Origin of the sequence: Citrobacter sp. wls829 (assembly GCF_005280825.1) — a bacterium.
Lineage (GTDB): Bacteria > Pseudomonadota > Gammaproteobacteria > Enterobacterales > Enterobacteriaceae > Citrobacter > Citrobacter gillenii.
Window position 1 is genome coordinate 1 of record NZ_SZWP01000072.1, and the last position, 57289, is coordinate 57289.

At 52.8% G+C, this 57289-nt stretch carries 57 protein-coding genes and 1 riboswitch (1 of these 58 cut by a window edge); of the genes, 31 read left to right on the top strand and 26 right to left on the bottom strand.

Features of this window, described 5'->3' with window-relative positions; translation table 11 throughout:
* The first annotated feature begins 152 nt into the window (after window positions 1-152).
* The 9 genes from FDW88_RS15745 (at window position 153) to FDW88_RS15785 (ending at window position 11671) form a co-directional block, all read left to right on the top strand.
* Window positions 153-683: a spore coat protein U domain-containing protein gene (locus tag FDW88_RS15745; protein ID WP_135911892.1), complete on the top strand. Its 531-nt coding sequence runs from the start codon at window positions 153-155 to the stop codon at window positions 681-683.
* Between the two features lie 14 nt (window positions 684-697).
* The gene (locus FDW88_RS15750; RefSeq protein WP_135911891.1) at window positions 698-1420 is read left to right on the top strand and encodes a molecular chaperone; all 723 of its coding nucleotides are present in this window, start codon (window positions 698-700) and stop codon (window positions 1418-1420) included.
* On the top strand, window positions 1392-3755 hold the full coding sequence (locus FDW88_RS15755; protein ID WP_135911890.1) for a fimbria/pilus outer membrane usher protein: 2364 nt from the start codon (window positions 1392-1394) through the stop codon (window positions 3753-3755). The genes FDW88_RS15750 and FDW88_RS15755 overlap by 29 nt, the downstream gene beginning before the upstream one ends.
* 13 nt (window positions 3756-3768) lie before the next feature.
* Window positions 3769-4737 (top strand): spore coat protein U domain-containing protein, encoded by a 969-nt coding sequence (locus FDW88_RS15760; protein ID WP_137362913.1) that lies wholly within the window; start codon window positions 3769-3771, stop codon window positions 4735-4737.
* 318 nt (window positions 4738-5055) lie between these two features.
* Window positions 5056-6330 carry a Glu/Leu/Phe/Val dehydrogenase gene (locus FDW88_RS15765; RefSeq protein WP_135911888.1) on the top strand — a complete coding sequence of 425 codons (1275 nt, stop codon included), beginning with the start codon at window positions 5056-5058 and terminating at the stop codon, window positions 6328-6330.
* Window positions 6331-6655: 325 nt separating this feature from the next.
* Window positions 6656-7726 (top strand): dihydroxyacetone kinase subunit DhaK, encoded by a 1071-nt coding sequence (gene dhaK, locus FDW88_RS15770; protein WP_117342921.1) that lies wholly within the window; start codon window positions 6656-6658, stop codon window positions 7724-7726.
* An 11-nt stretch (window positions 7727-7737) separates the two neighbouring features.
* A complete protein-coding gene (gene dhaL / locus FDW88_RS15775; RefSeq protein ID WP_096756742.1) occupies window positions 7738-8370 on the top strand; it encodes a dihydroxyacetone kinase subunit DhaL in 633 nt (210 codons plus the stop codon).
* 10 nt (window positions 8371-8380) lie between these two features.
* Window positions 8381-9811: a dihydroxyacetone kinase phosphoryl donor subunit DhaM gene (gene dhaM, locus FDW88_RS15780; protein WP_137362914.1), complete on the top strand. Its 1431-nt coding sequence runs from the start codon at window positions 8381-8383 to the stop codon at window positions 9809-9811.
* A gap of 171 nt (window positions 9812-9982) precedes the next feature.
* Complete coding sequence (locus FDW88_RS15785) at window positions 9983-11671, top strand: alpha,alpha-trehalase (RefSeq protein WP_137362915.1); 1689 nt, start codon at window positions 9983-9985, stop codon at window positions 11669-11671.
* An 11-nt stretch (window positions 11672-11682) separates the two neighbouring features.
* Here FDW88_RS15785 and FDW88_RS15790 read toward each other — a convergent pair whose 3' ends face one another.
* On the bottom strand, window positions 11683-11949 hold the full coding sequence (locus tag FDW88_RS15790) for a GlsB/YeaQ/YmgE family stress response membrane protein (protein ID WP_137362916.1): 267 nt from the start codon (window positions 11947-11949) through the stop codon (window positions 11683-11685).
* A gap of 198 nt (window positions 11950-12147) precedes the next feature.
* On the opposite strand from FDW88_RS15790, the gene FDW88_RS15795 reads away from it, so the two are divergent.
* On the top strand, window positions 12148-12882 hold the full coding sequence (locus tag FDW88_RS15795; protein ID WP_115258258.1) for a flagellar brake protein: 735 nt from the start codon (window positions 12148-12150) through the stop codon (window positions 12880-12882).
* 11 nt (window positions 12883-12893) lie between these two features.
* On the opposite strand, the gene emtA is transcribed toward FDW88_RS15795, so the two are convergent.
* On the bottom strand, window positions 12894-13505 hold the full coding sequence (emtA, locus tag FDW88_RS15800) for a membrane-bound lytic murein transglycosylase EmtA (protein WP_096756738.1): 612 nt from the start codon (window positions 13503-13505) through the stop codon (window positions 12894-12896).
* A 98-nt stretch (window positions 13506-13603) separates the two neighbouring features.
* Between emtA and ldcA the strand changes: the two genes are divergently transcribed.
* Both ldcA and FDW88_RS15810 read left to right on the top strand, forming a co-directional pair.
* Window positions 13604-14518 carry a muramoyltetrapeptide carboxypeptidase gene (gene ldcA, locus FDW88_RS15805; RefSeq protein ID WP_137362917.1) on the top strand — a complete coding sequence of 305 codons (915 nt, stop codon included), beginning with the start codon at window positions 13604-13606 and terminating at the stop codon, window positions 14516-14518.
* A gap of 97 nt (window positions 14519-14615) precedes the next feature.
* Window positions 14616-16349: a potassium/proton antiporter gene (locus FDW88_RS15810; protein WP_096756736.1), complete on the top strand. Its 1734-nt coding sequence runs from the start codon at window positions 14616-14618 to the stop codon at window positions 16347-16349.
* Between the two features lie 103 nt (window positions 16350-16452).
* Here FDW88_RS15810 and dadX read toward each other — a convergent pair whose 3' ends face one another.
* Both dadX and FDW88_RS15820 read right to left on the bottom strand, forming a co-directional pair.
* Window positions 16453-17523, bottom strand: coding sequence for a catabolic alanine racemase DadX (gene dadX, locus FDW88_RS15815; protein WP_137362918.1), 1071 nt, complete (start codon window positions 17521-17523; stop codon window positions 16453-16455).
* Window positions 17524-17535: 12 nt separating this feature from the next.
* Window positions 17536-18834, bottom strand: coding sequence for a D-amino acid dehydrogenase (locus tag FDW88_RS15820; protein ID WP_115258254.1), 1299 nt, complete (start codon window positions 18832-18834; stop codon window positions 17536-17538).
* 322 nt (window positions 18835-19156) lie between these two features.
* On the opposite strand from FDW88_RS15820, the gene FDW88_RS15825 reads away from it, so the two are divergent.
* Window positions 19157-20689 carry a SpoVR family protein gene (locus FDW88_RS15825; protein WP_137362919.1) on the top strand — a complete coding sequence of 511 codons (1533 nt, stop codon included), beginning with the start codon at window positions 19157-19159 and terminating at the stop codon, window positions 20687-20689.
* A gap of 102 nt (window positions 20690-20791) precedes the next feature.
* Here FDW88_RS15825 and fadR read toward each other — a convergent pair whose 3' ends face one another.
* Window positions 20792-21511 (bottom strand): fatty acid metabolism transcriptional regulator FadR, encoded by a 720-nt coding sequence (gene fadR, locus FDW88_RS15830; RefSeq protein WP_137362920.1) that lies wholly within the window; start codon window positions 21509-21511, stop codon window positions 20792-20794.
* 237 nt (window positions 21512-21748) lie between these two features.
* Between fadR and nhaB the strand changes: the two genes are divergently transcribed.
* The 3 genes from nhaB (at window position 21749) to FDW88_RS15845 (ending at window position 24415) form a co-directional block, all read left to right on the top strand.
* Window positions 21749-23290: a Na(+)/H(+) antiporter NhaB gene (gene nhaB / locus FDW88_RS15835; RefSeq protein WP_137362921.1), complete on the top strand. Its 1542-nt coding sequence runs from the start codon at window positions 21749-21751 to the stop codon at window positions 23288-23290.
* A 141-nt stretch (window positions 23291-23431) separates the two neighbouring features.
* The gene (dsbB, locus tag FDW88_RS15840; RefSeq protein WP_137362922.1) at window positions 23432-23962 is read left to right on the top strand and encodes a disulfide bond formation protein DsbB; all 531 of its coding nucleotides are present in this window, start codon (window positions 23432-23434) and stop codon (window positions 23960-23962) included.
* Window positions 23963-24073: 111 nt separating this feature from the next.
* Window positions 24074-24415: a DUF1971 domain-containing protein gene (locus tag FDW88_RS15845; protein ID WP_096756729.1), complete on the top strand. Its 342-nt coding sequence runs from the start codon at window positions 24074-24076 to the stop codon at window positions 24413-24415.
* A 29-nt stretch (window positions 24416-24444) separates the two neighbouring features.
* Here the strand turns inward: FDW88_RS15845 and FDW88_RS15850 are convergent, their stop codons facing one another.
* The 3 genes from FDW88_RS15850 to FDW88_RS15860 form a co-directional block, all read right to left on the bottom strand.
* A complete protein-coding gene (locus FDW88_RS15850) occupies window positions 24445-24891 on the bottom strand; it encodes a YcgN family cysteine cluster protein (protein ID WP_196209307.1) in 447 nt (148 codons plus the stop codon).
* A gap of 32 nt (window positions 24892-24923) precedes the next feature.
* The gene (locus tag FDW88_RS15855) at window positions 24924-25625 is read right to left on the bottom strand and encodes a fumarylacetoacetate hydrolase family protein (protein WP_137362923.1); all 702 of its coding nucleotides are present in this window, start codon (window positions 25623-25625) and stop codon (window positions 24924-24926) included.
* Between the two features lie 69 nt (window positions 25626-25694).
* Window positions 25695-25988: a YcgL domain-containing protein gene (locus FDW88_RS15860; RefSeq protein WP_096756727.1), complete on the bottom strand. Its 294-nt coding sequence runs from the start codon at window positions 25986-25988 to the stop codon at window positions 25695-25697.
* A 126-nt stretch (window positions 25989-26114) separates the two neighbouring features.
* Between FDW88_RS15860 and minC the strand changes: the two genes are divergently transcribed.
* Genes minC through minE form a run of 3 tightly spaced genes read left to right on the top strand, consistent with a single transcriptional unit; the run spans window position 26115 to window position 27928 of the window.
* Window positions 26115-26822, top strand: coding sequence for a septum site-determining protein MinC (minC, locus tag FDW88_RS15865; protein WP_096756726.1), 708 nt, complete (start codon window positions 26115-26117; stop codon window positions 26820-26822).
* A 23-nt stretch (window positions 26823-26845) separates the two neighbouring features.
* Window positions 26846-27658: a septum site-determining protein MinD gene (gene minD, locus FDW88_RS15870; protein WP_137362924.1), complete on the top strand. Its 813-nt coding sequence runs from the start codon at window positions 26846-26848 to the stop codon at window positions 27656-27658.
* Between the two features lie 3 nt (window positions 27659-27661).
* Window positions 27662-27928, top strand: coding sequence for a cell division topological specificity factor MinE (minE, locus tag FDW88_RS15875; RefSeq protein ID WP_003833739.1), 267 nt, complete (start codon window positions 27662-27664; stop codon window positions 27926-27928).
* A 134-nt stretch (window positions 27929-28062) separates the two neighbouring features.
* Here the strand turns inward: minE and rnd are convergent, their stop codons facing one another.
* The 5 genes from rnd to FDW88_RS15900 all read right to left on the bottom strand — a co-directional run bounded on the left by rnd (window position 28063) and on the right by FDW88_RS15900 (window position 34507).
* Window positions 28063-29178: a ribonuclease D gene (gene rnd, locus FDW88_RS15880; RefSeq protein WP_137362925.1), complete on the bottom strand. Its 1116-nt coding sequence runs from the start codon at window positions 29176-29178 to the stop codon at window positions 28063-28065.
* A gap of 84 nt (window positions 29179-29262) precedes the next feature.
* Window positions 29263-30948: a long-chain-fatty-acid--CoA ligase FadD gene (gene fadD, locus FDW88_RS15885; RefSeq protein ID WP_135953057.1), complete on the bottom strand. Its 1686-nt coding sequence runs from the start codon at window positions 30946-30948 to the stop codon at window positions 29263-29265.
* A 204-nt stretch (window positions 30949-31152) separates the two neighbouring features.
* The gene (locus FDW88_RS15890) at window positions 31153-31737 is read right to left on the bottom strand and encodes a Slp family lipoprotein (RefSeq protein WP_096756721.1); all 585 of its coding nucleotides are present in this window, start codon (window positions 31735-31737) and stop codon (window positions 31153-31155) included.
* Window positions 31738-31842: 105 nt separating this feature from the next.
* Window positions 31843-32538: a tRNA (adenosine(37)-N6)-threonylcarbamoyltransferase complex dimerization subunit type 1 TsaB gene (tsaB, locus tag FDW88_RS15895; RefSeq protein ID WP_137362926.1), complete on the bottom strand. Its 696-nt coding sequence runs from the start codon at window positions 32536-32538 to the stop codon at window positions 31843-31845.
* 58 nt (window positions 32539-32596) lie between these two features.
* Window positions 32597-34507 carry an ATP-dependent DNA helicase gene (locus FDW88_RS15900; protein WP_096756719.1) on the bottom strand — a complete coding sequence of 637 codons (1911 nt, stop codon included), beginning with the start codon at window positions 34505-34507 and terminating at the stop codon, window positions 32597-32599.
* Window positions 34508-34649: 142 nt separating this feature from the next.
* Here FDW88_RS15900 and FDW88_RS15905 point away from each other — a divergent pair, with 142 nt between their 5' ends.
* Window positions 34650-34994, top strand: coding sequence for a RidA family protein (locus FDW88_RS15905; RefSeq protein ID WP_096756718.1), 345 nt, complete (start codon window positions 34650-34652; stop codon window positions 34992-34994).
* Window positions 34995-35000: 6 nt separating this feature from the next.
* On the opposite strand, the gene FDW88_RS15910 is transcribed toward FDW88_RS15905, so the two are convergent.
* A complete protein-coding gene (locus FDW88_RS15910) occupies window positions 35001-35186 on the bottom strand; it encodes a YoaH family protein (RefSeq protein WP_096756717.1) in 186 nt (61 codons plus the stop codon).
* Between the two features lie 83 nt (window positions 35187-35269).
* Here FDW88_RS15910 and pabB point away from each other — a divergent pair, with 83 nt between their 5' ends.
* The 4 genes from pabB (at window position 35270) to FDW88_RS15930 (ending at window position 40493) form a co-directional block, all read left to right on the top strand.
* Window positions 35270-36631 carry an aminodeoxychorismate synthase component 1 gene (gene pabB / locus FDW88_RS15915; protein ID WP_170974176.1) on the top strand — a complete coding sequence of 454 codons (1362 nt, stop codon included), beginning with the start codon at window positions 35270-35272 and terminating at the stop codon, window positions 36629-36631.
* Between the two features lie 3 nt (window positions 36632-36634).
* Window positions 36635-37213 carry a CoA pyrophosphatase gene (locus FDW88_RS15920; protein ID WP_115258246.1) on the top strand — a complete coding sequence of 193 codons (579 nt, stop codon included), beginning with the start codon at window positions 36635-36637 and terminating at the stop codon, window positions 37211-37213.
* Between the two features lie 183 nt (window positions 37214-37396).
* Window positions 37397-38761, top strand: a complete 1365-nt coding sequence (gene sdaA, locus FDW88_RS15925) for an L-serine ammonia-lyase (protein ID WP_115258245.1) — start codon at window positions 37397-37399, stop codon at window positions 38759-38761.
* 130 nt (window positions 38762-38891) lie between these two features.
* Complete coding sequence (locus FDW88_RS15930) at window positions 38892-40493, top strand: EAL domain-containing protein (RefSeq protein WP_115258244.1); 1602 nt, start codon at window positions 38892-38894, stop codon at window positions 40491-40493.
* 6 nt (window positions 40494-40499) lie between these two features.
* Here FDW88_RS15930 and yoaE read toward each other — a convergent pair whose 3' ends face one another.
* Window positions 40500-42059: a CNNM family cation transport protein YoaE gene (gene yoaE, locus FDW88_RS15935; protein WP_096756712.1), complete on the bottom strand. Its 1560-nt coding sequence runs from the start codon at window positions 42057-42059 to the stop codon at window positions 40500-40502.
* Complete coding sequence (locus FDW88_RS22840; RefSeq protein WP_115258243.1) at window positions 42047-42256, bottom strand: hypothetical protein; 210 nt, start codon at window positions 42254-42256, stop codon at window positions 42047-42049. Before FDW88_RS22840 ends, yoaE begins: the two co-directional genes overlap by 13 nt.
* 263 nt (window positions 42257-42519) lie before the next feature.
* Here FDW88_RS22840 and manX point away from each other — a divergent pair, with 263 nt between their 5' ends.
* The 5 genes from manX (at window position 42520) to mntP (ending at window position 46706) form a co-directional block, all read left to right on the top strand.
* Window positions 42520-43482, top strand: coding sequence for a PTS mannose transporter subunit IIAB (gene manX / locus FDW88_RS15940; RefSeq protein WP_096756710.1), 963 nt, complete (start codon window positions 42520-42522; stop codon window positions 43480-43482).
* 58 nt (window positions 43483-43540) lie between these two features.
* Window positions 43541-44341 carry a PTS mannose/fructose/sorbose transporter subunit IIC gene (locus tag FDW88_RS15945; RefSeq protein ID WP_096756709.1) on the top strand — a complete coding sequence of 267 codons (801 nt, stop codon included), beginning with the start codon at window positions 43541-43543 and terminating at the stop codon, window positions 44339-44341.
* Window positions 44342-44353: 12 nt separating this feature from the next.
* Window positions 44354-45205 carry a PTS mannose transporter subunit IID gene (locus FDW88_RS15950; protein WP_096756708.1) on the top strand — a complete coding sequence of 284 codons (852 nt, stop codon included), beginning with the start codon at window positions 44354-44356 and terminating at the stop codon, window positions 45203-45205.
* A 61-nt stretch (window positions 45206-45266) separates the two neighbouring features.
* Window positions 45267-45725, top strand: a complete 459-nt coding sequence (locus tag FDW88_RS15955; RefSeq protein WP_115258242.1) for a DUF986 family protein — start codon at window positions 45267-45269, stop codon at window positions 45723-45725.
* A gap of 197 nt (window positions 45726-45922) precedes the next feature.
* Window positions 45923-46023: riboswitch (yybP-ykoY riboswitch) on the top strand.
* Between the two features lie 116 nt (window positions 46024-46139).
* Complete coding sequence (gene mntP / locus FDW88_RS15960) at window positions 46140-46706, top strand: manganese efflux pump MntP (RefSeq protein WP_020996621.1); 567 nt, start codon at window positions 46140-46142, stop codon at window positions 46704-46706.
* Here mntP and rlmA read toward each other — a convergent pair.
* The 6 genes from rlmA to mgrB form a co-directional block, all read right to left on the bottom strand.
* Window positions 46703-47512, bottom strand: coding sequence for a 23S rRNA (guanine(745)-N(1))-methyltransferase (gene rlmA, locus FDW88_RS15965; protein WP_115258241.1), 810 nt, complete (start codon window positions 47510-47512; stop codon window positions 46703-46705). The two genes, mntP and rlmA, sit on opposite strands and share 4 nt — an antisense overlap.
* A gap of 63 nt (window positions 47513-47575) precedes the next feature.
* The gene (gene ftsI, locus FDW88_RS15970) at window positions 47576-49321 is read right to left on the bottom strand and encodes a peptidoglycan glycosyltransferase FtsI (protein WP_096756705.1); all 1746 of its coding nucleotides are present in this window, start codon (window positions 49319-49321) and stop codon (window positions 47576-47578) included.
* A gap of 219 nt (window positions 49322-49540) precedes the next feature.
* Window positions 49541-49750, bottom strand: a complete 210-nt coding sequence (cspE, locus tag FDW88_RS15975; protein ID WP_001062678.1) for a transcription antiterminator/RNA stability regulator CspE — start codon at window positions 49748-49750, stop codon at window positions 49541-49543.
* Between the two features lie 12 nt (window positions 49751-49762).
* Complete coding sequence (locus FDW88_RS15980) at window positions 49763-49906, bottom strand: DUF2627 domain-containing protein (RefSeq protein ID WP_003034983.1); 144 nt, start codon at window positions 49904-49906, stop codon at window positions 49763-49765.
* 639 nt (window positions 49907-50545) lie between these two features.
* A complete protein-coding gene (locus FDW88_RS15985; protein WP_117342933.1) occupies window positions 50546-50827 on the bottom strand; it encodes a YebO family protein in 282 nt (93 codons plus the stop codon).
* Between the two features lie 74 nt (window positions 50828-50901).
* Entirely contained in the window at window positions 50902-51045 is a 144-nt protein-coding gene (mgrB, locus tag FDW88_RS15990; protein ID WP_115258239.1) for a PhoP/PhoQ regulator MgrB, read from the bottom strand.
* Window positions 51046-51208: 163 nt separating this feature from the next.
* On the opposite strand from mgrB, the gene FDW88_RS15995 reads away from it, so the two are divergent.
* Window positions 51209-51448, top strand: coding sequence for a YobH family protein (locus FDW88_RS15995; protein WP_096756702.1), 240 nt, complete (start codon window positions 51209-51211; stop codon window positions 51446-51448).
* Window positions 51449-51561: 113 nt separating this feature from the next.
* Here the strand turns inward: FDW88_RS15995 and kdgR are convergent, their stop codons facing one another.
* Window positions 51562-52353 carry a DNA-binding transcriptional regulator KdgR gene (gene kdgR, locus FDW88_RS16000; RefSeq protein WP_096756701.1) on the bottom strand — a complete coding sequence of 264 codons (792 nt, stop codon included), beginning with the start codon at window positions 52351-52353 and terminating at the stop codon, window positions 51562-51564.
* A 175-nt stretch (window positions 52354-52528) separates the two neighbouring features.
* On the opposite strand from kdgR, the gene FDW88_RS16005 reads away from it, so the two are divergent.
* Entirely contained in the window at window positions 52529-53902 is a 1374-nt protein-coding gene (locus FDW88_RS16005; RefSeq protein ID WP_137362928.1) for an MFS transporter, read from the top strand.
* Between the two features lie 49 nt (window positions 53903-53951).
* Here the strand turns inward: FDW88_RS16005 and htpX are convergent, their stop codons facing one another.
* From htpX to proQ, 3 genes are all read right to left on the bottom strand, one after another.
* Window positions 53952-54833, bottom strand: coding sequence for a protease HtpX (gene htpX / locus FDW88_RS16010; protein ID WP_096756699.1), 882 nt, complete (start codon window positions 54831-54833; stop codon window positions 53952-53954).
* Window positions 54834-55025: 192 nt separating this feature from the next.
* On the bottom strand, window positions 55026-57074 hold the full coding sequence (prc, locus tag FDW88_RS16015; RefSeq protein WP_096756698.1) for a carboxy terminal-processing peptidase: 2049 nt from the start codon (window positions 57072-57074) through the stop codon (window positions 55026-55028).
* A 19-nt stretch (window positions 57075-57093) separates the two neighbouring features.
* Window positions 57094-57289, bottom strand: the 3' end of a protein-coding gene (gene proQ, locus FDW88_RS16020) for an RNA chaperone ProQ (RefSeq protein ID WP_096756697.1). Its footprint extends 491 nt past the window's final position; the window shows 196 of its 687 coding nt (coding positions 492-687); the start codon falls outside the window, past its right edge; it ends in the stop codon at window positions 57094-57096.

Genomic DNA, 57289 nt, shown 5'->3' on the forward strand with positions numbered 1-57289 from the left:
ATGACCTGCTTATTCGCACCTTCCCTAAGTAAAATTCATTAGACCAACTGGCGCACGACTCATACTTATCCTAGGGTTAGAATATGTCTCCATATGCCGCATTATTGTATTTTTAAAGTAAAAAATGTGGTTATTTGAAAAAGGTAAAGAATATGGCTCCAGTTATTGTCACTCGCTTAATTCTTTGTTGCAGCGCCTTTTCCATCATTTCAGCGGCTGATGCTGTCACCGCAAACGGCACGTTTCAGGTGCTGATGACGATTCAAAAAGCCTGTACCGTTACCGCAGGTTCAGGGTCAAATATTGCCCTGGGATCGGTCAATGCCACTGCGACAAATACATCGGCCAGTAATACCATTTCCATTAATTGCTCCAAGACGACACCTTATTTTATAGGTCTGGCACCTTCAGTCGCTAACGGGGGGAATACCACGGGCAGAGGGGCAATGTCCTCGGTGACCAACGCAGCAACCAACACGGATAAAGTGCCGTACCAGTTGAACCAAACGTCTGCAACGGGTCCGGTTTGGGGTAATACAGCCACTGCGGAAAGCGTGGGAAATGGGGTGGCCTCGACCGGAACCGGGCTGGGACAAAGCTTCACTGTGTATGCCACCGCTCCGAGCGCCAACTTCACGCCTGATGACTATGCCGATCTCGTAACGGTTAACGTTAACTACTAACCTCAGGACGACCCATGACATTGAAACTGCCTGTGCAGCGGTGCGCCTTCGCGTGTCTGTCAGGAATAGCCATGAGCATTAATATCGCGGCGGCAAGCGGGCTGCAAATAGCGCCGGTTACGCTGACACTGCAGGCGACGCAAAATGCCGACGGTATCTGGTTAAGCAACGCAGGTGAAAACGTGCTGAATGCGCAGGTGCGCGTTTTCCACTGGCGTCAGGGAGCAGACGGCGATACGTTGTCACCCTCTCAGGGACTGGTCATCAGTCCACCCATGCTGGCATTAGCCCCGGGTGAACGCCAGCTCATCCGCGTGATTCGAACCGCGCCGCCATCGGCGTCTGTTGAAGAGGCCTATCGCTTATCCATTGATGAATTACCCCCTGCAAAATTACAAAAAAATAAACTGCAATTTGTGATGCATTATTCCGTGCCCGTGTTTATTCAACCCACAACGCAGGCTGACACAGCGGCAAAATTACAGTGGAAACTGCAACAGCGTGACGGCAAACACTTTCTTGAAGTCAGTAATCAGGGAAACGCTCATGCCCAATTATCCGCCGCCACATTTATACAACGTAATGGCGCGAAAAAAGTGATCAGTCCAGGACTGCTAGGCTACGTTCTTCCAGGTTCAACGATGCGGTGGATAGTCTCCCCGTCAGCCAGTGATACTCATTACGGCGGAAAAGTTGAAGTCACGGTCAATGGCCAAAAAACAGTACAAGAACTCTGACTGGCTCTGGCTTGTGGTGAAATATGGCGTACTTAATGGGGCCTTACTCTCGGGAATGGCCTGCGTGCACGCACAGACAAACACCCCAACGGACACGGGCATTATTCGTGATGAGTCCCCCTTGCCCGGAGTCGATTTGTATCTCGACGTGACGGTCAACGGCAATGCCGCTGGATTGGTTCATTTTGGCTATGAAAACGAAAAGCTGTACGCCAGTGCCAATACCCTACGCACGCTGGGTTTTCGTCTACCAGAGGAAACTACTCAGCCTGTCGGGCTGTATGATATTGCGCAGCTGAACGTTGACTACAATAAACAACTGCAAACGCTGGCGCTAACCGTACCACTAAGTGAACTCGACCTTGCCACCACCCAGCTTAACCCACCCGCAGAAACTGCCCCGATGGCCTCCTCCGCGGGCGGCGCGTTGCTCAATTATGATATTTACACAGAGCAGGGTGACGCCAGCAGCATTAATACGTTTAGCGAACTGCGCGCTTTTAATGGTTCAGGGGTGTTAAGTACCACTCAACTTACCCAGTACTCCACTGAAACCGATGCCGATAACGCCTTTTACCGACTGGATACCAGCTGGCGCTCATCATTCCCGGAAACGATGCTGGCACTGACCGTGGGGGATACGCTGACCAGTTCACTCACCGGCTCCCGCCCAACCCGCATCGGCGGGATTCAAATTGGGACCGACTTTGGTTTGCAGCCGTATATGCCAACCACCCCGCTTCCCGCGTATCTCGGCTCCGCAACGTTGCCGTCCAACGTAGAGTTGTATGTCGACGGGGTCAGGTACTACAACGGTGAAGTCCCGGCGGGCAGTTTTCAGATCAACACCTTGCCAAATATCAGCGGTGCGGGGACGGGTCAAGTGATGATGACAGATGCGCTGGGCAGAACGACGGTGCAAAATTTCTCTTTTTACAACGATCAACAGCTGCTGCGCGAAGGTCTGACCTCGTGGTCAGCCGAGATTGGGGTGGTGCGCGAAAACTACGGGTACGCCTCATTTGAGTATGCCAGCGCCCCGGCGATCAGCGGGACATGGCGTCGGGGATTCAGCAGTAACTTCACCGCAGGTGCGCACGCCGAAACCAGCGACGGGCTGATTAATGCCGGTTTCAGCAACGACTGGATCCCAGATATCCACAGCGGCACATTCACTACGGCATTGGCGGCAAGTGCGGACGCCGGGAAAAACGGTTTTTTATACAGCGTAGGATACCGCTGGTCCGGAGAGAAATTCAATTTCAGCACCAGTACTACCGCCACCTCCGGCGATTATCGTGATGTGGCGACCCATTATGGCGAACCACCACCGACGCTGAGCAGCAACACGGTGGTGGGCTATTCGCTGGCGTCCGCCGGAAATATCAGCCTGAGCTACCTGCAATTTCGCTACCCGCATGAAAGCGCCGTGCGCTATGCCAACGCCAGTTGGTACAAGTCCCTTACTGATACCGTGTCCCTTAACGCAGGGTTCAACCAGAACGTTGATGACAACCGCGACCGCAGCGTCTACCTGATGGTGACCGTCACCACTCCTCGTAATCTGAGCGTCAGCAGCACCATCCAGCGTACGAATGACGAAACCGGCTACCAGTTGAATGCCAGCCAGACGCCGCCATCTGACGGGGGCTGGGGCTGGAACATCGCCGCCAGCCAGCAAGCATCTCAACAAAGCGGCCAGGGGGAAGTAGGTTATTTAGGCCGTTACGGGAAAGCGTACACCGGCTTCAGCCAATTGCCGGATAACCACTATGGCTATGCCGGTGCGACCGGGTCCGTGGTGATGATGGGCGGCGGCCTGTTTGCCGCGCGTGAAATTAGCAATGGCTTTGCCGTGGTGTCGACCGACGGCATTCCCGACGTTCCCATCAAGCTACAAAACAACGTGATCGGCAGCAGTGATGACAATGGCCTGCTGCTGGTTACCTCCCTGAACAGCTATCAAAAAAACCAGATCAGCATTGACCCGATGGACCTGCCCGCCAATATGCGCATCACCCACGTCGAGGCGAATGCCACCCCTGCAGACCGTTCCGGCACGCTGGTCAGTTTTGGCATTACGCCAGTACGCGCCGCGCAGGTGATCCTCGTCGATGAACAGGGGCAGGCTATCCCCGAAGGCAGCATGGCCATTGCCACCACTGGCGCGGGCCAGTCATCACTTGTTGGGTTTGACGGGATGACCTGGTTCGACACGTTGGAACAGCACAACGCTCTGCGTATTAAGACAGAAACCGGTACCTGCAGCGTCAAATTTGACTACCCGGCCTCAGCGCGAGGCATCGTGCAAATTGGCCCACTGGTATGCCGATAAAAGGAGTAATTTTATGTGGCTAAGAAATCTGACCCTGATTAGCGGATTACTCGTAAACCCAGGATTCGTTTACGCGGTCACCTGTTCGGTAAGCAACGTGCAGCCGGTTAATTTTGGCGCCGTCAATCCACTGCCAACGTCAGCTGTAACATCCGCGATGACCTTTAACTACAGCTGTGCTAAAGAGCTGGGTGACGTGCTGGCGGGGATTAATCTGTGCTTTAATATTGGCATCTCCGGCGTCAGCGGCCAGGTCACCACCAGGAATATGTCATTGAGTGGTACGCCAGCCAGAACGCTGACCTATCAGCTGTACCAGGACGCGGGACATAGCAAAATATGGGGAAGTCAGTATCAGTCGGGCGCCACCTTCCCGATGGTAAAGCTCAACTTACTTAACCTGACACCGGTGACCGGTACGCTGACGGTGTACGCAAAGCTCAACACCCCGCAAACGACCGCCGTGCCGGGAAACTATCAGGATAGCTATACGACGGCAACAGCTCTGGTGACGCTCAATCCCGGTCTGGTTTTGCCACCCACGACCTGTGGTGATACCGTCGCCGCCAGGCTACCCTTCACCATCTCGGCCAACGTCACAAAACAGTGTGCGATCGGCTACGCCAATAACATTACCTTTAACCCGTCTAAAGCCACTGACCGCAACGTCACGGCAAGCAGTGCACTCGGGGTCGCCTGCACCAATAACACTCCCTATACCATTGGATTGCAGCCTTCCAATGGGAATACATCAGGTTATGGTGTATTGAAAGGAACCGGGGACAATCAGGATAAAGTGCCGTATCAGCTAAGTTCAACACCTGGCCCGACGGGGACTATCTGGGGAAATACGTCGCTTAATGCAGTAGCAGGCACAGGTACGGGGTTAACCACCGATTATCCGGTGTATGCCACCGTTCCGAGCAGCAATTTTACCCCTGATAACTATGCCGATACGGTGACCATCTCGGTGACCTACTGAGAGCAGAAATGCAATAAGGAAAATACAATTTATTATCATATTCTTTACTTTTAGAGGTGCGTCATAAATCTGACAAATAGCAAGCCGCACATCTTATGCACTGCAATTGGTTTATTATCAGAAAAACCGCCAAAAACCCTGTAAATCCCGGATAATTATTCACATTCCAACTAAAAACCTAACCCACAGATATGACAATCCGAGCCCTGAAGGCAGGCCGTTGTTTGAAAAAAATGTTAAATTTACGTTTATATGGTGAGATCCACTGTATACCACGGCGAAATTAAGCACATATTACTTTTATAACTAAGGTTTATCATGGATAAGTTATCTTACGCTTCAGATAGCAGCACATCTGCCTGGAATACCTACCTGCAACAAATCGAGCGTGTGGCCCCGTACTTGGGTGAACTTTCCCACTGGGTGGATACCCTGCGTCACCCAAAACGCGCATTGATTGTCGATATCCCGGTGCAAATGGATGACGGTACCATCCGCCATTTCGAGGGATACCGCGTGCAGCACAACCTCTCCCGAGGCCCAGGTAAAGGCGGCGTGCGTTATCATCCTGATGTTGATCTTAACGAAGTGATGGCTCTTTCTGCGTGGATGACCATCAAATGCGCCGCGCTTAACCTGCCATATGGCGGTGCGAAAGGTGGCGTTCGCGTCGATCCTTTCTCGTTGTCTGAAGGCGAACTGGAGCGTTTGACCCGCCGCTATACCAGTGAAATCGGCATTATCATCGGACCGCAGAAAGATATTCCTGCCCCGGATGTCGGTACCAACGGGAAAGTCATGGCGTGGATGATGGATACTTACTCCATGAACCACGGCACTACCGTGACCAGCGTGGTCACCGGTAAACCAATCCATCTTGGCGGCTCTCTGGGTCGTGATAAAGCCACCGGTCGCGGCGTATTCGTCAGCGGTCTGGAAGTAGCGCGCCGTGCCAACATCGCCGTTGAAGGCGCTCGCGTGGCGGTGCAAGGTTTTGGTAACGTGGGGAGTGAAGCAGCTCGCCTGTTCGCCGGTGCGGGTGCACGCGTGGTCGCTATTCAGGATCATACCGCCACCCTGTTTAATACCACCGGGATCGACATGATTGCGCTGACTGCATGGCAGTTAGAGCACAAACAAATTGCCGGTTTCCCGGGTGCTGAAACCATTGCCAGCGAAGCGTTCTGGAGCGTGGAGATGGATATTCTGATCCCGGCTGCGCTTGAAGGCCAGATCACCCGTCATCGCGCGGAGACGCTGACCTGTAAGCTGGTGCTCGAAGGCGCAAACGGCCCAACCTACCCGGATGCCGATGACGTACTGGCCAGCCGCGGTATCGTTGTGGTACCTGACGTGGTCTGTAACGCCGGCGGCGTTACCGTCAGCTACTTTGAATGGGTGCAGGACATGGCAAGCTTCTTCTGGAGCGAAGAAGAGATCAACGCGCGCATGGATAAGATCATGACCGACGCAATGGTCCACGTGTGGGAAAAAGCCGCGGAGAAATCCTGCTCTCTGCGTACTGCCGCCTACATTGTCGCCTGTGAGCGTATTCTGCTGGCGCGTAAAGATCGTGGTATCTATCCGGGCTAAGACCGGACTCCGCTCTTGCGAACAAAACCACCTGCAGTGCAGGTGGTTTTTACTTCTCCTCCCCACGCTCAGGCGTTTTGCGCTAAACCTGCCGCATCTCTCATTTCCGCTGTTTTATGCACCACTACGTTTCAATACGGAACATTTATCAGCGAAGATGTTCCGTATTGAAACGCTCATTACGGCAATTTTCTTTTGACAACCCATATGCAAAATTACCTTATCGGCAGCGAGAGGTCGCCGTGGCGCTGTACATCACCGATACCCTACACCAGATGTCTGCCGTTTTTTGCAGCCATCTCAGGACTGTCTACGGAGCATAAAAATGAAAAAATTGATCAACCGTGTTGAAGACGTACTGAATGAACAACTCGCCGGGCTGGCAAAAGCCTACCCTTCTCTGGCGCTGCATCAGGACCCGGTATACGTCACTCGTGCTGACGCGCCGGTGATGGGTAAAGTGGCGCTACTTTCAGGTGGCGGCAGCGGGCATGAACCAATGCACTGCGGCTATATTGGTCAGGGCATGCTTTCCGGTGCCTGTCCGGGGGAGATTTTCACCTCGCCAACCCCGGACAAAATGTTCGAATGCGCCATGCAAATTGACGGTGGCGAAGGCGTGCTGCTAATCATCAAAAATTACACCGGTGACATTCTGAATTTTGAAACCGCTACCGAGCTGTTGCACGAAAGCGGCGTCAAGGTCACGACCATGGTTGTTGACGACGACGTAGCGGTAAAAGATAGCCTGTATACCGCCGGACGTCGCGGTGTTGCGAATACCGTGCTGATTGAAAAACTGGTCGGCGCGGCTGCCGAGCGCGGAGACTCGCTGGAAGCGTGTGCCGCATTGGGTCGCAAACTGAATAACCTCGGTCACTCTATCGGCATTGCTATCGGCGCCTGTACTGTCCCAGCCGCAGGGCAACCTTCGTTTACGCTGCAGGATAACGAAATGGAGTTTGGCGTCGGCATTCATGGGGAGCCGGGGATCGACCGACGCGCCTTCTCTTCCCTCGACCAGACCGTGGATGAAATGTTCGACACCCTGCTGGAAAACGGTCACTACAGCCGTACGCTGCGCCACTGGGACAACATCCAGGGTGCCTGGCAGGAAGGTAAAGAAACCAAACAAGCGCTGCAACAGGGCGACCGCGTCATTGCGCTGGTCAATAACCTTGGCGCAACGCCGCTATCCGAGCTGTTCGGCGTCTATAACCGTCTTGAAAGACGCTGTCAGGATGCGGGTATCATCATCGAACGCAATCTGATTGGCTCTTACTGTACCTCTCTGGATATGACCGGTTTCTCCATCACCCTGTTAAAGGTCGATGACGAAACGCTGAACCTGTGGGATGCACCGGTACACACCCCTGCTCTCAACTGGGGTAAATAAGGAGATTCATAATGTCCCTCAACAGAACACAAATCGTTAACTGGCTTTATCGCTGCGGTGAAATATTTACCACCGAAAGTGATTTTCTGACCGGTCTGGACCGGGAAATTGGCGACGCCGACCACGGCCTGAATATGCACCGTGGCTTCAGTAAAGTGGTCGAAAAACTGCCGTCCATTGCGGATAAAGACATCGGTTTCATTTTGAAAAACACCGGCATGGTGCTGCTTTCCAGCGTCGGCGGGGCCAGCGGTCCGCTGTTCGGTACCTTCTTCATCCGCGCCGCACAGGTGACTCAGGCCCATCAGAGCCTGACGCTGGACGAGCTGTATCAAATGATGCGCGATGGCGCAGAAGGCGTGATTAGCCGAGGTAAAGCCGAGCCTGGTGACAAAACCATGTGTGATGTCTGGGTGCCGGTGGTCGAGTCGCTACGTCAGTCCTGCGAACAAAAACTGAGTGTACAGGCGGCGCTGGACGCGGCGAGTCAACAAGCAGAAGCGGCTGCACAAAGCACCATCACCATGCAGGCACGTAAAGGTCGTGCCAGCTATCTGGGTGAGCGCAGTATCGGGCATCAGGATCCCGGCGCAACGTCGGTGATGTTTATGATGCAAATGCTGGCTCAGGCCGCCAGAGAGTAAGGATAAAGCGATGGTAAACCTGGTTATTGTGTCTCATAGCGCGCAGTTGGGCGCAGGCGTCGGCGAGTTAGCCCGACAGATGTTAATGGGCGAAGGGTGCAAACTCGCGATCGCCGCGGGCATTGACGATCCCGATAATCCTATCGGCACCGATCCAATTAAAGTGATGGAAGCCATTGAGTCCGTCGCGGACACGGATCACGTGCTGGTGATGATGGATATCGGCAGCGCGTTATTAAGTGCGGAAACCGCCCTGGAACTGCTCGATCCGACGATCGCCGCGAAGGTACGCTTGTGCGCAGCTCCGCTGGTAGAAGGCACCCTGGCCGCAACGGTCAGCGCCGCAGCAGGTGCCGATATCGACCGCGTCATTCGCGATGCCATGAGCGCCCTCGATGCCAAATATTCGCAACTGGGTTTACCACCGTCGTCCCCGGTCGTGACCTCGCCGGAAGGCCTCTCTGCTGATGACGAGGCCCGCTCTGTTGCCGTGGTGGTCAAAAACCCCAACGGCATCCACGTTCGCCCGGCGTCACGGCTGGTCTCCACGTTGTCTGGCTTTCGCGCCGACATGCTGCTTGAGAAAAACGGTAAGTGCGTGGTCCCGGACAGCCTGAACCAAATCGCGCTGCTGCAGGTGCGTTGTAATGACACGCTGCGCTTAATTGCCAAAGGTGAACAGGCCGACGACGCGCTGGCGGCATTCAAACAGCTGGCTGCGCAGAACTTTGGTGAGTCCGTTGAACAACCACATACCGGCGGCATCACCAACTCAGCGCCGATACAAGCAACGGGGATGGCCTTTTGCTATACGCCGGTCGCCGCAGAGGTAGCCCCGCAGCCTGCCACCGATTTACCGTACGAACAGCAGCGGTTACAGGCGGCAATCCGCAATACGCTGGAGGATCTGAACTGTTTAACAGCGCTTGCCGAAGAGAAATACTCCGCCGATATCGCCGCGATTTTCTCCGGCCACCACACGCTGCTGGACGATACCGAGTTATATGACATGGCCTGCGCTATCATGCGCGAAAAACAGTGTCGCGCCGAACATGCCTGGCATACGGTATTGAGCGACCTGAGTCAGCAGTATCTCCAGCTCGACGACCCCTATTTGCAGGCGCGGTATATCGATATTGACGATTTACTGTACCGCTCGCTTCGGCATTTGACCGGAATACCCGCTCAAATCCCGACCTTTATTCGCCCGACAATCCTGGTGGCAGACGTCATTTACCCGTCCACCGTACTGCAGTTGGATCCGCTGACCATCAAAGGCATCTGTTTGCGCGCGGGCAGCGAGGCGTCCCATTCGGCAATCATTGCCCGCGAGATGGGGATCGGCTGGGTATGCCAGCAGGGTGAGGCGCTCGACGCCATCAAAATGGGGGACACCCTGACCCTTGACTGCGCGGCACATCAGGTCATCCGCGTGGGCTAAACGCCGCTGCACGTCCTGTTATCACAAAGGGCGTGCAGCTTTCACATCACGTGCAGAAACGTCTGTTTGTTCGCAAAATAGGGTCCCTATAACGCGTAACGGTCGATCCTGGACTAAGGTTTTCTCATGGTAAATGCCGCAACTTCGGCACGCCGCTAAGGAGATTACCCGATGATAACGCCAGCAATTCGCCATCCTGGCCAGCTCTCTGTTACAGTAAAACTCACGCTCGCAAGTACCCTTTTGGCCCTTGCTTCATTCGGCGCCCACGCCGAGGAACAGCCCGCCGCAACGCCGCAGCCCCCTGATATCCTGCTCGGCCCTCTGTTTAATGATGTGCAAACCGCCAAGCTGTTCCCGGATCAGAAAACCTTTGCCGATGCAGTGCCCAATAGCGATCCGCTGATGATCCTTGCTGATTATCGGATGCAAAAAAACCAGTCCGGCTTCGATCTTCGTCATTTCGTCGGTGTGAATTTTACGCTGCCCAAAGAGGGTGAGAAATACGTACCGCCCGCCGGGCAGTCGCTGCGTGAGCATATCGACGGGCGGTGGCCGGTGCTAACGCGCTCGACGACTGACGTGGAAAAATGGGACTCATTGCTGCCACTGCCGGAGCCGTATGTGGTGCCCGGCGGGCGTTTTCGCGAAATTTATTACTGGGACAGCTATTTCACTATGCTGGGGCTTGCCGAGAGCAACCACTGGGACAAGGTCTCCGACATGGTGGCGAACTTCGCTTACGAGATTGATGCCTGGGGGCACATTCCTAACGGTAACCGCAGCTATTATCTGAGCCGCTCCCAGCCGCCGTTCTTCGCCTTTATGGTTGAACTGCTGGCGCAGCACGACGGTAATGATGCGCTGAAAAAATACCTGCCGCAGATGCAGAAAGAGTACAGCTACTGGATGGAGGGCGTCGAAACGCTTAAGCCAGGTCAGCAGAACAAACGGGTAGTCAAACTGGCTGACGGCACGGTGTTAAACCGCTACTGGGATGACCGTGATACGCCAAGACCCGAGTCCTGGGTTGAAGATATCGCCACCGCCAAAAGCAATCCGAACCGTCCGGCCACCGACATTTACCGCGACCTGCGTTCGGCCGCCGCCTCGGGCTGGGATTTTAGCTCACGTTGGATGGACAACCCGAACCAGTTAAGCACCCTGCGCACCACCAGCATCGTCCCTGTCGATCTCAATGCGCTGCTGTACAAGATGGAAAAAATGATTGCGCTTGCCAGCAAAGCCGCAGGGGATGAAGCCAAAGCTACACAGTACGAAGGCTTCGCTAATGCGCGACAAAAAGGGATTGAAAGCTACCTGTGGAACGATAAAGAGGGCTGGTATGCCGACTACGATTTAAAAAGTCAGAAAGTACGCAATCAACTGACCGCCGCCGCCCTGTTCCCGCTGTATGTCAATGCAGCGGCCAACGATCGCGCCAGCAAGGTGGCTGCGGCGACCCAGGCGCATCTGCTGCAACCCGGCGGTCTGGCCACAACGTCGGTGAAAAGCGGTCAACAGTGGGATGCCCCGAACGGCTGGGCACCACTCCAGTGGGTTGCAGCGTCCGGGTTACAAAACTACGGCCAGGATAAGGTCGCCATGGAGGTCACCTGGCGCTTCCTGACCAACGTGCAGCATACCTATGACCGGGAGAAAAAGCTGGTTGAAAAATACGACGTCAGCAGCACAGGAACCGGCGGTGGCGGTGGCGAGTACCCGTTACAGGACGGCTTTGGCTGGACCAATGGCGTCACCTTAAAAATGCTCGACCTGATTTGCGCCAAAGAAAAACCCTGTGATAGCGTCCCGTCGACACGGCCAGTAACTGAAAAAACAACGCAGACCGTGCAATAAATTACACCAGATTAGCCACGAGAGGCGGCCCCCGCAGCCAACCGGAAAATCCCCAGCACGAGAATGGCACCGACGACGGCCACCAGGAAACTGTGCAGATTAAACCCGCTGATATCTCCCCCGATACCAAACATGGTTGCCAGCCATCCGCCAACCACAGCCCCGACAATGCCGAGAATACAGGTCAGAATAAATCCTCCGCCATCGCGCCCCGGCATGAGCAGTTTAGCGATAACACCCGCAATCAGACCAAAAATAATCCAGGCAATAATTCCCATTTTCAGGCCCTCTTTCCAATGAACGCACGCGCAAGCCATTCCTGCGCCAGTACGTTAAGTATAGGCAAGCCGTCGCCCGGCGTTTTTCTACAGCTTGCGTTCAGCTGACTTAATAAAAAATTTCATCCATTTGTATTAAGTTCTGTCGCGCGATGCCGATAATCCAACGACAAACCAGGCATCCAGGAGTCATTAGGTGTGAGCAACTACCATGAGCAGTTCCTGAAGCAAAATCCATTGGCGGTGTTAGGCGTTCTCCGCGACTTAAATTCACAGCAGATCCCCCTGCGAATCTCCTGGTCAGGAGGGCAATTCATCAGCAAAATTCTCGCGGTGAGCCCGGATGAATTAGTTATGGATTTTGGCAGCCAGGAATATGAAAACCAGGCCGTTCAGCGGGCAAACCACGTCTCTGTCATCGCTGAAACGCAGGGCGCCAAGGTCGAGTTCACCCTGCCTCAGCTCAAAAAAGGGGAATTTCAACGGTTGCCGGCATTTATCTCGTCGCTGCCGCCCGCACTGTGGTTTGTCCAGCGCCGGGAATATTTCCGTATTGGTGCCCCATTGCATCCGCCCTATCACTGCACGGCAAAAATGCCGGACAACAGCATTTTACGTTTTCGGTTGTTCGATTTATCGCTCGGCGGGATGGGCGCGCTGTTAGAAGAGGCAAAACCAGAAGGACTGGTGGAGGGCATGCGCTTTTCGCAGGTTGAAATCAACATGGAACAATGGGGAGTGTACCACGTTGACGCCCAGCTTATTTCCATCAGCGAGCGCAAAGTTATCGACGGGAAAAATGAAACCATCACCACTCCCCGCCTGAGCTTCCGTTTTCTCAACGTCAGCCCGGCGGTGGAGCGGAACTTACAGCGGATTATTTTTTCACTCGAACGTGAGGCCCGGGAAAAATCCAACAAGGTACGCGAGTAACCTCACGCGAACTACATCACATCCAGCGCTTGCTGAAGCTTCCAGATATAACGCGGAGCCTGCGGCGCCGGATGATTATCAGCCACATGCTCAATAAACTCATCCGGACTGAGATCGTTGATTTTGTTGATGGCTTTTTTCCTGTCGGAGGAGAATGTCCGCAGCAACGCCCCCGCACCGTTGGCATATGACACCACCAGCGCATATTGCATCACCTGTGGGTCTTCGATGCCGGCCAATGGTCCGGTTTCGAGAATATTCAGGTACGCGGCACCCATTGAGATGTTGCGCTCAGGGTTTTTCAGCTCACTGGTTGACGGCTCGCCACTCCAGCCCATCCGACGATAGACATCCCGTCCGGAGGTAGAGGCTTTGAGCTGCATCAGCCCAACGGCGTTAGATTTACTGACCGCATTCGGATTTCCGCCTGATTCAATGGCGATGATGGCCGTAATCAATTGTGGGCTTACCCCCCAGGCCGCGCCGGCTTTTTCACTGATCGGCATCCATTGCATTGCGCGTTTAACCGGAACTTCAGCATTCCATGGCGGATTTTTGTAATCCTGTTTTGAACTACAGCCCGCAAGTAATACAACCAAAAAAGCAAACCATCTCAATTTCACGTCATCTATCCTTATAGCCGGAACCTGTCGCTGAGGTGACAACGACATACCTACGCGGCATGATATACATTTGGTTTTAGTTGTAGCAAGGAAATGCCATGTCCCGGTTTCACTTAATTGCCCCCTCGGGCTACTGTATCAACCAGCAAGCGGCATTGCGCGGGCTTTCGCGCCTTACTGAGGCCGGTCATCAGGTCACAAACTCGGCGGTTATTGCACGTCGCTACCAGCGTTTTGCCGGGACGGAAACCGAACGGTTAGCGGATGTGAATGCATTGGTTGAGCTGAAAACGCCCGATACCATTGTACTGGCGGTGCGCGGCGGCTATGGCGCCAGCCGTTTACTGGATGCTATTGACTGGCAGGCACTGACCGCCCGCCAGCAACACGACCCACTGCTCATTTGCGGACACAGCGACTTTACGGCAATCCAGTGCGGCCTACTGGCACAAGGCAACGTCATTACCTTCAGCGGCCCGATGTTAGCGGCCAATTTTGGTGCCGAAGAAATGAACGCGTTTACCGAACACCATTTCTGGCAGGCATTACGCAATGCGCAATTTACTATCGACTGGCAAGGTGATGGTCCGGACTGCGCCACCGAAGGCACGCTGTGGGGCGGTAATCTGGCGATGCTCATTTCGCTGATTGGCACCCCGTATATGCCCGCCATTGATAACGGTATTCTGGTGCTGGAAGACATTAATGAGCATCCGTTCCGCGTCGAGCGCATGCTGTTGCAGCTGTACCACGCGGGCATTTTAGCCCGTCAGAACGCCATTATTCTCGGCAGTTTTAGCGGCAGCGCACCAAACGATTACGACGCTGGCTACAATCTGGAGGAAGTCTGCACATTTCTGCGTGCCAGACTGTCGGTACCGTTGATTAGCGGTCTCGATTTTGGTCACGAACAGCGCACCGTCACGCTCCCGCTCGGGGCAAAAGCGGTGCTGCGAAACGTGAAAAATAGCAGCCAGCTCACCTTAACCGGGCATCCGGTGCTGAAATCGTAAAAAAAGCTGCTAACAGGGCTAAGTAAAACGCTGTTTCTGCCGCTAATATGTTAGGGTTTGTTAATACGAAACAGCGTAATTCAGGAGTAACCGAACGTTGGATGCCGCAGCAATTATTAGCCTTTTTATTTTGGGTTCCGTTCTCGTCACCTGCAGTATCTTACTCAGTTCATTCTCATCACGTCTTGGTATCCCGATCCTGGTGATATTCCTCGCGATCGGTATGTTAGCGGGCGTAGATGGCATTGGCGGTATTCCTTTTGATAACTACCCTTTCGCCTACATGGTGAGTAACCTGGCGCTGGCGGTTATCCTGCTTGATGGCGGGATGCGTACCCAGGCCAGTTCCTTTCGCGTAGCGCTCGGTCCGGCATTATCACTGGCGACCGTGGGCGTGCTGATCACCTCCGGCTTAACCGGCATGATGGCCGCGTGGCTGTTTCATCTGGATCTCATCGAGGGTTTATTGATTGGCGCGATTGTTGGCTCAACCGACGCCGCGGCGGTGTTTTCCCTGCTCGGTGGGAAGGGTCTGAACGAACGTGTCGGCTCGACGCTGGAAATAGAATCGGGCAGCAATGACCCGATGGCGGTGTTTCTGACCATCACGCTAATTGAAATGATCCAAAACCACGAGACCGGCTTAAGCTGGATGTTCGCGGTGCATATTATTCAACAGTTCGGTCTGGGTATTGCGCTGGGTCTGGGTGGCGGTTATCTGCTCCAGCAAATGATTAACCGGATTTCGCTGCCTGCCGGATTGTATCCACTGCTGGCGTTAAGCGGCGGGATCCTGATTTTTGCCCTCACCACCGCGCTGGAAGGCAGCGGTATTCTGGCGGTCTACCTGTGTGGCTTCCTGTTGGGTAATCGCCCCATTCGCAACCGGTTCGGTATTCTACAAAACTTTGACGGCCTGGCCTGGCTGGCGCAAATCGCCATGTTCCTGGTACTGGGTCTGCTGGTGACGCCGTCCGACCTGCTGCCCATTGCCATTCCGGCGCTGATTTTGTCTGCCTGGATGATTTTCGTTGCCCGCCCGCTGTCGGTGTTCGCCGGGCTGCTGCCGTTCCGGGGTTTTAATCTGCGTGAGCGCATTTTCATCAGTTGGGTCGGCCTGCGCGGTGCAGTGCCGATCATCCTCGCCGTCTTCCCGATGATGGCCGGGCTGGATAATGCCCGTCTGTTCTTTAACGTGGCGTTCTTCGTCGTCCTGATTTCGCTGTTGTTTCAGGGGACATCTCTCTCGTGGGCTGCCAAAAAAGCCAAAGTGGTGGTTCCACCGGTCGGCTGGCCCGTTTCGCGCATTGGTCTGGATATTCATCCTGACAATCCCTGGGAGCAGTTTGTTTATCAACTGAGTGCCGATAAATGGTGTGTGGGGGCCGCACTACGCGACCTGCATATGCCAGACGAGACGCGAATTGCCGCGCTGTTTCGTGACAACGTGCTGTTTCATCCGTCGGGCAGCACCCGCCTGCGCGAAGGTGACGTGCTGTGCGTTATTGGTCGCGAGCGCGATCTTCCCGCATTAGGCAAGCTGTTCAGCCAGTCGCCGCCGGTCGCGTTAGACCAGCGTTTCTTTGGTGACTTTATTCTCGAAGCCAGCGCCAAATACGCCGACGTGGCGCTGATATACGGGCTGGAAGATGGCACTGAATATCGCGATAAGCAGCAGACGCTGGGTGAGATCGTCCAGCAATTGTTAGGCGCCGCACCGGTGGTCGGCGACCAGGTCGAATTTGCCGGGATGATCTGGACTGTGGCCGAGAAAGAAGATAATTCGGTGCTGAAAGTCGGCGTTCGCGTGGCAGAAGACGAGGATGAATAATAGTGATGTTTTTGCCGGGTAGCGGCTGCGCCTTACCCGGCTTACAAATGTACTGCTATTGTAGGCCTGATAAGCGCAGCGCCATCAGGCAACTTTACAAAAGTTACACCGTCACAACCGGTACGCGCAGCGCCAGCGAGCACATCAATTCGTACCCCACCGTACCGGCCGCGGTAGCCACATCGTCGATTTTGATCTCTTTGCCCCACAGCTCTACCGGCGTACCAATGCCTGCCTGAGGACATGGCGTCAGATCCACTGTCAGCATATCCATCGACACCGTGCCGACCGTCCCGGTACGGACACCGTCTACCAGCACCGGCGTGCCGCTCGGTGCATGGCGCGGATATCCATCGGCATAGCCGGTCGCCACAATCCCGATACGTTGTTCACCGCGTGCGGTGTAACGCCCACCGTAACCGACCCTGTCACCGGCCTTCAGCGTTTGCACCCCGATGACCTCGCTGTTCAGGCTCATTACCGGTTTGAGACCGGTGTTGGCGATGTCCCGCCATTGCCCTGACGGAGAGGCGCCGTACAAAATAATACCCGGGCGTACCCAGTCGAAATGGGCTTCCGGGTGCCACAGCGTGGCGGCGGAGTTTGACAGCGAACGTCGGCATTCAAGCCCTTCCGTCGCCTGTGCAATACGCGCCATCGCGTCCTGAATACCGTCCGGATGTTCGGCATCAGCAAAGTGCGACATCAGCGTCATTTCACCCACATTCGGCATCGCCCGCAGCTGTTGCCAGACGGTTGCCACCCGCTCAGGCAAAAAGCCCAGACGGTTCATACCGCTGTTAACCTTCAGGTATACATCCAGCGGAGCGTTCAGTCGGGCATTTTGTAACGCTTTGAGCTGCCAGTTGCTGTGTACACAGGTGGTTAAACGATATTGGTCATACACCGTCAGATCGACGGCGTGGAAAAAACCTTCCAGCATTAAGATCGGGCCTTTCCAGCCACGCTCGCGCAGCGTTATCGCTTCTTCCAGATTCAGCATGGCGAAACCGTCGGTGGTCCCCAGCGCATTCCAGACGCGCTCAATGCCATGTCCATAAGCATTGGCTTTTACCACCGACCAGACGCGGGCGTCCGGTGCGGCCTGCCGTGCAATGCCTAAATTTTGTTTCAACGCCTGCAGGTCAATGCTGGCCAGTATTGGGCGGGTCATCTCGCGTCCTTCTCAGCTATGTGCGCCGTGTAAATGTCGTGGACGTGACGGCGAAAATCCGGGGCTGTAACGCGCCACGCTCAGGTCATCGTAAGGGATGGCGGGCGTGCGACCAGAAAGAATATCACTCAGCAACTGTCCCGATCCGCAGGCCATGGTCCAGCCCAGCGTACCGTGACCGGTGTTGAGCAGCAGGTTCTTAAAACGGGTACGCCCAACTACCGGCGTGCCGTCCGGCGTCATCGGCCGCAGCCCGGTCCAGAAGGTGGCCTGCTCCACATGCCCTCCGCGCGGGAAGAGATCGCGCACCACCATTTCCAGCGTTTCACGTCGCGGCTGTAATAATTCAGTATTGAAGCCCACGATCTCCGCCATGCCGCCCACGCGGATACGGTTATCAAAACGGGTAATGGCAATTTTGTAGGTTTCATCAAGGATAGTCGACACCGGCGCGCCGTCGTCCTCCGCGATTGGAATGGTCAGCGAATAACCTTTGAGTGGGTAAACCGGAATATCGACCATCCCTTTCAGCATAGCCGTGGAGTAAGAGCCAAACGCCATCACATAAGCATCGGCTTTGATAATTTCCTCACCGCACTGCACGCCATAAATCTGCTCGCCATCGCTCAGCAGCTTATCAACCGGTGTGTTGAAGCGGAATTTAACCCCTGCCAGCTCCGCCATTTGCGCCAGGCGTTGGGTAAACAGCTGACAGTCGCCGGTTTCGTCATTCGGTAGACGCAGCCCGCCGGTCAGCTTATGCGCCACTTCGGCCAGCGCCGGTTCCACTTCCGCGAGGCGATGGGCTTCCAGCAGTTGATATGGCACACCCGCATCTTCCAGAACGGCGATGTCGCGCGTGGCGTTCTCATATTGCTGCGCGGTACGGAATAGCTGCAGCGTCCCGCCCTGACGACCTTCATATTCAATGCCGGTAGTGGCTCGCAGCGCCTTCAGGCAATCACGGCTATATTCCGCCAGACGCACCATACGACCTTTGTTTTCCATGTAATGACTGGTGTCACAGTTGCGTAGCATCTGCCACATCCATTTCAGTTGGAACTGCGTGCCGTCAAGGCGAACGGCCAACGGCGCATGGCGTTGAAACATCCATTTAATCGCTTTTAGCGGTACGCCGGGTGCCGCCCACGGTGCTGCATAGCCTGGAGAGATTTGCCCCGCATTCGCCGCACTGGTTTCCAGCGCCGGACCGGGCTCACGATCAATGACGGTGACATCGTGTCCAGCCTGACTTAAATACCAGGCGCTGGTCACGCCAACGACACCACTTCCCAGTATGACAACTCGCATAGCCACTCCGTTAACAGTAAAAGAATAATCATCTAATTACATCTTGATAACTCAGTTGAAAATATTATTCAACATATGGCTTTTTTATGGTGATGTACCTCACACATAGCGGTAACGACAGGGATGTCTCTGCTTTAGGATCTCCTGCTGTGCGTCATTTTTATCCAGCATAAAATTTCGTGAACATCCTGTTTTTCGATGTTGGATTAACGTGATATCGCAAAGAAAAATTTTCTGCCGCAGCACGTTTTTTAACACTGTGTTCTATGCTTGAAATGAGGTACTCCAGACAGAGAGTGCCGCCAACAATGAGGGTGCGCGAATGGCTACGATTGATTCCATGAACAAGGACACCACACGGTTGAGCGATGGACCCGACTGGACGTTTGATCTGCTGGATATCTATCTGGCGGAAATAGACCGCGTGGCAAAACTCTACCGACTGGAGACCTATCCGCACCAAATCGAGGTCATTACCTCCGAGCAGATGATGGACGCCTACTCCAGCGTCGGGATGCCGATTAACTATACCCACTGGTCGTTTGGTAAAAAATTTATTGAAACCGAACGTCTGTATAAGCACGGTCAGCAAGGGCTGGCTTATGAGATTGTCATCAACTCCAACCCATGTATCGCGTATCTGATGGAGGAGAACACCATCACCATGCAGGCGCTGGTGATGGCACACGCCTGCTATGGGCATAACTCCTTCTTCAAGAACAACTACCTTTTCCGTAGCTGGACGGATGCCAGCTCCATTGTTGATTATCTGATTTTTGCCCGAAACTACATTACCCAGTGTGAAGAGCGCTACGGCGTCGACGAAGTCGAAAAACTGCTCGATTCCTGCCATGCACTGATGAACTACGGTGTCGATCGCTATAAACGCCCGCAAAAAATTTCATTGCAGGAAGAGAAAGCGCGGCAAAAAAGCCGCGAAGAATATCTGCAAAGTCAGGTAAATATGCTGTGGCGTACCTTGCCGAAAAAAGAGGAAGAGAAAACCGTGTTTGAAGCGCGGCGTTATCCTTCTGAACCCCAGGAAAACCTGCTGTACTTTATGGAAAAAAATGCCCCGCTGCTGGAGTCCTGGCAGCGTGAAGTGCTGCGTATCGTGCGCAAAGTGAGCCAGTATTTTTATCCGCAGAAACAGACCCAGGTGATGAACGAAGGCTGGGCGACGTTCTGGCATTACACCATCCTTAACCACCTGTACGATGAAGGCAAAGTGACCGAGCGGTTTATGCTGGAGTTTCTACACAGCCATACCAATGTGGTGTTCCAGCCGCCGTACAACAGCCCGTGGTATAGTGGGATAAACCCTTATGCGCTCGGATTCGCCATGTTCCAGGACATCAAACGTATTTGTCAGTCTCCGACCGAGGAAGATAAATACTGGTTCCCGGATATCGCCGGTTCTGACTGGCTGGAAACCCTGCACTTCGCGATGCGTGATTTTAAAGATGAGAGCTTTATCAGCCAGTTCCTGTCACCGAAGGTGATGCGTGATTTCCGCCTGTTCACCGTGTTGGACGATGACAGACATAATTATCTGGAAATCTCAGCAATTCATAACGAAGAGGGATACCGTGAAATTCGTAACCGGCTGTCGTCGCAGTATAACCTGAGCAACCTGGAGCCAAACATTCAGGTATGGAATGTCGATTTGCGCGGCGATCGCTCTCTCACACTGCGCTATATCCCGCATAATCGCGCCCCGCTGGATAAGGGCCGCAAAGAGGTGCTGAAGCACGTCCATCGGTTATGGGGTTTTGACGTGACGCTGGAGCAACAAAATGAGGATGGCAGCGTGGAATTGCTGGAACGTTGCCCGCCGAGAATGAACGGTCTGTGAATCTTATTGCCGGGTGGCGACGCGAAAGCGTCTTATCCGGCCTACACTAGACATCCACGTAGGCCGGATAAGGTGTTCACACCGCCATCCGGCATTGAGCGATTAACGGCCCTGAATGGCTAAATCGCCGGGCAGGTTTTTCTGCATGCGATGCCAAATCTCGCCGCTGTCGTGACCGTAACTGCGCACCGTCTCATACACCTGGTCATGGGAGCCCTGCTCGCAGAGCAATGACAGCTTACGGTAGAAGCTCAGTGCCAGACCGCGGGCTTCCGGATTGGCGAAATAATGACGACCAATACGGGTATACAATCCCTTCATGCCGTTGAGGATCAGGCCGTAAATCGGATTGCCGGACGCGAATGCCAGGCCGCGGAAAATGTTGTAGTCAAGGTCAGCAAAAGCGTCAGCGTGGTCGGCTACCTGATTTGCCGTCGCCAGCACTTCCTGCGCTTTGTCCGGATGCTGGCGGAATGCGGTGCGAATGAAGATTGTTGAGATGTTGGTATGCACCGACAGCAGATTATCAATGAGCTGCGGAACGCTCTCGTGATCGAGGCGCGCCAGCGTTTCAAGAATATTCAGTCCTGACGTTTCCCAGAAATTATTCACTTTCGTCGGTTTGCCGTGCTGAATGGTCAACCAGCCGTCCCGCGCCAGGCGCTGTAACACTTCGCGTAGCGTGGTGCGTGTTACTCCGATAAGTTCAGAGAGTTCACGTTCAGCGGGCAAAATAGTGCCTGGGGGGAAGCGGTTATTCCAGATACTTTCAATGATGTACTCTTCCGCGAACCCCGCTGGGCTTTGCGCCTTAATGACCATAGTAATAATTCCATTACACAGCAAAACATAGTTACACACATCATACCAGACGGGTCTGATAGCTGATAGCTGACGCAATGAAGAAAAAGTGGATCAAGGCTTCATTTTCCAGATAACGCTGGGGCGCAATTGGCGCAACGAAGCACGTGAAGAGCTTGCCTGCGTTCCCTCCTCCCGCTAAGCTTTGCCGTCAAACATAAAAACATGATTTCATTTTTACAGGTAAGGGAAACTGCCATGGAGCTATCCTGGGGTCGCGCGCTGTGGCGCAACTTTTTAGGCCAGTCGCCGGACTGGTACAAACTCGCATTATTATCCTTCTTAATCGTTAACCCGATTATTTTCTTCATCAACCCGTTCGTTGCCGGGTGGCTGCTGGTGGCTGAGTTCATTTTTACGCTGGCAATGGCGCTCAAGTGTTATCCGCTGCTGCCGGGTGGCCTGCTGGCGATTGAAGCCGTCGTCATTGGCATGACCAGCGCCACGCACGTGCGTGAAGAGATTGCCGCCAATCTTGAGGTGTTATTGCTGCTGATGTTTATGGTGGCGGGCATCTACTTTATGAAGCAGTTACTGCTGTTTATTTTTACCCGATTGCTGCTGAGCATTCGCTCTAAAATGCTGCTGTCGCTGTCCTTCTGCGTAGCCGCCGCCTTCCTGTCCGCGTTCCTCGATGCATTGACCGTGGTCGCCGTCGTGATAAGCGTGGCGGTCGGTTTTTATGGCATTTACCACCGCATCGCCTCTTCCCGAGGGGAAGATAATATGCTCGATGACAGCCATATCGATCAGCACAATAAAGCCGTGCTTGAGCAGTTCCGCGGTTTTCTGCGCAGCCTGATGATGCATGCCGGCGTCGGCACGGCGTTAGGCGGCGTGATGACCATGGTTGGTGAACCGCAAAACCTGATTATCGCCAAAGCGGCGGGCTGGCATTTCGGGGATTTCTTCCTGCGGATGTCCCCGGTCACCGTCCCGGTGCTGATCTGCGGACTGCTAACCTGCATGCTGGTCGAGAAATTACGTTGGTTTGGCTATGGTGAAACATTGCCTGAAAAGGTGCGTGACGTTCTGCAGCAATTTGACGATCAAAACCGCCAGCAGCGTACCCGCCAGGACAAGATCAAACTGATTGTCCAGGCGATTATCGGCGTCTGGCTGGTTATCGCCCTGGCCCTGCATCTGGCCGAAGTTGGACTGATAGGCCTGTCGGTTATCATCCTGGCGACGTCCTTAACGGGGGTCACTGATGAACATGCTATCGGCAAGGCGTTCACCGAGTCACTGCCGTTCACCGCGCTGCTGACCGTATTCTTCTCAATTGTGGCCGTAATTATCGATCAGCAACTATTCGCTCCGATTATTCATTTTGTTTTACAGGCTTCAGAGCATGCCCAGCTCACTCTGTTCTACCTCTTTAACGGTCTGCTTTCTTCTATCTCCGATAACGTCTTTGTAGGCACGATTTACATTAACGAAGCCAAAGCGGCGATGGAGCACGGGACCATCAGCCTGAATCAGTTCGAACTGTTAGCCGTGGCGATTAATACCGGGACTAACCTGCCTTCCGTCGCAACCCCGAATGGCCAGGCCGCATTCCTGTTCCTGCTGACTTCCGCACTGGCACCGTTGATTCGCCTCTCCTATGGCCGCATGGTATGGATGGCGCTGCCGTATACCCTCGTACTAACGCTGGTCGGTCTTTTGTGCGTGGAATTCACCCTCGTCCCGGTGACCGAGTGGATGACACAAATAGGCTGGTTAGCTACACTTTCATAACAACTTACCGGGCAAATCACTGCCCGGTTTGACTTTTTGCATGATAATTATCCGATTACACAATATTTCAATAGCTGCTAGTGGCGCATAAATTGAATTGGTTTAAACTGCGCTCTCTACGCATGTTGCAGGGAATTTATTATGTTGCGATTTTTAAACCAGTGCTCCCGCGGTCGCGGAGCATGGTTATTGTTGGCGCTAACCGCCCTGGCGCTGGAACTCGTTGCGCTGTGGTTCCAGCACGTGATGCTGCTTAAACCTTGCGTGTTGTGTATTTACGAACGTAGTGCGTTATTCGGCGTAATGGGTGCCGGGCTGGTGGGTGCTATCGCGCCAAAAACGCCGCTGCGTTATGTAGCGATGGTTATCTGGATTTACAGCGCCTGGCGCGGTCTGCAGTTAGCGTATGAGCACACCATGATCCAGCTTTACCCGTCTCCGTTCATGACCTGTGATTTTGCGGCGCGCTTTCCAAGCTGGTTACCGCTGGACAAATGGCTGCCTCAGGTTTTCCTGGCATCCGGCGACTGCGCCGAGCGTCAGTGGTCTTTTTTAACCCTTGAAATGCCACAGTGGTTATTAGGGATCTTTGCTGCGTACCTGGTGGTCGCCGTGCTGGTGGTCATTGCCCAACCGTTTAAACCGAAAAAACGCGACCTCTTCGGTCGCTAACAGAGACGCTCCTTCGGGAGCGTTTTTTTTTGCCATAATGTCATTGCTTGGTGGCATCTATAAAATGTATATTAAATACATCTTATAGATGCCACACCAAGGAGATGTCCCATGTCCCATTTACGCATCCCGGCAAACTGGAAAGTTAAACGCTCTACTCCCTTTTTCACAAAAGACACTGTCCCAGCCGCACTGCTTTCCCACCATAACACCGCAGCAGGCGTCTTTGGACAGCTTTGCGTGATGGAAGGTACGGTAACGTATTACGGCTTTGCGAATGAAGAAGCGAAAGAACCTGAAGTTAAAGTGGTGATAAATGCCGGTCAGTTTGCGACCAGCCCACCGCAGTACTGGCATCGTGTTGAATTAAGCGACGACGCGCAGTTCAACATTAATTTCTGGGTTGAAGATGACAACCACTCAGATGAGATGTATCAGGCGAAAAAATCTTAATCTTTAGCGCCTGTTAACCGATGGGCGGCTCAGTCCGCCCATGAAGGTTTGTTCAAAATGTGATCCTGCCAGTCGTGTACTTCTGATTCTTTCACCGCAATATGACGGACTGAAATACGCTCACCGTGCATCGCGGCTTTCGAGCCAGTCAGTAGCGGGTGCCAGTCCGGCAGCCCTTTCCCTTCCGCAAGCAGACGATACGCGCAGGTCATCGGTAGCCATTCAAAAGTTGGCAAATTGTCACGCGTCAGCTTGATGCAATCAGGCTCGTATTCGAAACGACGTTCGTAGTTACGGCACTGGCAGGTTTTGATATTGAGCTGCTTACAGGCGACGTTGGTAAAATAGATTTCGTCGGTATCTTCATCCATCAGCTTATGCAGGCAGCATTGACCACATCCGTCGCATAATGACTCCCACTCGGCATCGGTCATTTCATCCAGGGTTTTGCTTTGCCAGAAAGGTATGTCGCTCATCAGGGTATCCGCTATTGCAATAAAGCTGCACCTTATAACCAGTCTGGCACGTTGATGCAAGTTTTGCCGCCCGAAAAGGCGGCTCTCGTCGTCAGCGTTTGACCGTGAAAACCGATCGCCAGCTCATCACCACTGTGTAACGACCCTACACCTTCTGGCGTTCCTGTCAGTACCACATCCCCCGCTTTGAGGGTGAAGAAACGACTCATGTAGGCAATCAACGGAATAATGTGATGGATCATGTCCGCCGTAGAACCGTGCTGACGTGTTTCACCGTTTACCGTCAGACTGAGCAGCGTATTTTGCGGATCGCCGTTAAACTCCGACACCGGAATAAAGCCCGACAGCGGACAGGAATTATCAAATCCCTTCGCTTTTTCCCACGGCTGCCCCGCTTTCTTCATTTTGCCCTGAATATCGCGCAGGGTCAGATCCAGCGCCACGCCATAACCGGCAATGGCTTTACGCACATGATCTTCCGTTGCCTGGCGCAGGGTCGCGCCAATCAGCACCGCCAGCTCAACTTCGTGGTGCACCGCCCCCATATCCGCCGGGATAACCAGCGGTTGGCGCAGGTCGCACAATGCCGTTTCCGGTTTGATAAACAGCACGGGTTCATCTGGCGTTGCGCTGCCCATCTCCTTAATGTGCTTTGCGTAATTACTGCCCACACAAACCACTTTACTCACTGGGTAATCCAGCAGAGCACCATGCCAGTTGTGATGTTGATACATGACTTTCCCCTAACGTCGTCTTCGATTTCAGGAACTGCATCGACGGGACATGCGGCTGCCGGATACAGTTTAACCTTTAGCGTCTGGTATATTTTGTTTTGCCACAGACAGATGCTGTTTGAGTAAATCTTCTGGCGGTGGCGGGATTTGTAAATAATAGCCCTGCTCGGTTAACGCCTGTTTTACTTTTTCAAGGTCAGCGTTCACCAGTTTCTTGCGACCATCAAGTGGTAAAATCATTGCCAGTTTCGGCTGACCAAAACCTTTCATCAGTTCTTCAGGAACGCGAGAGAAATCGTCTTTTTTTTCGACATATAAATAGGTCTGGTCACGTTTGCTGCTTCGGTAGATCACACAAAACATATCTTTTACTCTGAATTCACGGAATGGTGGCTTGCCTCAATATAATACTGACTATAACATGCCTTATAGTCTTCGGAATATCACCCCGCGCTGGGGATGATAAATAGCAAATTGAGTAAGGCCAGGATGTCAAACACGCCAATCGAGCTTAAAGGCAGTAGCTTCACCTTATCTGTGGTTCACTTGCACGAGTCAGAACCCGAGGTTATTCGTCAGGCGTTGGAAGACAAAATCGCGCAGGCTCCTGCTTTTTTAAAACATGCTCCCGTGGTGATCAACGTCAGTGGCCTTGAAAGCCCGGTAAACTGGCCAACGCTGCAGAAAGTTGTCGCATCTACCGGTCTGCGCATTATCGGCGTTAGCGGCTGCAAAGATGCCAGACTCAAAGCAGAGATCGACGAAATGGGCCTGCCTTTACTGACTGAAGGTAAAGAAAAAGCGCTGCGCCCTGCCCCCATTGCTGAACCCGCACCTGCCGCGCCGGTACAAAACGTTACTCCCATCACAAAAACACGATTAATAAATGTCCCGGTTCGTTCCGGTCAGCGCATTTATGCACCACAATGTGATCTGATTGTTACAAACCACGTCAGCGCGGGCGCAGAACTCATCGCTGACGGCAATATTCACGTTTATGGCATGATGAGAGGCCGTGCACTGGCGGGTGCAAGCGGCGATCGAGAAGCACAGATTTTTTGTACCCACCTGACGGCAGAACTGGTGTCTATCGCAGGTGTTTATTGGCTGAGTGATAAAATCCCAGCAGAATTTTATGGCAAAGCGGCGCGTCTGCAATTAGCAGAGAACGCTTTGACAGTTCAACCGTTGAATTGATCCCTTTTTAACAAGGAATTTCTATGGCACGCATTATTGTTGTTACTTCGGGTAAAGGGGGCGTTGGCAAAACCACCTCCAGCGCGGCCATCGCTACAGGTTTGGCCCAGAAGGGAAAGAAAACTGTCGTTATTGATTTTGATATCGGCCTGCGTAACCTCGATTTGATCATGGGTTGCGAACGCCGCGTCGTTTACGACTTCGTCAACGTTATTCAGGGCGATGCGTCGTTAAATCAGGCGTTAATCAAAGATAAGCGTACTGATAATCTCTTTATTCTTCCGGCCTCACAGACTCGCGATAAAGACGCGCTGACGCGTGAAGGCGTCGCAAAAGTTCTGGATGATCTGAAATCGATGGACTTCGACTTCATCGTCTGCGACTCCCCGGCCGGTATTGAAACCGGTGCGCTGATGGCACTGTATTTTGCCGATGAAGCGATTATTACCACCAACCCGGAAGTGTCTTCAGTACGTGACTCTGACCGTATTCTGGGCATTCTGGCGTCGAAATCTCGTCGCGCGGAAAATGGTGAAGATCCGATTAAAGAGCATCTGCTGCTTACGCGCTACAACCCTGGCCGCGTAAACAGAGGCGACATGCTCAGCATGGAAGACGTACTGGAAATTCTGCGCATCAAACTGGTTGGTGTGATTCCGGAAGATCAGTCAGTCCTGCGCGCATCTAACCAGGGTGAGCCGGTGATCCTCGACATCAATGCGGATGCTGGCAAAGCTTATGCAGATACCGTAGACCGTCTGTTGGGAGAAGAACGTCCTTTCCGCTTCGTTGAAGAAGAGAAGAAAGGTTTCCTCAAACGCCTGTTCGGAGGATAAGTTATGGCATTACTGGATTTTTTTCTCTCGCGGAAAAAGAGCACAGCAAACATCGCTAAAGAGCGACTGCAGATCATTGTTGCGGAACGTCGTCGTAGTGACGCCGAGCCGCATTATTTACCGCAGTTGAGGAAAGATATTCTCGACGTTATCTGTAAGTATGTACAAATCGATCCAGAGATGGTCACTGTACAACTTGAACAAAAAGACGGCGATATTTCTATCCTCGAACTTAACGTGACATTACCAGAAGCAGAAGAGTCGAAATAAGCGCTTTGGTAAAAAAGTTGTGGTCGAAAAAAGGCAGAATATTCTGCCTTTTTTATTTTCAGTGACCCGTCCTGAATAGCGTTATTACCGAGTAAACAGTAGATAGGGTTCCAGAATAACCACCAGACACTCGCTTATTGTGGATATTCCAGCAACAGGGCGTTAAGTCGCTCGGCCATCAGCTCGCCACGCCAGCCGGAAATAAGCTCCGGCAAGGAAGACTTCGGCTTTAATTTCCAGTGCCAGTTAAGCAACTGATTTATCTGACGGCGGGAGGCCAGCAGCTCCACGCTGAGATTGTGTTCCGCGCTCACGTCAGCCACCAGCGCCTTAATGGCTTTGAAGGCTTTACGGTAGCCCGGCATATCCATCAGGTTCAGCAGTGGTTCAGGCAACGATGCTTCCGGCAGGGCCTGCGCTTTTTCTACCAATGAAATCAGTGTCTTGCCATGGAAGCGAATTTCGCTCCCGGAAAGACCGAGGCTGTCCAGCTCACCCAGACTACCCGGCATATAGCGCGCCACCGACCACAGGTGCTCTTCGCGTACCACGAAATTCACCGCCAGATCGCGTTCGCGCGCTTTACGCAGTCGCCAGTCAGCCAGCAGTTGCAGGCAGGCAAGCTGACGGGTACGCAGCTGCCAGGCGTTGGTAATGTCACGCCACGCGTCCTCAGGCGCCAGTACTTCCTGGCGACGCTGCTGCATTAAACGACACTCATCCAGCGCGGCCGGTAGCCAGCCAGAGGCATCGGTTTCAGCCATCAGTTTTGCGGTGATCGGTAATAAATACCAGACGTCCGCGGCAGCATACTCACACTGACGCTCAGTCAGCGGTCGGGCCAGCCAGTCCGTACGGGATTCGCTTTTGTCCAGCGCCACCCCCGTAAACTCTTCCACCATCGCGGCAAATCCCCACGACAGCGGGCGACCGCAAAACGCGGCCAGAATTTGCGTATCAATCAGCGGCTGCGGAAGTTCGCCAAAGGTGTTGAGAAACACTTCCAGGTCTTCACTTCCCGCGTGCAGGAATTTGGTTATCGTGGTGTCGCGTAAAATGTCGCGCAGCGGCGACCAGTCGGTGATCCCCAGCGGATCAATCAGAGCAACGTGTTTGCCGTCAAACAGCTGAATGAGTCCCAGCTGCGGATAATAGGTACGCGTGCGAACAAATTCAGTATCCAGGGCAATCGCCGGAAACTCACGAACGGCTTCGCACAGCGTGGCCAACGCGTCGTCCGTGGTAATCATTTGGTAATTCAAATCGTGCTCTCTCAGGTTTGCGCCAAAAAAAACGCCGGATTAACCGGCGCTTTCTGATGACTGACTTAACGCTCAGTCTTTATTGTCCACTTTGCTACGGGCTTCGTCACGCAATTCTCGTCGCAAAATTTTGCCGACGTTAGATTTTGGTAACTCATCACGGAATTCCACCAGCTTCGGGACCTTGTAGCCGGTCAACTGACGGCGGCAGAACGTAATCAGCGCTTCATCGGTGAGTGACGCGTCTTTCTTCACGACAAAAATCTTCACCGCTTCACCGCTGCTGCCCGAGGGCACGCCCACCGCGGCTACTTCCTGAACGCCAGGATGTTGCATCACCACGTCTTCAATTTCGTTCGGATAAACGTTAAAACCGGAGACCAGGATCATATCTTTTTTGCGATCGACGATACGCAGGAAGCCTTCGTCGTCCATCACCGCAATATCCCCGGTGTGCAGCCAACCATCTTTAACAATTTCATCGGTCGCATCCGGGCGCTGCCAGTAACCCAGCATCACCTGCGGGCCTTTCACGCACAGTTCACCCGGCTCGCCCGGCGGGACTTCGTTATCGTCATCATCCACCAGCTTAACCTCAGTGGAGGGAACCGGCAGGCCAATACTGCCGCTGTGATAGTCGATATCATGCGGATTGACGCTCACCAGCGGCGAACACTCGGTCAGGCCATAGCCTTCCAGCAGATATTGGCCGGTCAGCTTCACCCAACGTTCTGCAACCGCCTGCTGGACGGGCATACCGCCCCCCGCAGAAAGATGCAGCGACGAGAAATCCAGTTGCTGGAAGTCTTTGTTATTCAACAAGGCGTTGAACAGCGTATTGACGCCGGTCATGGCGGTAAACGGGTATTTCGCCAGCTCTTTTACCAGGCCCGGAATATCACGTGGGTTAGTGATCAGTACGTTTTGACCGCCAAGCTCAATAAACAGCAGGCAGTTCATCGTTAAAGCAAAAATGTGATACAGCGGTAGCGCGGTGATCACCAGCTCTTTACCCGGATGCAGCAACGGACCGTAAGTAGCATGGACCTGCTCGAGGTTCGCCAGCATATTGCGGTGGGTGAGCATTGCACCTTTTGCCACACCGGTTGTCCCCCCGGTGTATTGCAGGAAGGCCAGATCTTCAGAGACCACTTCAGGCTTCACATACTGCATGCGATACCCGTTTTGTAACGCACTGCGAAACGAGATGGCATCAGGCAGGTGATATTTCGGTACCAGCCGCTTAATGTACTTCACAACAAAGTTAACCAGCGTTCCTTTGGCGGTTGAGAGCTGATCGCCCATTCGCGTCAGGATCACGTGCTGAACCGATGTTTTATCGACCACTTTCTCCAGCGTGTGGGCAAAGTTGGACACGATCACAATCGCTGCCGCGCCGCTGTCATTAAGCTGATGCTCCAGTTCACGCGGCGTGTACAATGGGTTCACGTTTACCACAATCATGCCGGCACGCAGAATGCCAAACAGCGCCACCGGATACTGCAGCAGGTTCGGCATCATCAGTGCGACACGATCGCCCTTTTTCAACCCCAGCCCTTCTTGCAAATATGCCGCAAATGCGCGGCTACGCTCTTCGAGTTTGCGGAAGGTCATCACCTCCCCCATATTCACAAACGCGGGCTGATCGGCATAGCGCCTGACTGAATGTTCAAACAGTTCCACCAGGGATTGATAACGGTCAGGATTGATCTCCGCGGGAACACCTGCGGGATAACGGTTAAGCCAAACCTTTTTCAATACATCACCTCTAAAATGCGTATTCGTCGTCATCACAACCCCAGACAATAAACAAACTGTTAACATAATATTAACTCAGCGTACCAGTTTGTTTATTACACAACGACAAGGTTGCGAAGCACGTCACTATTTATTTTTCTTATAGCCACATAAATGCAGAAACAGCGGACGCGCCGCTGCTTCTTTTATACATAAATCAAAGAGTTATTCTGTAACTATCGTCTGAACCTGTGCCGGACCTGGATTGTACCATCCCCATCCGCCGTAGCCGCCGTATGGCCAGCCACGCGCACCGTAGAACCAGGGATCGATGGGCTGCGGAGGCATCACGATCTGTTGAGTAATATGCCAGCGTTTATAACCGGTTACCTGCATCAGCATGAACTTATACGGCGTACTGCCAATTTTACCGTCCACCGTGCCGCTAATAGGCCCTACGACGGTGACCAGTTGTCCGCGGAAATCCACCGGATCGAGAAAGCCATTAACATCGGCATAAATACGCCCGCGTGAGGCTTCACCCAGAATCGGACGCGCGCCGCTGTCGAGAGGCACGGTGGCAATTTCCAGTCGGGATTTCCCCTGCTGATTCTGAATGTCCACCACTTTGCCGCCAAAGCGTGCTTCCTGTCCGACATACAGTTGCGGCGCATTCATGACCCGTACCAGATCCTGCTGTGGCGTTGGGCTTGAACCTTTAATCGCATCAGGAATGGTAACGCAACCGCTTAGCATGAACGCCAATGCGCCCGTCAACACGCCTTTTAATACCCATTTTTGAACCGCCATGTTGCGACTCCCTTATCTCAGCGCCTGTCCCCGGTGAGTTTCAAACTGCTGCGCATTCATCGCGTTGAGCCCGTTTGAAAGCATCGGGGGATGTACTACTAAGATTCATTCTTTTCCGGGAAGTTTCTTCCACGCCACGGTGTTACGTAAATAAACCGGTTCAGCATGTTCAACCGCTACCGTCTTTCCAGAGGCGAACAGTTGGGTGGCGAGAGGCAACATATCTTCAGCAGCCGGAAGCAAAACGTCGCCATCGCGCAGCATCAGGCCACTGTCTTTACCGAGTTCAGGCCATGCAGGCCAGCCCGTGCCGACCGTTACCCAGTCACCGGAAAGCTGCAGCAGTCGCTCATGAACCTGTTCCGGAGTTAATACCGCTTCGGTGTCTTCGCCGTGCCAGATACCGTTCTCATTACGCTGGTATTCGGCCCAGTAGACTTCACCCATGCGCGCATCAATTGCGGCCAGCACGCGCGTTGCGCCGTTTTTGCGCCAGGCCCCCTGCGCCATAGTTGCCAGCGTGGACACGCCGATCATTGGCAAGTTCGCCCCTAACGCCAACCCCTGAGCAATACCAATACCAATACGCACGCCGGTGAAACTACCGGGACCTCGGCCAAACGCCAGAGCGTCGATATCCGTTAATGTGACATTGCCAGCAGTCAGGATATCCTGAACCAGCGGCAGGATGCGTTGGGTATGCTCTCGAGGGCAAAGCTCGAAATGAGATGTGATATTACCGTCATTCCACAGGGCGACAGAGCACGCCTCTGTGGCGGTATCGATAGCCAGAATTCGCATGGGTCTTCGTGATCAGATCAATAAATTTGGCGCGTATCTTAGCACAGTCTGTAACAAATTACTCAGTCGTTGGTATGGCAAGAAAGCGAACCGCGCGGGCAATGTCACGCGTGCGGGGTGCCGGTGGCAGGCTGGCAAGGAATGTCGCACCGTAAGGTCGCATGACCAGCCGGTTATCACAAATCACCAGGACGCCGCGATCGTCAGCGTCACGAATCAAGCGCCCCACCCCCTGCTTAAGCGTGATCACGGCATCCGGGAGCTGGACTTCGTCAAACGGGTCGCCGCCGCGCAGCCGGCAGTCTTCCATACGCGCTTTTAACAGCGGATCGTCCGGCGAGGTAAACGGCAGCTTGTCGATAATAACCAGCGATAGCGTGTCACCTCGTACGTCCACACCTTCCCAGAAGCTGCTGGTCGCCACCAGCAGGGCATTGCCCGCACTGACAAACTGCTGCAATAGCTGCCCTTTGCTGGTCTCCCCCTGCAGCAGGACCGGGAGCGTCATGGTGGCACGAAACTGTTCCGCCAGGTCGCGCATCATTGCGTGCGAGGTACACAGCATAAAGCAGCGCCCATTGTTAGCTTCAATAATGGGGCGCAACATGGCGGCCAGCTGACGCGCCGCCCCCGGCTGGTTAGTTTGCGGAAGATTGCGCGGCACGCACAGCAGCGCCTGTCGCGTGTAGTCAAAGGGGCTCGGCAACAACATTGATTCAGCCTGTTCAATGCCCAGTCGCGCGGTAAAGTGGCGGAGATCGTCGTTGACCGACAGCGTAGCGGAAGTAAAAATCCAGCAGCCCGGTTTTTGGTCCATCACCTCTTTGAATTTATCCGCTACGGTGAGTGGCGTCAGCGCCAGCGTAAAATGCCGTGAAGTGCATTCATACCAGTAGCTGAATCCCGGTTGGTTGATCTCCTTTAGGCGTTTCAAGCGGGCGCGATACAGCGTGGCGCGCTCGAACGCGGCATCCAGCAGCGCCGAACGTCCGAGCGACAGCTTCGCTACGTCGTAGCACAGTTCCAGCGTGTCATCGAGTAGCAAAAATGCCCGCTGGACGCGCTGATCGGCCAGCAATTCACGCAGGTTACCGCGATAGCCCGGCTCGCCCAGTTGCAGGCGGAAATCCTGCGCGCTTTGCGCCAGACGGTCAGCGCACTTTTGTAGTTGCTGGGTATCTTTTAGCTCGGTGCGATAGGCAATGGTAATGTCTTTGGCCAGATCGAGCAGTTGCCGACTGGAAAGCGACTGACCAAAATACTGGCTGGCGATATCCGGTAGCTGATGGGCTTCATCGAAGATCATCACGTCTGCCTCCGGGATCAGCTCCCCGAACCCGCTCTCTTTCACCACCATATCAGCGAGAAACAGATGATGGTTAACTACCACCACATCGGCATCCATGGCCTTTTTACGCGCTTTAACGACAAAACAGTCTTTATACAGTGGGCAGTCGCTGCCCAGACAGTTGTCGTTGGTACTGGTCACCAGCGGCCATGCGTGCGAGTCTTCCGCCACGCTGACGCAGGTGCTGATATCGCCATCAACGGTTTGATTCGACCACGAGCGCAGCAGGATCACGTCGCTTAAGGTTTGCACCGGCAGGTCACCGCCCGCCAGCGCCTGTTGTTCAAGGCGTTCCAGACACAGGTAGTTAGAGCGCCCTTTCAGCAACGCCAGTTTGCCGGTAAATTTCAGCGCTTTTGCCACGGTAGGGAGATCGCGGCTGTAGAGTTGATCCTGCAGCGCTTTCGATCCGGTAGAAATGATCACTTTCTTACCGGCGCGCAGTGCAGGCGCAAGGTAGGCGTAAGTTTTCCCGGTCCCGGTCCCGGCTTCGACGACAAGCGGCTGTGATTTTTCAATGGCATGCGAGACGGCGACGGCCATCTGTCGCTGTGGTTCACGCGGTTTAAAACCCGGTATCGCTTTAGCCAATTGACCGTCTGCTGCAAAATCGTCCGTCACACTACCCCCTGTTCATTTGAACAGGGATTATGTCAGGCCAGCGGGTCTTTCGCCAGTTGAAGAGGTGACGAGGGCACAACATTATGGCAGTCTTGTCGCCAACAGAAACCGATTAAATAAAAACGTAAATGAGGAATAATTTATGACTATCGTGCGCATTGATGCCGAGGATCGTTGGTCAGACGTGGTGATTCACAACAACACGTTGTATTACACCGGCGTACCGGAAAACCTGGATGCTGACGCGTTTGAACAAACGGCCAACACGCTGGCACAAATTGATGCGGTACTGGAAAAACAGGGCAGCAACAAGTCACGTATTCTTGACGCGACCATTTTCCTGACGGACAAAAGCGACTTCGCCGCCATGAACAAAGCCTGGGACGCGTGGGTCGTTGCCGGTCACGCGCCCGTGCGTTGTACCGTACAGGCCGGGTTGATGAACCCGAAATACAAAGTCGAGATCAAGATTATCGCCGCAGTGTAACGAGCGTTACTCGTCTTCGTCCTCGTCTTCAAAACGCGCCACGATCCGTTCGCCGGTATGAGTGGCGCGAATTTCAGCCGCGACCTGAGTGATCGCTTCGCCGCTGCTCATCCCCTGTGACATCAGTTCGTGAATACGCTCGACTGCTTTTTGCTGCTGTTCATGACTGAGTGAAGGTAAACCTGCAAACATTGTTAACTCCTGCTAGATTGTCTGCGCTAATTATCCCATGCTACCGGGCAGTAAGCCAGTAAAGTAGTAACGAGTCAGGACTGATGAAAACGTTATCTCCCGCAGTAATTACATTACCCTGGCGTCAGGACGCCGCTGAACGCTATTTCTCGACCTTAAGCCATCTGCCGTGGGCGATGCTGCTACATTCGGGGCACGCCGACCACCCGCATAATCGCTTTGATATTCTGGTCGCCGATCCTGTGATGACGCTGGTCACGCGAGATGCAGACACCGCAGTGCATGACAAAGACGGAATCACGCACACGCCTGATGACCCGATGACGGTGTTACGCTCGGCGCTAACTTCACTGGCAATACGGCCCGATTATAATCCCGTTCTTCCCTTCCAGGGAGGGGCGCTGGGCCTGTTTGGCTACGATTTGGGCCGACGCTTCGAAGCGCTGCCAAATGTCGCTGAACGTGATATCACCCTGCCGGATATGGCAGTTGGCATTTACGACTGGGCACTGATTGTCGACCACCAGCGGCAAACCGTGTCGCTGCTCAGCCACGGTGATGTGCAGGCCCGCCGCTACTGGCTGGAAAGCCAGCGCGCGCCAACGCATGAGCCCTTTATGTTAACGTCAGCGTGGCAATCCAATATGAGCCGCGCGCAGTACGGCGAAAAGTTTCGCCAGGTACAGCGCTATCTGCACAGCGGGGACTGCTATCAGGTCAACCTTGCCCAGCGTTTTCAGGCGCAGTATCAGGGGGATGAGTGGCTCGCCTTTGAGCGACTCAACCAGGCCAACCGCGCCCCGTTCAGTGCGTTTATCCGCCTTGAGGAAGGCGCAATCCTCAGCCTGTCGCCAGAGCGGTTTATTCAGTTGGAAAATCGGCAGATCCAGACGCGCCCCATCAAGGGCACCCTGCCGCGACTGGACTCGCCAGATGCCGATCGTCAGCAGGCGCAAAGACTGGCAAACTCACCTAAAGATCGTGCTGAAAACCTGATGATCGTGGATCTGATGCGTAACGACATTGGTCGCGTTGCCGTGCCGGGTTCGGTCAAGGTTCCCGAACTGTTTGCTGTCGAACCCTTCCCTGCCGTGCACCATCTGGTCAGCACCATTACGGCGCGTTTGCCGGAATCGCTGCACGCCACGGATCTGCTGCGCGCCGCCTTCCCTGGTGGTTCCATTACCGGCGCGCCAAAGGTGCGGGCGATGGAAATTATTGACGAACTGGAACCGCACAGACGTAACGCCTGGTGCGGCAGCGTCGGCTATCTGAGCTTTTGCGGCAATATGGATACCAGTATTACCATCCGCACCCTGACGGCCACCGACGGACAGCTTTACTGTTCGGCTGGCGGTGGGGTTGTTGCGGACAGTCAGGAAGACGCGGAATATCAGGAAACGTTTGATAAAGTGAACCGTATTTTGCACCAACTGGAGAACTGAACCGTGGAAAACAGCAGCCTGACGCTTGATGACTTTTTATCGCGCTTTCTTCTCCTGCGCCCGCAGGTCAATCATGAAGCGTTAAACCAGCGCCAGGCCGCCGTGCTGATCCCGGTCGTTCGCCGCCCACAGCCGGGATTGCTGTTAACCCAACGCTCGGTGCATTTGCGTAAACACGCCGGACAGGTTGCCTTCCCGGGCGGAGCTGTAGACAGCAGCGACGCGTCGCTGATTGCCGCCGCGCTACGAGAAGCCGAGGAGGAAGTGGCCATTCCCCCTTCGTGCGTTGAGGTGATTGGCGTCCTGCCGCCGGTGGATAGCGTCACCGGTTTTCAGGTCACGCCTGTGGTGGGTATTATCCCACCTAATCTGCCCTATCGTGCAAGCGAAGATGAAGTCTCTGCAGTATTCGAAATGCCGCTGGCGCAGGCGTTGCATCTGGGTCGTTATCACCCCTTAGATATCTACCGTCGGGGTGACTCGCATCGCGTCTGGCTTTCCTGGTATGAGCATTATTTCGTCTGGGGAATGACCGCCGGGATAATTCGTGAGCTGGCGCTGCAAATTGGCGTGAAGCCCTGACTATACTTATCTTTACGCACCGCAGACACAACCTGAAACGCCGGTCACAACATTAGTAAAACCGCGGTTATCTATTAGTTTAATTCATGTGAATAGTTAAGCCGATCGCCGCGTTCCCTCTTACACTATGCGCAGTTATAACATCGTTACTGGAAAGCCCAGTCGCCCTGTAGGAGTATTATCGTGATTAGTCTATTCGACATGTTTAAGGTGGGGATCGGTCCCTCATCTTCCCATACCGTAGGACCTATGAAGGCGGGTAAACAGTTCGTCGATGACCTGGTCGAAAAAGGATTACTGGACAGCGTTACTCGTGTTGCCGTCGACGTGTATGGTTCACTGTCGCTCACGGGTAAAGGTCACCACACCGATATCGCCATTATTATGGGTCTGGCAGGCTATGAGCCTGCGACCGTGGACATCGACAGCATTCCCGGATTTATCCGCGATGTAGAAACGCGTGGACGCCTGCTGCTTGCGCAGGGCCAACACGAAGTCGACTTCCCGCAAAACGACGGCATGCGTTTTCGCAACAGCAACCTGTCGCTGCATGAAAACGGTATGCAAATTCATGCCTACAACGGTGACACCGTTGTTTACAGCAAAACATATTATTCCATTGGTGGTGGTTTCATCGTTGATGAAGAACACTTTGGTCAGGACGCGGCGAATGAGGTCAGCGTACCTTATCCGTTCAAATCTGCCGCTGAAATGCTGGAGTACTGCAACAGCACCGGTCTGTCGCTCTCTGGCATGGTGATGCAGAACGAACTTGCGCTGCACAGCAAAAAAGAAATTGAAGAGTATTTTGGTAACGTCTGGCAAACCATGCAGGCCTGTATCGATCGTGGGATGAACACCGAAGGCATTCTGCCGGGGCCGCTGCGCGTGCCTCGTCGTGCCTCTGCCCTGCGTCGTATGCTGGTCTCCAGCGACAAACTCTCCAACGATCCGATGAACGTGATCGACTGGGTGAACATGTTTGCGTTGGCCGTAAACGAAGAGAACGCCGCGGGTGGTCGCGTTGTGACAGCGCCGACCAACGGTGCTTGCGGCATCGTGCCTGCGGTTCTGGCTTATTACGATCACTTCATTGAGCCCGTCAGCCCGGATATCTATACCCGCTATTTCCTGGCGGCCGGTGCAATTGGCGCGCTGTACAAAATGAATGCCTCTATCTCTGGCGCAGAAGTGGGCTGCCAGGGCGAAGTCGGTGTGGCATGTTCTATGGCCGCAGCAGGTCTGGCAGAGTTACTGGGTGCGAGCCCGGAGCAGGTATGTGTGGCTGCCGAAATCGGTATGGAACACAACCTCGGCTTAACCTGCGATCCGGTTGCCGGACAGGTCCAGGTGCCGTGCATTGAGCGTAACGCCATTGCTTCCGTGAAGGCGATCAACGCGGCACGTATGGCAATGCGTCGTACCAGCGCCCCGCGCGTCTCACTGGATAAAGTCATCGAGACCATGTACGAAACCGGCAAGGACATGAACGCCAAATACCGCGAAACCTCCCGCGGCGGCCTGGCGATCAAAGTTCAGTGTGACTAATACTTAATTTTCGCCCATCTGCGACGGATGGGCGAATTTGCTTCCCCTCCCTCGTCTACGGTAATTTTCCCCACTACACTTGCTCTGTTGCTGTTGGCTTCTGTGACCAACGGCTTATCGGGCGGCCCGCATGCAAACAGCACAACGGATCATCAAAAATTATCGCCGTAATCGCTTAATCGTCTGCACAGTTTGTGCACTACTGACGCTCATTCTTACATTATCTGTCCGATTTATTTCGGAGCGTAATTTAAATCATCACTCCACCGTCACGTTCGCTAACCATGCTGTAGAAGAGCTGGATGATATCCTGCTGCCGTTGCGGACCGGACGTGATGTGCTGCTGCCGTTAATTGGCCTGCCCTGCTCGGTGGCGCGCTTAGCCCTGAGCAAGCACGCCGCCAGACTGCAAACTGTGCGCTCTATTAACCTGGTTCAGGGTGGCATCCTCTATTGTTCGAGTATTTTTGGCTATCGCAATGTGCCCATCAAGCAGCTGCAACCTGAATTGCCCAGCCGCGAACCGCAGCTACTGTTATCCACCGATCATTCGCTCATTAAGGGCAGCCCTATTCTGACGCAGTGGTATCCGTCGTCTGCCAATGGCGAAGATGGGGTGCTGGAGATCGTCAATATTGAATTATTGTCGGGCATGCTGCTTGAACCACAGCCTCCGCAAATTACACATGCCAGTTTAACCATCGGTAAGCGGCATCTGCTGTACGGACAAGGCGTCGTCGACAAGCTACCAGAGAGTGACGGCGAACAACGCTACCAACTTTCATCACAACATTTCCCCTTTGCCATCAGCGTTAGCGGACCAGGAGCCAGCGAACTGGCGTTAAGACACCTGCCCACCCAGTTACCGTTAGCGGTCATGCTCAGCTTATTAGTCGGGTATCTGGCCTGGCTGGCGACCGCTAACAGAATGAGTTTTTCCTGGGAGATTAATCTGGCCCTCGCCGAACGGGAGTTTGAGCTATTTTGCCAGCCACTACTGAACGCCAGCACCCAGCAGTGTACGGGCGTTGAAATTCTCTTACGCTGGAATAACCCGCGTCAGGGCTGGATTTCACCTGAAGTGTTCATCCCTATCGCGGAAGAGCACAATCTGATTGTCCCCCTGACTCGTCACGTCATCGCAGAAACCATTCAGCAACGGCACGTTTTCCCAATGAGCAGCCAGTTTCATATCGGTATCAACGTCGCCGCCAGCCATTTTCGTGACGGTATGTTGTTAAAAGACCTTAATCAGTACTGGTTCAGTCAGCATCCCATCCAGCAACTGGTGATTGAATTGACCGAGCGCGACGCGCTGCTGGATGTCGATTATAGACTGGTGCATGAACTTCACCGGCTGGGGGTAAAACTGGCCATTGACGATTTCGGTACCGGCAACAGCTCGCTCTCGTGGCTGGAAAAGTTGCGCCCGGATGTACTGAAGATTGATAAATCCTTTACCTCTGCGATCGGGACTGATGCCGTCAATTCGACCGTTACTGACATCATCATCGCGCTGGGGAAAAAACTGAATATTGAACTGGTAGCTGAAGGGGTTGAAACGCAGGCGCAGGCCCAGCATTTACGGCGACATGGCGTGAATGTATTGCAGGGATTTCTGTATGCCAAGCCGATGCCGCTGCGCGATTTTCCTCAATGGCTGGCGGGCAGTAGTACACCACCACCCGCCCGGCATAACGGGCATATCATGCCTGCTATGCCGTTTCGGTAGGCCAAATTATTCGTCTTCGTGGTGAGCGGATTGCTCTTTAACAATACGAACGAGATCCACACGATAGTCGTTCGCTTCGACAATGGTGATGCTTAGCGGTGCAACCTCAATCACATCGCCAACACGCGGAATGTGACCGTTAGCCGCGATAACCAGCCCCGCCACCGTCGCAATGTCTTCGTCTTCGTCCACCAGCGTATCAACGTCAAGCGCCTGCTGCAGAGCGTGCAGATCGGTACCGCCTTTAACCAGCCAGCCACCCGCATCGGCGATGATTTCCGGTGTTTCATCAGCATCCGGGAACTCACCGGCAATGGCTTCCAGAACATCCAGCGGGGTCACCAGACCCTGAACAACGCCAAATTCGTTGGTAACGATAACGAAGCTGCCCCGGGCACGACGCAACACGCCCAACAGATTAATCGGATCCAGCGTTTCTGGGACCACGATGGCCGGTGACGCTGAGGCAATTGCTGCCACATCTACGCCGTCTTCGAGGGCCACTAACAGTTCTTTTGCCCGCACGATACCGATAATTTCGTCCAGTTCACCACGACACACCGGGAACAGGCTGTGTGGGGAAGAGAGCAGCTGTTCACGAATTTCTGCCACGCTCAGATCTGCATCCACCCAGCTGATTTCGCCACGCGGCGTCATAATGCCGCGCAAAGAACGTGAGGCCAGCGACAGCACGCCGTTGATCATATAGCGTTCTTCTTCAACAAATGCCCCTTCCGGAACGGGTACCGGCACCGGGTTGTCAGACTCCATCTGCACACCGGCCTGACGTTTACCGCCCATCAGGCGCACAATGGCCTCGGCGGTACGTGCACGCAGCGGCAGCGTCGACTGGTGGCGAATAAAGTTACGACGAGCAATCTGATTAAACAGTTCGATAATAATCGAGAAGCCGATCGCAGCGTACAGATAACCTTTCGGAATGTGGAAGCCAAACCCTTCGGCTACCAGGCTCAAACCGATCATCAACAAGAAGCTCAGACACAGCACCACGACCGTCGGATGTTGGTTCACGAATCGCGTCAGTGGCTTGGACGCCAGCAGCATCACCGCCATCGCAATCACCACCGCCGCCATCATTACCGGCAGGTGGTTCACCATACCGACGGCTGTAATCACCGCATCCAGGGAGAAGACCGCATCGAGGATCACAATCTGCGTCACGACAACCCAAAAGCTCGCATAGCCTTTTGACTGGCCGGTATCATGCTCACGGTTTTCCAGCCGCTCATGCAGTTCGGTGGTAGCCTTGAACAACAGGAAGATACCTCCCAGCAGCATAATCAGGTCACGCCCCGAGAACGAATAGTCCATCACCGTGAACAGCGGTTTCGTCAGCGTCACCATCCACGAGATCACGGACAGCAGTGCCAAACGCATAATCAGCGCCAGCGACAACCCGATCAGACGCGCTTTATCCCGCTGTTTAGGCGGCAGCTTATCGGCCAGAATCGCAATAAAGACCAGGTTATCAATACCCAGAACAATTTCGAGAACAACAAGCGTGAGCAAACCCACCCAAATCTGCGGGTCCATTAAGAATTCCATGACAAGCTCCTGCTCAAAGAATGGCTAAACTGCGCCCTGGACATCTCAGGCGTTGAAGCAATATGCAGATAAAGTGTGTGGCAAAAAGTGCCAAACTGACAGGCGCTAAGCGGCCTCGAGGTGAAATGACGTCGGTGACGATCCATACGGTGGGCTACTGCCCTATACTCCTGATTAATTAAATATATGCTAAACATAACAGACACAACCGGTTTTTAGCAAAGATTTACCTTCCTTTGCAATAAGTTGTGTCGGAGATATTTTACTCTTCGAAATTTCTTTTAATCGGAAGTTAAATTACGGATCTTCATCACATAAATTATTTTTTTCGATATCTAAAATAATTCACGAAAATCATAGGTTTTTCATTGTAACCCTTATCTGAATCGATTCGCTTGCGGACGACGATTCAAAATACATCTCGTTGTCGATGTGTTAACGATAATAAAGGAGGTAGCAAGTGACCATTGCTATTGTAATAGGCACACATGGTTGGGCTGCAGAGCAGTTACTTAAAACAGCAGAAATGCTGTTAGGCGAGCAGGAAAACGTCGGCTGGATCGATTTCGTTCCAGGCGAAAATGCTGAAACGCTGATCGAAAAGTACAACGCTCAGTTGGCAAAACTCGATACCAGTAAAGGCGTGCTATTTCTCGTTGATACATGGGGAGGCAGCCCGTTCAACGCTGCGAGCCGCATTGTCGTCGACAAAGAGCATTACGAAGTGATCGCTGGCGTGAACATTCCCATGCTGGTCGAAACCTTTATGGCGCGTGATGACAACCCAAGCTTTGATGAATTAGTCGCACTGGCAGTAGAAACCGGTAGCGAAGGCGTGAAAGCGCTGAAAGCAAAACCGGTAGAAAAAGCCGCTCCGGCCCCAGTTGCTGCAGCAAAAGCAGCGGCACCGGCTAAACCGATGGGTCCGAACGATTATATGCACATCGGCCTCGCACGCATCGATGACCGCTTAATCCACGGTCAGGTAGCCACCCGCTGGACCAAAGAAACCAACGTCACGCGCATTATCGTCGTCAGCGATGAAGTTGCCGCAGATACGGTGCGTAAAACGCTGTTGACGCAGGTTGCGCCTCCAGGCGTAACGGCGCACGTGGTGGATGTCGCGAAAATGATCCGCGTCTACAACAACCCGAAATATGCAGGCGATCGTGTGATGCTGCTGTTCACCAACCCGACCGATGTTGAACGTGTCGTGGAAGGTGGCGTAAAAATCACCTCGGTAAACATTGGTGGCATGGCTTTCCGTCAGGGTAAAACGCAGGTTAACAACGCGATTTCCGTTGATGAAAAAGACATCGAAGCCTTCAAGAAACTCAACGCACGCGGCATTGAACTCGAAGCCCGTAAGGTTTCTACCGATCAGAAACTGAAAATGATGGATTTGATTGCCAAAGCGAAATAACCCGCTGGCATTTACTTAGTTTTCACACTTAAGTCTGTATAGCAATAGGAGAAGTACAATGGAGATTACCACTCTTCAGATTGTGCTGGTGTTCATCGTCGCATGTATCGCGGGTATGGAGTCGGTACTCGATGAATTTCAGTTCCACCGTCCGTTGGTGGCCTGTACGCTGATTGGCGCCGTTCTCGGGGACATGAAAACCGGTATTATCATCGGTGGTACCCTGGAAATGATAGCGCTGGGTTGGATGAACATCGGTGCCGCCGTTGCACCAGATGCCGCACTGGCCTCAATTATTTCTACCGTTCTGGTTATCGCAGGTCACCAAAGCATCGGTGCCGGTATCGCGCTGGCTATCCCGCTGGCAGCAGCTGGCCAGGTTCTGACTATCATCGTTCGTACCATCACCGTCGCCTTCCAGCACGCTGCGGATAAGGCGGCTGAGAGCGGCAACTTGACGGCGCTCTCCTGGCTGCATGTGTCCTCGCTGTTCCTGCAAGCAATGCGTATCGCGATCCCTGCGGTTATCGTGGCGATTTCTGTCGGCACCAGTGAAGTCCAGGGCCTGCTCAACGCCATCCCTGAAGTGGTCACCGGCGGCCTGAACATCGCGGGCGGTATGATCGTCGTCGTGGGTTATGCGATGGTCATCAACATGATGCGCGCAGGCTACCTGATGCCGTTCTTCTACCTCGGTTTCGTCACCGCGGCATTTACCAACTTTAACCTGGTTGCACTGGGTGTGATTGGCGCAGTTATGGCCATCCTCTACATTCAGCTGAGCCCGAAATATAACCGCGTAGCGGGTGCGCCAGCGCAAGCTGCTGGCAACAATGACCTTGATAACGAACTGGACTAGCAGGTGAGCGAAATGGTTGATATGACTAAAACTACCACCGAGAAAAAACTCACTCCGAGTGACATTCGTGGCGTGTTCCTTCGTTCTAACCTGTTCCAGGGTTCATGGAACTTCGAACGTATGCAGGCGCTGGGTTTTTGCTTCTCCATGATACCGGCAATTCGCCGTTTGTACCCGGAGAACAACGACGCGCGTAAGCAGGCTATTAAGCGTCACCTGGAATTCTTTAACACCCATCCTTATGTTGCGGCACCGGTTCTTGGCGTAACGCTGGCGATGGAAGAACAGCGTGCTAACGGTGCAGAGATTGACGATGGTGCCATCAACGGTATCAAAGTCGGTCTGATGGGTCCGCTGGCAGGCGTAGGTGACCCGATCTTCTGGGGTACCGTGCGTCCGGTATTTGCCGCCCTCGGTGCGGGTATCGCGATGAGTGGCAGCCTGCTAGGCCCACTGTTGTTCTTCATCTTGTTCAACGCGGTACGTCTGGCAACACGCTACTACGGTGTGGCCTACGGTTATCGTAAAGGTGTCGATATCGTTAAAGATATGGGCGGCGGCTTCCTACAGAAACTGACTGAGGGGGCGTCAATCCTCGGCCTGTTTGTCATGGGGGCCTTGGTGAATAAGTGGACGCACGTGAACATCCCGCTGGTGGTTTCCACCATCACCGGTCAGGATGGTCAGACTCGCGTAACCACCGTGCAGACCATCCTTGACCAGCTGATGCCGGGCCTGGTACCGCTGCTGCTGACCTTCGCCTGTATGTGGCTGCTGCGTAAGAAAGTGAACGCTCTGTGGATTATCGTTGGCTTCTTCGTCATCGGTATCGCGGGTTACGCTGTCGGCCTGCTCGGCCTGTAAGACTGCTATACCATACCGGGGGCTCTGCTCCCGGTTTTTCTATTTAGAGGGTTAAGGATTCATGACTATCACGGACCTGGTGCTGGTTCTTTTTATCCTGTCGCTGCTGGCGTTTGCCATCTACGATCAGTTCATCATGCCCCGCCGTAATGGCCCTACTCTGCTTGCTGTTCCCCTGCTGCCCCGTAGTCGTGTCGATAGCGTTATCTTCATTGGATTGATCGCGATTCTCATCTACAACAACGTCACCAGCCATGGGGCGCAATTCACTACCTGGTTATTGTGTGCGCTGATATTGATGGGAATATATTTGTTCTGGATCCGCACGCCAAAAATCATCTTTAAACAGAAAGGGTTTTTCTTCGCCAATGTTTGGGTGGAATATAGCCGGATTAAAGAGATGAATTTGTCGGAAGATGGCGTACTGGTGATGCAATTAGAACATCGGCGATTGCTGATCCGCGTACGAAATATAGACGACCTTGAGAGAATATATAAACTTCTCATATCAAATCAATGATATAGAAACATAGCCTGAACTATGTTATTTGTATATTGACGTATAACAAACATAGCACAGGCTATATTCACGTTCTCTTTTTGTTATTTAATTTAACGCATTATCGACAATTAAATCTAAATGAAAATCGTTTTCAATTAGAAGTCAAATAATATCCACCCGTTTCTTGTTTTATATTCTCAAAATATGTTAAGGTTGCGCCCGTCATTGGGGAGTAGCCGATTTCCAGACTCCGGAAATGTACGTGTCAACATACTCGTCGCAAGGCGTGGCGCGTACGGACTGTAAACATACAGTCAGGCGAGACCATAGACACATCAACTGCAATGCATGTCTCCTGAACTGCGTGTTTGGGCGTGCATGGTTACTGGGGGCAGTGATGTGTTTAATGGATACCCCGGTCAGGACGCTGTTATGAATCTCACCGCTACTGTTCTTCTCGCTTTCGGCATGTCGATGGATGCATTCGCCGCATCAATTGGTAAAGGTGCTACGCTACACAAACCTAAATTCTCTGAAGCTCTGCGCACTGGCTTAATTTTCGGCGCTGTCGAAACGCTGACCCCGCTGATTGGTTGGGGTATGGGCATGCTGGCGAGTAAATTCGTACTCGAGTGGAACCACTGGATTGCCTTCATCCTGCTGATTTTTCTCGGTGGACGAATGATAATCGAAGGTTTCCGTGATAACGGTGATGAAGATGAAGAGCCGCAGCGTCGCCACGGTTTCTGGCTGTTGGTGACCACCGCCATTGCCACCAGCCTCGATGCGATGGCCGTCGGCGTCGGTCTGGCTTTCCTGCAGGTGAACATTATTGCCACCGCGCTGGCTATCGGCTGCGCCACGCTAATTATGTCCACGCTGGGGATGATGATCGGCCGTTTTATCGGCCCCATGCTGGGTAAACGTGCTGAAATTCTCGGCGGGGTGGTGCTAATTGGTATCGGTGCCCAGATCCTCTGGGCACATTTCCACGGTTAATTCACACGCTGCCAGATATGAATACTAAAGTCTGTCTGGCAGTCAAATGTCGTTTTCCCCGCCAGCGTTTCCCAGACTTCCGGTTTTGCCCGCCAGGCAAAAGGCGTCATTTGCAGCAATGCCACAGCCTCGCTACCGCTAAGCTGCATCTGATAGCCCAACGCGATACTCTGCTGCAGAGCAAAGCCTTCCAGCTGTTCCGTGTGTGGCGCATGCAAACGCACCTCATCGTAAATCAGCCCTTTCAGCTCCATTAAATGGCGCGGGCCCGGCGTGGCCGTGATCACCCACCCACCCGGCTTCACCACGCGCGCCAGCTCCTGAGCTTTACAGGGGGCGTAGATCCTGACAATGGCATCCATTGAAGCATCAGCAAAAGGCAGCCGATGACTTGACGCAACACAAAATGTCACCTGCGGATAACGCCTTGCTGCGGCCTTGATCGCCACCTTCGAGACATCCAGACCAAAGGTCACACTTCCTGCCAGCGCATCGGCAAACGCGTGCGTGTAATACCCTTCCCCACAGCCGATATCGAGAATCGCCGCGTCACCTGGCGTTAACGTTTCCTGGAGAACATTCACAATCGCCTCACGCAGCGGCTGATAGTGGCCGGCATCGAGAAATTCCCGACGTGCCTGCATCATTTCCGCACTGTCACCTGGATCGCGTGAGCGTTTGTGTTGAACAGGCAGTAAGTTGACATACCCTTCTTTCGCCACATCAAACTGATGCCGCCCAGGGCAGGCAAAACTGTTGTTATCTTGAGTAAGAGGCTGATGGCAAAGGGGACAGGAAAACAACATGACAACTCCGGCAGATGGCTTCAGGGCGCAAGTGTAACGCGAATTGCGCCCAGGGAAAATAACTTACAGCGCCGGAGAGACGTCGTTATTACCGTGCATTACCAGCAAGTGTTCCGAGTCAGCGGGCATGCCATCCGGTTTAACGTTTTCCAGACGCAGCACATCCCCCATTATCTGACTAAAGACGGGGGCCGATACGGCACCACCGTAATACGCCCCATTTTGCGGGTTGTTGATAACCACCACCAGCGCAAACTTCGGATCGCTTGCCGGAGCCACGCCCGCCGTGTATGCCACGTATTTATCGACATATTTGCCGTCATCGCCAATTTTCTTTGCCGTCCCGGTTTTTACCGCCACGCGATAATCTCGTACCGCAGCCTTTGTTCCCCCGCCGCCGGGCAGCGCAACGCTTTCCATCATATGCTCAACCTGATGAACTAACGCCTCAGACATGACGCGTCGGCCTATTACCGGCGGATCGATACGGGTGATGGACAGCGGTCGATAGATGCCAAAACTGCCAATGGTGGCGTAAACGTGCGCCAACTGTAGCGGCGTGACCATTAATCCGTAGCCGAAGGCAAAGGTTGCGCGATCCAAACTGCTCCAGTAACGTCTCTGAGGCATTAAGCCGCTGCTTTCGCCAGTCAACCCTAGACCAGTCGGTTCGCCAAAACCAAAGCTCTTGTAGGTGTCCAACAATCGCTGAATGGGCATAGCTAATGATAAATGTGACACGCCGGTATCGCTCGATTTTTGCAAAATACCCGTCAGCGACAACTCAGGATAATAGCCAACATCGCGAATACGGTGCCCGTCAAGATTAAAGGGGTGGGTATCAATCACGCTGTCGGGCTGTACAATTCCCTGTTGCAGGGCAGTCATAAGCACCAACGGCTTAACGGTAGATCCTGGCTCAAAGGTATCGCTGATCGCGCGGTTACGAAAATCGTCCAGCACCGCACCGTCGCGGTTATTGGGGTTGAAATCCGGGAAACTCGCCATCGACAATATTTCCCCAGTGGCGATGTTGATCAGTACCGCCGCCCCTGACTCGGCTTTATTCCACGTCACGGCATTGTCCAGCGCATCCTCGGTGACCGTCTGCAAGCGTTCATCGATGCTGAGCTGCAACTCATGTGCGGGCACCGGCATCACTTCCGTGATGTTCTCAATCACATGACCAAATTTGTCTTTACGCACCAACCGCGAGCCGGGTTTGCCCATCAACTGGCTATTGAAACTTTTCTCTACCCCTTCAATACCCTGGCCATCAATATTGGTAAAGCCAATCAAATTCGCGGCAACGTGGCCAGCGGGATAGAAACGACGGGACTCTTCGCGAAGATTAATCCCCGGAAGATTCAGGTTATCAACCCACTGCGCCTGTTGGGGTGAAATCTGGCGCGCCAAGTAGATAAACCGTCCGGCGGGGTTACTATTAACGCGTTCCGCCAGTGCGCTAAGCGACAAATTCAACGTTTTTGCCAACGCTTGCCAGCGCTCGTTATACCCGACACCACCTTTGCTAATAATCGTCTTAGGATCGGCCCAGACAGCATTAACCGGTACGCTCACCGCCAACGGTCGCCCTTCTCTGTCGGTAATCATTCCACGCGGTGATGCTGTCGTTACTTCACGTAATGAGCGCATGTCCTCCTGCTTCACCAGACTGGTCGGCGTGACGATTTGCAACCACGCAACCCTGCCAAGGAGCAGCCCCAGACTCAATAAAATTGCCGCGCAAAGCAGGGCAAAACGTACGGGAGTAAAATTGCGTGCATCGCCGTCGTTTTTCTTTTTCACCTGTTCTCCAGCAAGATAGTTTTTCAGGTGACTGATTTAACGAGAATTAGCGACAGAAAGCGGGGAAAAGAATGCTACGAATATCACGCCTTTGCAACAAAGCGCTAATGGGACGGCATTTTGAAATACTTTGACGTAATCTGAATTAAAAAGCCCCGCAAATGCGAGGCTTTATATCTGAAATTGCTGCGCCTGAGCGCTTCAAATCAGTGGTTTCGATCAGATAGCTGTTACGTTAACAGCAGCCGGACCTTTCTGGCCGTCCTGAATTTCGAACTCAACGTTCTGGCCTTCAGCCAGAGTTTTGAAGCCGTTACCCTGGATTGCAGAGAAGTGTACGAACACATCTTTGCTGCCATCAGCAGGAGTAATGAAACCAAAACCTTTAGACTCGTTGAACCACTTAACTTGACCTTTAATCTTTGCCATTTGCAAAATTCCTTAGAGTATTTTCTTCGCCCGCAGGCATAACATAGATAAAACTGAGACATTACTGCTTGAGGCACTAATATAAGGTTCGGCAGAGAAGCGGTATTCAACGTCAACGTGTTTACTCAGGACTTCTTTACTGAAAATGCCACACATAAACAGAACTGTACCTCGTTTAACCCAAAACGTGTTATCACATACAACGATAATAATGGCAAGCCATTTTTAAACGTGTCTCGATCGGTCGCACAAATCCCGAAGTTCATCTCACGACAACTGCACAGTTATGCGCCAGACCGAGTCTGGATATATTCTCACCGCTCCCGCCCTGCCCCGGCTGGCATACGCAGCAGCCGCGACATGTCTACCATAGCTCACCTTGTGAGGTTGTTCCAGACTCACTGATGCACCGTGTGCTGAATATCATTTTTTATGCTTAGTAATGCATAATTTGTCACAACGGTAAAAATGAGATCCGTCTTCTGGTTTTGCAGAAAAATAATGAAAGAATGATGACAAAGCACAAAAAAAGTAAGAGAAACGTTTCGCTGATAATAAAAACGATCACTATCACAAAAATGGCATAATCATATTATTAACGTATGGGTAATTATATTTAACACCACCTACAGGCACAGAATTAATCGGCCAACATGAATTGATGGAAGAACGTTATCGACAGTTCACCGCGCGAACCGCGTGGAGGTCGCAGAAGAAAATGATATGACAGGGTTAACGACAGGATGGAATATCTGAGAACAGCGTCATCAGACGCCCACCCTGTCTTTCAGTTGACTAACGTTCTGCTACCAGGCGAATGATACTTTCATCTTCATCCTGGTTTTTCACTGCAGGTTCTGCGGCTTTTTCAGGTTCGTTAGCTTCACAAAGACGACGAAGCAATGCGTTCTGTCGTTTTTGTTGATCTAACAACGCTTCAAGTAACTCGATCTGCTCATTAGTTCGTGAGCTTGCCCGATTGATGAAGAACCACAGCACAAGCCCGATAACCAGAACCACCACCGATACCACTAAAGACGCAAAACTTAGCGCGCCAGAGTTCAAAACTTCGTTCATTTTACCACCTCAATGTAGACAGCGTAGTTTACCACTGCCGCACAAGAAGGTAATCAACTGTTGCTAAAATGCGCTTACCAGGGAATAAATTTATTGATGGCACAAATTCCGTTGAAAAATTGTACGTCCTGATCGCACATGATGTTGAACACCTGCGCCCACATCAGTATGCATACCAGTACGACAATGATCAGCACCACCCACCGAATTTTTTTCACTCCAACTCCACTCTCCGAATCCACATCTTATGCGACTAAATTATCATGCGTTACCTAAACCCAACGTTAACCTTAGCGGCATAAATATTTTTAGGAATGATTCACTTGTTTCATTCAGTGTACAAGCTAATCTTATAATAACGAGAAAAGATAAGAGGTTGTAATGCGTCTGATTATTCGCGCAATTGTATTGCTGGCTCTGGTTTGGATTGGTTTATTACTGAGTGGCTATGGCGTGCTGATAGGGAGTAAGGAGAACGCAGCAGGACTGGGTCTGCAATGCAAGTACCTGACGGCACGGGGCACCAGCACCGCACAGTACGTACATACCAGCAGCGGTATCATCGGCTTGTCGGACTGTCCCCTGTTAAGGAAAAGCACCGTCATTGTCGATAACGGTTAATATTGAAGCAAGAAAATTACCTGTTATTGGTGTCGGCTTGTATTAATTTTGCTCATTTAAAAAGCCCCGGTACAAAATACCTGGGGCTTTTGACCTATTGCGTATAAATCAAATCAGAATGGATAATCGTTATAACCCATTTGTTCTGAAATTTTTCGCGCAGCCGTGTGCAGCATTTCGACATATTCGTGTAAACGCTCTTCAGAAAAACGCAGAGTCGGGAATGAAATACTCAAACCTGCGATGACCACACCGAAACGATCAAAGACCGGAACGCCGATGCAGCGCAGTCCTTCTTCCTGCTCTTCGTTGTCTTCACCGTAGCCTTGCTCACGCACTTTATCCAGCAGCAGCAGCAACTCATCAGTGCTGGTGATCGTACGGTCGGTGCTGCGTTTGTATTCCACGCCTTCAAGAATCTGTTTTACTTCGTCACGGTCACGCCATGCCAGCAGTACTTTACCGATCGCCGTGCTGTATAACGGGTTACGACGTCCTACGCGAGAATACATGCGTAAATTGTACATCGAGTCGATTTTATGGATGTAGACAATGCTGTCTTCGTCCAGCGCACCGAGGTGGACCGTCTCTTTAGTTAAACGCGACAGTTCACGCATCTGAATATCAGCGCTACGGATCAGATCGACGTTTTGCAACGCGCGAGCGCCCAGTTCAAACAGTTTCAGGGTCAGAGAGTATTTCTCAGACTCACCTTCCTGTGCCACATAACCCAGCGTTTTCATGGTCTGTAAAAAGCGATAAACGGTGCTTTTAGACATCATGACGCGTTGCGACAATTCGGTTATACCAATTTCGCGCTCTTCACCCAGCGCCTGCAGAATGCCAAAAACCTTCAGCACGGAAGAAACAGAATCGGGTTGTTTATCCAGATCTGCGATAGCCATTTATCACCTCATTACGAGTGTTTTATAAAAATCAGAACCGGTTTTTATTATAATTTCACGTACCGATGCTCGCAATCCATCTTTGCCCACTTAGTTACAAATCTGCGACATAACACCTGAATATCAATGCTAAAATTATTATTCTCATCATAATTTCCGACAATTTTGACTTCCTATGGATAAATTTCAGGCCGATGGCCTGCCGCTGCCCCAACGATATGGCGCAATATTAACCATTATTATGGGTATTTCGATGGCCGTACTGGATGGTGCAATTGCCAATGTTGCCCTGCCGACGATTGCCGCCGATCTTCAGGCCTCCCCCGCCAGTTCAATTTGGGTCGTTAATGCCTATCAAATTGCGATAGTGGTTTCACTACTCTCATTTTCTTTTTTGGGCGACATGTTTGGCTACCGACGTATTTATAAATGCGGACTGGTCGTTTTTCTGCTCGCATCTCTCTTCTGCGCATTATCAGATTCCCTGCAGATGCTCACGCTGGCGCGCGTGGCACAAGGGTTTGGCGGAGCCGCATTAATGAGCGTGAATACGGCGCTGATCCGGCTTATTTACCCTCAACGCCAACTGGGGCGCGGAATGGGTATTAATTCATTCATCGTGGCGGTCTCGTCTGCTGCAGGTCCGACTATTGCCGCGGCGATCCTCTCCATTGCCTCATGGAAATGGTTGTTTTTGATTAACGTACCGCTTGGGATTATTGCTCTACTGCTGGCTATGCGCTTTTTGCCCGCAAACGCTGCACGCAGCAATAAACCCCGTTTTGATTTACCCAGCGCGGTGATGAATGCGTTAACGTTCGGTTTGCTGATAACTGCACTCAGTGGGTTTGCCCAGGGACAGTCACTCACACTAATCGGGGCTGAACTGGCGGGACTGATCGTGGTGGGATATTTCTTTGTCCGTCGACAGCTGTCACTACCGGTACCGCTGTTACCGGTTGATCTGCTACGCATACCACTTTTTTCGCTCTCCATCGGCACCTCGATCTGTTCATTCTGCGCGCAAATGTTGGCCATGGTCTCTCTCCCCTTCTTTTTACAAACCGTGTTGGGTCGTAGTGAAGTTGAAACAGGTCTGTTGTTGACCCCATGGCCGCTGGCCACCATGGTTATGGCACCGCTGGCGGGTTACCTGATTGAGCGCGTCCACGCCGGGCTTTTAGGGGCATTAGGCATGGTGGTGATGGCATGCGGGTTATTTTCTCTGGTGTTGCTGCCCTCCGCCCCGTCGGACTTCAATATTATCTGGCCGATGATCCTGTGCGGTGCTGGCTTTGGTCTGTTCCAGTCACCAAACAACCATACCATCATCACTTCCGCGCCGCGTGAACGCAGCGGTGGCGCAAGCGGGATGCTGGGAACGGCGCGTTTACTGGGACAAAGCACCGGTGCCGCGTTAGTGGCGTTGATGTTGAATCAGTTTGGCGACAGCGGTACCCACATGTCTCTGCTGGCGGCTGGCATTCTGGCGACGCTTGCCGCTATTGTCAGCGGACTGCGGATCACCCAACCTCGGATTCAGGCGTAAAAAAAGCGCGTCTAACGACGCGCTTCTTCATTATTTAACCTGCTGCGGGTTATTTCAGGTATTCCCCACTGCGCAGCGCTTCAATACGCTTATCCAGCGGCGGGTGAGTCATAAACAGCTCACTCAGCGACTTAGATTTACCGTTGATGCAGAAGGCCATCATGCTGGTTGCTTCCTGCGGCTCATAGCTAGTTTTCAGCCGCTGCAACGCAGCAATCATTTTCTCACGACCCACCAGTTTGGCAGAGCCTGCATCCGCATGGAATTCACGATGACGTGAGAACCACATGGTAATAATGCTCGCCAGAATACCAAACACCAGCTCCAGCACCGTCGCTACCGCGAAATAGATTAGCGGGTTGCCGTTGCTACCCTCACCTTCTTCACGGTTTCCGCCCATAAAGCCGGCGGCGAGTTGCGCCAGAATACGTGAGATAAAGATAACAAAGGTGTTCACCACGCCCTGGATCAGCGTCATGGTAACCATATCGCCATTGGCAATGTGGCTAATTTCATGTGCGATAACGGCTTCGGCTTCATCGGGACTCATGTTTTGCAACAAGCCGGTGCTGACAGCCACCAGCGACGCATCCCGGCGAGCACCGGTCGCAAACGCGTTAATATCTGGCGCATGGTAAATAGCCACCTGCGGCATAGCGATCCCAGCCTGACGAGCCTGAGTTGCTACAGTATTCATCAGCCAGCGTTCTCTTTCATTACGGGGCTGTTCAATTACTTCCCCACCAACGGACTTTAACGCCATCCATTTGGACATCAGCAGCGAAATAAAGGAACCACCAAAACCAAACAGCAGAGCCATAATCAACAAGCCTTGAACGCTGCTTGACTGAATCCCTGTCAGGCTCAATACCAGCCCGAAAACGACCATCACAGCCAGGTTCGTCAGCAGGAAGAGCGCGATTCGCATCATAATTTTCTTTTAACCTCAATTTAACAAAACGCACTATGCGATTACCCATATCGTATGGGTCTTACGGCTATTTTCAAGCATGCATACGTGCTAAGTCAGTAGAAAGACACAACTTTACATTTTACCGTATCAGACTGACGACTTCATACGCTTGTTAAAAAAACAGGCACAATTTCTTGTGCCTGTTGGATATTACTGTTTGGTCGCAGACTGTTCCGCTGGCTTGTCTTTTTCAAGACGCGCCAGGTCGAGCGCGATTTTCACCGTCTCATCGAGATACGGATCCGGCTCCTGGTAATCCTTCGGCAGATCGTCCAGTTTCTTCAGCGGCGGTTTACCTTCACGCTTCAAGCGATCGTTGATACGCGCCAGACGCAGGGCGTCATCTTCGTTATTCTCTTTCTCACGCTGAGCGTAATTCAGAGATGCGATGTTGCGCTTATCTTTCAGGGCATTGAAACGAGCAATATCCTTCATGATGTACTGGAACTCAGGATCTTTAACGATACGCGCATTATGTTCTTTCAGTAATTCAGGACCAAACGGCGTTAAATTATCTGACTTCGCATAGGTTGCAGCATCAACGCTATCCCACGGTAAGGCGTTATCTTCGAACTTCTCACCGGTTTCAGTTTCTTCATTGCCTGTCGGCATGATGATATCCGGCGTCACGCCCTTACGTTGCGTGCTGCCACCGTTAACACGGTAGAATTTCTGGATAGTGTACTGAACGGAACCCAACGCTGGCCATTCCGGACGCAGCATCTGATCGTAGATACGGTTCAGAGAACGGTACTGCTGCACGGTGCCTTTACCAAAGGTCGGTTCCCCGACGATTAACGCACGGCCGTAATCCTGCATTGCCGCGGCAAAAATCTCAGAAGCAGAAGCACTGAAACGGTCAACCAGCACCACCAGCGGGCCTTTATAGTAAACAACGCCGTCGGTATCACTGTCTTCGCGCACTTTACCGTTATTGTCGCGAACCTGAACAACAGGGCCAGAAGGAATAAACAGACCGGAAAGCGATACGGCTTCGGTCAGTGCACCACCACCGTTAGTGCGCAAATCGATGATCACGCTGCTGACATTCTGTTTTTCCAGCTTCTGCAGCTGAACTTTAACGTCATCCGTCAAGCCAACGTAGAAACCGGGAATATCGAGCACACCGACTTTTTCTTTGCCAACGGTTTTGACCGACATTTTAACAGCACGGTCTTCCAGACGAATACGTTCACGCGTTAGCGTAACGGTACGCGTCTTGGTGCCTTTACCGGCAGGCAGGATTTCAAGGCGAACCTTGCTACCCTTTGGTCCTTTGATCAGCGCGACAACGTCATCGAGACGCCAGCCAATCACATCAACGACGCCTTTACCAGCCTGGCCGACGCCAACAATACGATCGCCTACGCTTATCGCCTTGCTTTTGGCTGCCGGACCACCCGCTACCATTGAATTAATAACGGTATAGTCATCATCCATTTGCAGAACCGCGCCAATACCTTCCAGAGACAGGCTCATTTCGGTATTGAACTGTTCGGTATTCCGCGGAGACAGGTAGTTGGTATGCGGATCGATTTCACGCGCAAACGCCGTCATCGCCAGTGAGAACACATCTTCACTGTTAGTCTGCGCCAGACGGCGAATAGCAAATTTGTAACGACGGGTCAGCGTTTCACGAATTTCAGCATCGGTTTTACCGGTCAGTTTCAGGCTAAGTTCATCGAATTTAACCTTACCGTCCCACAATGCGTTTAGCTCGGCTTCGCTTTTTGGCCATGGGGCCTTGCTGCGATCGAGGTTAAACGTGTCGTTACCGGTGAAATCCATTGGACGCGCCAGCACGCTTAACGCGTACTGGTAACGTTCAAACCGGCGCTTTTGCGCCAGATTGTAGAGATCGTAAAAGACATCCAGCTTGCCCGTGCGCAGTTCATCACCGATGACGGTTTTCTTTTTAGCAAACTGCTCTATATCGCTCGCTAACAGCACGTTATGGCTGTAGTCGAGCAGATTCAGATAGCGGTCAAAAATTTTTGCCGAAAACGCCTGATCCAGATCGAACTGGCGATAATGAGAACGCGTAAAACGCGATGTGACACGTTCGCTCACCGTCGCGTGCTGCGTTTCTTCCTTCAGTATGGGGAGTTGATCGGCACGCGTGATGTCTTCCACAGCGAGTGCCTGGCCTGCTAATGCAAGCAGACCAGCTAACGCAGTAAGCCTAAAAAAAGTGTTCATGCCAGGCCAGGCCTCCGTTTCAGAACACCAAGTGTTCTGCGCGTACAATCAAAGACATACCCGAATTCAGCTGTACACGGACGCCATCTTTGGTGATTTCTAATACGGTGGCATCCATCGCATTATTACCTGCTTTCACCTTTAAAGACTGCCCTACCTTCAGCACTGAAATATCAGACACTGGGGTATGCTGTTCTTCGCGAGGAGCACGCGGT

What these genes read in the sequence shown, in the direction of transcription:
- FDW88_RS15855 (WP_137362923.1), bottom strand. Translation starts at nt 25,625, where the DNA reads ATGTATCAACATCACAACTGGCATGGTGCTCTGCTGGATTACCCAGTG.
- FDW88_RS15890 (WP_096756721.1), bottom strand. Translation starts at nt 31,737, where the DNA reads ATGGCGGTTCAAAAATGGGTATTAAAAGGCGTGTTGACGGGCGCATTG.
- minC (WP_096756726.1), top strand. Translation starts at nt 26,115, where the DNA reads ATGTCAAACACGCCAATCGAGCTTAAAGGCAGTAGCTTCACCTTATCT.
- htpX (WP_096756699.1), bottom strand. Translation starts at nt 54,833, where the DNA reads ATGATGCGAATCGCGCTCTTCCTGCTGACGAACCTGGCTGTGATGGTC.
- FDW88_RS15945 (WP_096756709.1), top strand. Translation starts at nt 43,541, where the DNA reads ATGGAGATTACCACTCTTCAGATTGTGCTGGTGTTCATCGTCGCATGT.
- cspE (WP_001062678.1), bottom strand. Translation starts at nt 49,750, where the DNA reads ATGGCAAAGATTAAAGGTCAAGTTAAGTGGTTCAACGAGTCTAAAGGT.
- dadX (WP_137362918.1), bottom strand. Translation starts at nt 17,523, where the DNA reads ATGACCCGCCCAATACTGGCCAGCATTGACCTGCAGGCGTTGAAACAA.
- FDW88_RS22840 (WP_115258243.1), bottom strand. Translation starts at nt 42,256, where the DNA reads ATGTTTAGCATATATTTAATTAATCAGGAGTATAGGGCAGTAGCCCAC.
- FDW88_RS15860 (WP_096756727.1), bottom strand. Translation starts at nt 25,988, where the DNA reads ATGTTTTGTGTGATCTACCGAAGCAGCAAACGTGACCAGACCTATTTA.
- FDW88_RS15910 (WP_096756717.1), bottom strand. Translation starts at nt 35,186, where the DNA reads ATGTTTGCAGGTTTACCTTCACTCAGTCATGAACAGCAGCAAAAAGCA.
- FDW88_RS15905 (WP_096756718.1), top strand. Translation starts at nt 34,650, where the DNA reads ATGACTATCGTGCGCATTGATGCCGAGGATCGTTGGTCAGACGTGGTG.
- fadR (WP_137362920.1), bottom strand. Translation starts at nt 21,511, where the DNA reads ATGGTCATTAAGGCGCAAAGCCCAGCGGGGTTCGCGGAAGAGTACATC.
- pabB (WP_170974176.1), top strand. Translation starts at nt 35,270, where the DNA reads ATGAAAACGTTATCTCCCGCAGTAATTACATTACCCTGGCGTCAGGAC.
- FDW88_RS15825 (WP_137362919.1), top strand. Translation starts at nt 19,157, where the DNA reads ATGGCTACGATTGATTCCATGAACAAGGACACCACACGGTTGAGCGAT.
- dhaM (WP_137362914.1), top strand. Translation starts at nt 8,381, where the DNA reads ATGGTAAACCTGGTTATTGTGTCTCATAGCGCGCAGTTGGGCGCAGGC.
- FDW88_RS15785 (WP_137362915.1), top strand. Translation starts at nt 9,983, where the DNA reads ATGATAACGCCAGCAATTCGCCATCCTGGCCAGCTCTCTGTTACAGTA.
- FDW88_RS15745 (WP_135911892.1), top strand. Translation starts at nt 153, where the DNA reads ATGGCTCCAGTTATTGTCACTCGCTTAATTCTTTGTTGCAGCGCCTTT.
- FDW88_RS15750 (WP_135911891.1), top strand. Translation starts at nt 698, where the DNA reads ATGACATTGAAACTGCCTGTGCAGCGGTGCGCCTTCGCGTGTCTGTCA.
- FDW88_RS15995 (WP_096756702.1), top strand. Translation starts at nt 51,209, where the DNA reads ATGCGTCTGATTATTCGCGCAATTGTATTGCTGGCTCTGGTTTGGATT.
- FDW88_RS15765 (WP_135911888.1), top strand. Translation starts at nt 5,056, where the DNA reads ATGGATAAGTTATCTTACGCTTCAGATAGCAGCACATCTGCCTGGAAT.
- rlmA (WP_115258241.1), bottom strand. Translation starts at nt 47,512, where the DNA reads ATGTTGTTTTCCTGTCCCCTTTGCCATCAGCCTCTTACTCAAGATAAC.
- FDW88_RS15790 (WP_137362916.1), bottom strand. Translation starts at nt 11,949, where the DNA reads ATGGGAATTATTGCCTGGATTATTTTTGGTCTGATTGCGGGTGTTATC.
- FDW88_RS15760 (WP_137362913.1), top strand. Translation starts at nt 3,769, where the DNA reads ATGTGGCTAAGAAATCTGACCCTGATTAGCGGATTACTCGTAAACCCA.
- prc (WP_096756698.1), bottom strand. Translation starts at nt 57,074, where the DNA reads ATGAACACTTTTTTTAGGCTTACTGCGTTAGCTGGTCTGCTTGCATTA.
- tsaB (WP_137362926.1), bottom strand. Translation starts at nt 32,538, where the DNA reads ATGCGAATTCTGGCTATCGATACCGCCACAGAGGCGTGCTCTGTCGCC.
- FDW88_RS15955 (WP_115258242.1), top strand. Translation starts at nt 45,267, where the DNA reads ATGACTATCACGGACCTGGTGCTGGTTCTTTTTATCCTGTCGCTGCTG.
- dhaL (WP_096756742.1), top strand. Translation starts at nt 7,738, where the DNA reads ATGTCCCTCAACAGAACACAAATCGTTAACTGGCTTTATCGCTGCGGT.
- FDW88_RS15755 (WP_135911890.1), top strand. Translation starts at nt 1,392, where the DNA reads ATGGCCAAAAAACAGTACAAGAACTCTGACTGGCTCTGGCTTGTGGTG.
- FDW88_RS15930 (WP_115258244.1), top strand. Translation starts at nt 38,892, where the DNA reads ATGCAAACAGCACAACGGATCATCAAAAATTATCGCCGTAATCGCTTA.
- ldcA (WP_137362917.1), top strand. Translation starts at nt 13,604, where the DNA reads ATGTCCCGGTTTCACTTAATTGCCCCCTCGGGCTACTGTATCAACCAG.
- FDW88_RS15845 (WP_096756729.1), top strand. Translation starts at nt 24,074, where the DNA reads ATGTCCCATTTACGCATCCCGGCAAACTGGAAAGTTAAACGCTCTACT.
- FDW88_RS15985 (WP_117342933.1), bottom strand. Translation starts at nt 50,827, where the DNA reads ATGAACGAAGTTTTGAACTCTGGCGCGCTAAGTTTTGCGTCTTTAGTG.
- rnd (WP_137362925.1), bottom strand. Translation starts at nt 29,178, where the DNA reads ATGATTACCACGGACGACGCGTTGGCCACGCTGTGCGAAGCCGTTCGT.
- dhaK (WP_117342921.1), top strand. Translation starts at nt 6,656, where the DNA reads ATGAAAAAATTGATCAACCGTGTTGAAGACGTACTGAATGAACAACTC.
- FDW88_RS15820 (WP_115258254.1), bottom strand. Translation starts at nt 18,834, where the DNA reads ATGCGAGTTGTCATACTGGGAAGTGGTGTCGTTGGCGTGACCAGCGCC.
- kdgR (WP_096756701.1), bottom strand. Translation starts at nt 52,353, where the DNA reads ATGGCTATCGCAGATCTGGATAAACAACCCGATTCTGTTTCTTCCGTG.
- FDW88_RS15950 (WP_096756708.1), top strand. Translation starts at nt 44,354, where the DNA reads ATGGTTGATATGACTAAAACTACCACCGAGAAAAAACTCACTCCGAGT.
- yoaE (WP_096756712.1), bottom strand. Translation starts at nt 42,059, where the DNA reads ATGGAATTCTTAATGGACCCGCAGATTTGGGTGGGTTTGCTCACGCTT.
- dsbB (WP_137362922.1), top strand. Translation starts at nt 23,432, where the DNA reads ATGTTGCGATTTTTAAACCAGTGCTCCCGCGGTCGCGGAGCATGGTTA.
- minE (WP_003833739.1), top strand. Translation starts at nt 27,662, where the DNA reads ATGGCATTACTGGATTTTTTTCTCTCGCGGAAAAAGAGCACAGCAAAC.
- FDW88_RS16005 (WP_137362928.1), top strand. Translation starts at nt 52,529, where the DNA reads ATGGATAAATTTCAGGCCGATGGCCTGCCGCTGCCCCAACGATATGGC.
- FDW88_RS15850 (WP_196209307.1), bottom strand. Translation starts at nt 24,891, where the DNA reads ATGAGCGACATACCTTTCTGGCAAAGCAAAACCCTGGATGAAATGACC.
- mntP (WP_020996621.1), top strand. Translation starts at nt 46,140, where the DNA reads ATGAATCTCACCGCTACTGTTCTTCTCGCTTTCGGCATGTCGATGGAT.
- nhaB (WP_137362921.1), top strand. Translation starts at nt 21,749, where the DNA reads ATGGAGCTATCCTGGGGTCGCGCGCTGTGGCGCAACTTTTTAGGCCAG.
- FDW88_RS15980 (WP_003034983.1), bottom strand. Translation starts at nt 49,906, where the DNA reads ATGTGTGGCATTTTCAGTAAAGAAGTCCTGAGTAAACACGTTGACGTT.
- minD (WP_137362924.1), top strand. Translation starts at nt 26,846, where the DNA reads ATGGCACGCATTATTGTTGTTACTTCGGGTAAAGGGGGCGTTGGCAAA.